The following is a 57,333-nucleotide window of genomic DNA, read 5'->3' as shown; positions in this document are numbered from 1 at the left end:
AACAAAAAGGTAGATAGCGGCACCCAGATCTTAGCCGCGGTACTCACCATCCAGACGATGTACGACGCAAACCACATAAAGGTGCCGATAAACGCAAAGCGCGGCCCGACGCTGTGGTTCATCCAGGAGTAAATGCCGCCCTCTTCCCGACGAAAGGCTGAGCCCATCTCCGCCATCATCAGCGCAAACGGAATGAAGAAAAAGAGTGCGGAAAAAAGATAAAACGGCATAGCGCTGTAGCCCATCAGATAAAACGCCGACGGGCTGTTGGCAAAGCCAAACACCGAGGTGAAGATCATCAGAATCAGCCCAATCAGGCTCATCTTCTTGAGTTGTTGATGCATAAACCTATCCAAACGTGAGCATCGCCCGACGGGCAACGCCTGGTCTCATAAAAAGAGCGCGGATAGTAGCAAAAGCACGGAGAGAGATTGTGGGTATTCGGGCGAATGCCGGGATACCGTGCGAGGTATAGGTCAGGAGAGGCCTGTCACCTCCCTCGCCCGCAGGCGGCGGGAGGTGACAGCGCCATCAGGCGCGGTCGACCGTAAAGGCGATCACTTCGCCGATGCTTTCAGCGCCCAGCGCCAGCATCACCACGCGATCAACGCCCAATGCCACGCCGGAGCAGTCCGGCAGACCTGCCTCCAGCGCCGCCAGCAGGTTGTTATCGATGGGCTGCTGCGGGAGGCCGCGCGCGGCCCGCTTGCGGTTGTCCTGCTCAAAGCGCAGGCGCTGCTCATGGGCGTCGGTCAGCTCGTGGAAACCATTCGCCAGCTCAATTCCTTTGTAATAGACCTCGAAGCGCTCAGCGACCCGATGATCTTCCGGGCTGATCTGCGCTAAAGAGGCCTGAGTTGCCGGGAAATGATAAATGAACGTCGGCCGATCTTTGCCGATGTGCGGCTCCACGCCCATGGTGAACAGCAGTTGCAGCAGCGTGTCGCGATCTTCTTCAGTATCGGCGATATTGCTCAGATCCAGCTTCGCCGCGACTTCGCGCAGCTGCGCTTTATCGGCAGAGAGCGGGTCAATATCCAGATGACGCTGGAACGCCTGCTGATAGGAGAGGCTTTCCGCCGGCTGGCACTCCAGCACCTGCTGCAGCAGATCGTCCACCTCGTTGATCAGACGATACATGTCATAGCACGGACGATACCACTCCAGCATGGTGAATTCCGGATTGTGATGCCGCCCCATCTCTTCATTACGGAAGCTGCGGCACAGCTGGAAAACCGGGCCGCAGCCCGCCGCCAGCAGGCGCTTCATATGGTATTCCGGACTGGTCATCAGGTACAGATTGAGTCCCTGTGAGTGGCCCGGGCCGACGAAACGGGTTTCAAACGGGAACAAATGGATATCCGTTACCGTCGCCTGACTCATGCAAGGCGTCTCCACCTCCAGCACGCCGCGATCGGTAAAGAACCGGCGGATTTCCGCCATCACCGCCGCGCGTTTCAACAGATTGGGAATGGGTGCGCTCGGCTGCCAGGTTGCCGTCTCGCTCATGGTACTTTCTCCGATTGCAAACAAGGGCACGAAGTCTACTCGCAACCGGCGAGTGAAACAAATTTTGTGCAATCCCCGGCAGATTACATGCCATTAATCTATCGTTAACCTAAATGCATAAATATCACTGATAAATAACCGCACATATCGATAAAAAAATCGAACACGTCAATTTTCCATACTGACCCTACGGCTATACTCCTGTACCTATAAAGGAGCAGTGATACTTTTTCGCCAGCCCGGCGGCGAAATACACTAAAACTGGAGGAATGTCGTGCACACTTTTCAAGCCGATCTCGCCGTAATTGGCGCCGGCGGGGCAGGCCTTCGCGCCGCTATCGCCGCCGCCCAGGCCAACCCCAATGCCAAAATCGCCCTGATTTCTAAAGTCTATCCGATGCGCAGCCATACGGTCGCTGCAGAAGGGGGGTCCGCAGCCGTTGCCCAGGATCACGATAGCTTTGAGTACCATTTTCACGACACCGTCGCCGGAGGCGACTGGCTGTGCGAGCAGGATGTCGTCGACTATTTCGTTCACCACTGCCCGACGGAAATGACCCAGCTGGAACAGTGGGGATGCCCGTGGAGCCGCCGCCCTGACGGCAGCGTTAACGTCCGGCGCTTCGGTGGCATGAAGATCGAACGTACCTGGTTTGCCGCCGATAAAACCGGCTTCCACATGCTGCATACCCTCTTCCAGACCTCCCTTCAGTTTCCCCAAATTCAACGCTTTGATGAACATTTCGTCCTTGATCTGCTGGTCGATGACGGCCAGGCCCGCGGCCTGGTGGCGATGAATATGATGGAAGGCACGCTGGTGCAGATCCGCGCCAACGCGGTGGTGCTAGCCACCGGCGGCGCCGGACGCGTCTATCGCTACAACACCAACGGCGGCATCGTTACCGGTGACGGGATGGGTATGGCGCTGGGCCACGGCGTGCCGCTGCGCGATATGGAGTTCGTTCAGTATCACCCAACCGGTCTGCCGGGTTCCGGCATCCTGATGACCGAAGGCTGCCGCGGCGAAGGCGGGATTCTGGTCAACAAAAACGGCTATCGCTATCTGCAGGATTACGGCATGGGCCCGGAAACCCCGCTCGGCGAACCGAAGAACAAATATATGGAGCTGGGCCCACGCGACAAAGTGTCCCAGGCCTTCTGGCACGAATGGCGGAAAGGGAACACCATTCCCACGCCGCGCGGCGACGTGGTCTACCTCGATCTGCGCCACCTCGGCGAGAAAAAGCTGCTGGAGCGCCTGCCGTTTATCTGTGAGCTGGCGAAAGCCTACGTCGGCGTCGACCCGGTGAAAGAACCGATTCCGGTACGCCCGACCGCGCACTACACCATGGGCGGCATCGAAACCGATCAACAGTGCGAAACCCGCATCAAAGGGCTGTTTGCCGTGGGCGAATGCTCGTCCGTTGGTCTGCACGGCGCCAACCGCCTGGGCTCCAACTCGCTGGCCGAGCTGGTGGTCTTCGGCCGCCTGGCCGGGGAACAGGCCATGCGGCGCGCCGCGCAAGCGGGCGAGACGAACGGCTCCGCCCTTGATGCGCAAGCTGCCGATGTGGAGCGTCGTCTGAAAGATCTCGTCAACCAGGAGGGTAACGAAAACTGGGCGAAAATCCGCGACGAAATGGGGCTCTCGATGGAGGAAGGCTGCGGCATCTACCGGACGCCAGAGCTGATGCAGAAAACTATCGACAAGCTGGCTGAGCTGCAGGAGCGCTTTAAGCGCGTGCGCATTACCGACAACTCCAGCGTATTCAACACCGATCTGCTTTACACCATTGAGCTGGGACACGGTTTAAACGTTGCCGAATGTATGGCGCACTCGGCCATCGCCCGTAAAGAATCGCGCGGTGCGCACCAGCGTCTGGATGAAGGCTGTACCGAACGCGACGACGTCAACTTCCTCAAACATACGCTCGCCTTCCGCGAGGCTGATGGCACCACCCGCCTGGAATATGGCGATGTGAAGATCACCACGCTGCCGCCGGCGAAACGTGTCTATGGCGCTGAAGCGGAAGCGGCTGAGAAGAAGGAGACCACCCATGGCTGAGATGAAAAACCTGAAAGTCGAAGTGGTGCGTTACAACCCGGAGGTCGACACGGCACCGCACAGCGCGTTCTATGACGTGCCTTACGATGAGCAGACCTCGCTGCTGGACGCGCTGGGCTACATTAAAGACAACCTGGCGCCCGACCTGAGCTACCGCTGGTCCTGCCGGATGGCGATCTGCGGCTCCTGCGGCATGATGGTCAATAAGGTACCGAAGCTGGCCTGTAAAACCTTCCTGCGGGATTACACCAAAGGCATCAAGGTTGAAGCGCTGGCCAACTTCCCGATCGAGCGCGATCTGGTGGTGGATATGACCCACTTTATCGAAAGTCTGGAGGCCATTAAGCCCTATATCATCGGCAATAACCGCACCCCGGACCAGGGACCTAACAAGCAGACGCCGGCCCAGATGGCCAAATACCATCAGTTCTCCGGCTGTATCAACTGCGGACTGTGCTATGCCGCCTGTCCGCAGTTCGGCCTGAATCCGGAGTTTATCGGCCCGGCGGCGATCACCCTCGCCCACCGCTATAACGAAGACAGCCGCGACCACGGCAAAAAGGAACGCATGGCGCAGCTTAACGGCCAGAACGGCGTCTGGACCTGTACTTTCGTGGGCTACTGCTCGGAAGTGTGTCCGAAGCACGTCGACCCGGCGGCCGCGATCCAGCAGGGCAAAGTGGAAAGTTCGAAAGACTTTCTTATCGCCACCCTGAAACCACGCTAAGGAGTGCATTATGACGACGAAACGCAAACCCTACGTGCGGCCGATGACCTCCACCTGGTGGAAAAAGCTGCCGTTTTATCGCTTCTACATGGTGCGGGAAGGCACGGCGGTGCCGACGGTCTGGTTTAGCATTGTGCTGATTTACGGGCTGTTTGCCCTCAAGCACGGCGCCGAAAGCTGGGCGGGATATATCGGATTCCTGCAAAATCCAGTGGTGGTGATCCTCAATCTGATCACCCTGGCGGCGGCGCTGCTGCACACCAAAACCTGGTTCGAGCTGGCGCCGAAAGCCGCCAACGTCATCATCAAAGGCGAAAAAATGGGGCCAGAGCCGGTGATTAAAGGTCTCTGGGTGGTGACGGCGGTGGTCACCGTGGTGATCCTGTTTGTCGCCCTGTTCTGGTAAGGAGGCTGAGATGATTAATCCCAATCCGAAACGTTCCGATGAACCCGTTTTCTGGGGGCTGTTTGGCGCTGGCGGCATGTGGGGCGCGATTGTCGCGCCGGTGATGGTGCTGCTGGTGGGCATTTTGCTGCCGCTGGGGCTCGCCCCCGCCGACGCCTTCAGCTATGAGCGCGTGCTGGCCTTTGCCCAAAGCTTTATCGGCCGCGCGTTCATCTTTCTGATGATTGTCCTGCCGCTGTGGTGTGGGCTGCATCGTATTCACCACGCCATGCACGACCTGAAAATCCATGTGCCAAACGGCAAATGGGTCTTCTACGGTCTGGCGGCGATCCTCAGCGTCATTACTCTGGTTGGCGTACTGTTTATCTGATCCTGCAAGAGCCCGGCAGCAATTCTGCTACCGGGCTCGCTTCATAGAAAAATCTTGCCGCCTTTGCCCTGCCGGACTCTACACTTAGCTTAAAAGCCAGCAAGGAGCATACCATGCGTATCCTGCCGATAATCACCGCGGTCGCCGTCTCGTTCCTGTCTGTCGCCTGCAGCACCCCTGCCCCGCCGCCGGGCGTCACCGTGGTCACCCCCTTCGACGTTCAGCGCTATCTGGGTACCTGGTACGAAATCGCCCGCTTCGACCATCCTTTTGAAAGCGGGCTTGAAAAGGTCACGATCGCCTGGCAGCCGCGCGATGACGGCGGTCTGGACGTGGTCAATAAAGGCTATAACCCCGACCGCGACATGTGGCAGAAAACGGACGGGGTGGCGTATTTTACCGGCGAACCCAGCCGCGCCGCGCTGAAGATCTCCTTCTTCGGCCCCTTCTATGGCAGCTATAACGTCATTGCGCTGGATAAGGAGTATCGGTACGCGCTGGTCTGCGGCCCCGACCGCGACTATCTCTGGCTACTGGCGCGAGCCCCCACCATCGCCCCGGAAGTCAGGCAGCAGATGCTGGATATTGCCACCCGGCAGGGTTTTGATATCAGCAAACTGGTCTGGGTCAATCAGCGCTACAACTAGTGCGCGCTGATCTTCAGGCCAATGATGCCGACCACGATGCAGACAAGACTGGCGATACGCATAGCGCTGGCGGATTCACCTAACAGTACGATACCGGTCACAGCGGCGCCCACGGCGCCGATCCCCGTCCAGACGGCGTAAGCGGTACCCACCGGCAGGGTTTTCATCGCCCATGAAAGCAGCGCCATGCTGACGACCATCGCGACGATGGTGATGACGCTGGGAACCAGCCGGCTAAAGCCATGGGTATATTTCAGGCCGACGGCCCACACCACTTCCAGCAGGCCAGCGATAAATAAGACTATCCAGGACATAAGGCTCCTTTGCTGGGGCCGTCCCCGGATGAGAAACGCTTACGGGTCGTCCCGTAAGGTGGATGAAAAGTCGTAGTGAGTATATCCAACAGAATGGGAGAAGTGAAGAACGGTACGGCGCAAAACCGTACCGTCGAAGGCTGTTATTGCTGAGCTTTGGTTGCTGCGCCAGAGATTGCGCTGCCGCCCTCTGAAATATCCTGACCCACACCGCGCGTGGTGTTACAAGCGGTCAGTGCTGAAGAGAGGACCAAAACCGTAAAGAACGCTGCAATCGTTTTTTTCACCATAATGTCATCCTTAGTGTCAGTTTTGTTTTCATGCCCTATAAGCATAGACAAACCGTCCACAGATGAAGGGATCTTTGCGTTTTTTAAGAGAAAAGGAGTATTCGTGGAGGAAGCAGGCGCACCGCAAGGCGATCGCGGCAGGCGAAACGGAAGGAAGTCAGCTTACAGCGCGAGAGATGGCGTGACCCAGGCCCTGAATATCTTCACCGAAACCGCGGGCGGTATTGCAGCCAGACAGCAGTGCGCTGCTCAGAAACAGTAACGCCAGGAGTTTTGCGCTGCGCTTCATGTGTCGTGCTCGTCGTGCCAGTACAGAAAGAGCGGCGCAGCACAGAGGCTGCGCCAGTCATCATGACGTGAAATTACTTCACGCGGGATACGTATTCGCCAGAGCGAGTATCCACTTTAATCACTTCGCCAATCTGGACGAACAGCGGCACTTTAACCACAGCGCCAGTAGACAGGGTCGCTGGTTTACCACCGGTACCCGCGGTGTCGCCTTTCAGACCTGGGTCGGTTTCAACGATTTCCAGCTCAACGAAGTTCGGCGGGGTGACCGCGATCGGCTGGCCGTTCCACAGGGTCACGATGCACTCAGCCTGATCCAGCAGCCATTTGGCATTGTCACCGATCGCTTTCGCATCAGCAGACAGCTGTTCGAAGGTTTCGTTGTTCATGAAGTGCCAGAACTCACCGTCGTTATACAGGTAAGTCAGGTTCATATCGACAACGTCCGCGCCTTCTGCAGAATCAGTAGATTTGAAGGTTTTCTCAACGCGGGTGCCGGTCAGCAGACGGCGCAGCTTAACGCGCGCAAACGCCTGGCCTTTACCTGGTTTAACGAATTCGCTGGCTTCTACCGCATAAGGTTCGCCATCTAACATGATTTTAAGACCAGCACGAAAATCGTTGCTATAGTAAGTCGCCATAAGGCCCTCTGAAATTGTTTAACTGGTAGCTAAGCCACAAAATGGCGCATATTGTAACCCTAAATACCCCATCCAGAGAAGATTGGATAACGCAACTTGCCAATGTTGTGACCAGTCCTGATGAACTGCTGCGTCTTTTAAATGTAGACGCTGATGAAAAACTGCTCGCCGGACGTGAGGCCAGACGCCTGTTCCCGCTGCGCGTCCCGCGCGCGTTTATTGCCCGAATGGAGAAAGGCAACCCTGACGATCCGCTGCTTCGTCAGGTACTTACCGCCGAAGAGGAGTTTATCGTCGCCCCCGGCTACTCCACCGATCCGCTGGAAGAACAGCACAGCGTCGTGCCCGGCCTGTTGCACAAATATCGCAACCGGGCCCTGCTGTTGGTGAAAGGCGGTTGCGCGGTCAATTGCCGTTACTGCTTCCGCCGCCACTTCCCTTATGCCGAAAATCAGGGCACCAGGCGCAACTGGCAGACGGCAATGAACTATATCGCTGAGCATCCGCAGCTTGATGAAATCATCTTCTCCGGCGGCGACCCGCTGATGGCGAAGGACCATGAGCTTGACTGGCTAATGACCCAGCTGGAAGCCATTCCGCACGTTAAGCGTCTGCGTATTCACAGCCGCTTGCCGATCGTGATCCCGGCGCGCATCACCGAGATGCTGGCCAGCCGCTTCCACCGTTCGTCGCTGCAGGTGATCCTGGTTAACCACGTCAACCACGCTAATGAAATTGACGGCGAGTTTCGCGCGGCGATGGCCATGCTGCGTCAGGCGGGCGTCACGCTGCTTAACCAGAGCGTGCTGCTGCGCGGGGTGAATGATAACGCGCAAACCCTGGCCGATCTCAGCAATGCGCTGTTCAATGCCGGGGTAATGCCCTACTACCTGCACGTGCTGGACCGGGTACAAGGGGCGGCACACTTTATGGTCAGCGATGATGAAGCCCGTGAAATCATGCGTGAACTGTTGACCCTCATCTCCGGCTATATGGTGCCGAAGCTGGCGCGAGAGATCGGCGGCGAACCCAGCAAGACGCCGCTGGATTTAGGACTGAAGCAGCGTTAGCTCCCCTCCCTTGTCTGCCAGGTCGTGCTGGCAGACATCTTAATATGAATACACAGCCAGGTTGGGACTAACATACTCGGCAATCCACTTTACCGTTACCTTCTCGATATAAACCCCAGCGGCGGCGTATTATCGATGTAACACGATCAGTACGATAACATTGATAACTATCATCACGACAATCAGCGCGATTAACCAGGTGGGAACTTTAAAGGTTATATGTAATCGTTCCGATACTTTCTCTGCCACCTTCACGCTATTTTCCCGCCTATCATTCTCCTGGATTGCTAAATTCACTGGTAGTGGAAGACTTAATTTATGGTCAATTTTCCCCGTATCATTGAAAATGACATCAGCAGTTTTACTACTGTGAAAATGCGTTAATCTTTCCCGATTCATATTCTCGCACTCTTCATCCGAGAGCGGGATAACTAAAGTATCTGGGGCGACGCTAAAGCCTTTTTGTCTGACGGTGATAATGATATCCTCAGATAGTCCCGCTTTGAGCAGCGATTTTCTCAACAAAGAGATATTTTGATAAAATGTATTTTGCGAAACTACCACTCCCCGTGTTTCCCATACAGCCGCCAGAAATTCATCCCGAGAAATCACTTTGCCGCAATTCTGCAATAGCAGCAGCAAGCATCTGGCGGTAGGCGCATTGAGGCTGATGCTCTCCCCATTCCCGGCAAGCGGTCGCAGCTCATTCATATTGGCATTAAATATAATCTCCTGATTAATTATACAGCCATTAAATAATGCAATATCATCCATATCCTTGCCCCACGCAACCCTATTATCCATAACAAAAATAAATAATCCCAGCTAAACCATGGCGTGAACATTATCGCTTCAGACAGAAGCGGGGTCAGTTCACATTGAACTTCAGCTTTGAGGATACCGCATAAAAAATGACAAGCGATAGTTATCTTGTTTAAAAGCCACATTTTCGGATTAAATTTATCTCAACCTAACTCAACATCTCATTAGAAAAGGTCATTATTAAATTCACGTGTACTTCATCAAGAATTCACAAGCATTTTTTGCACCAGACTTTTAAATTACCCCCGCTTCTCCATGGTTCGCTATGGCAAGTGATATTGTAGCGTCGTTCAACAGGAAGGTAGGTTTCAGCACTATATAAGGAATGCTGGCGCTTATTTTCAATATCAATAGGAATGTATACTCCATTCCCATGATAACTGTTATCGATTCTACACAGGACTAAGTATCTATATATGGATTAATTAAATGAAAAAGACAATCGTAGCTGTAATGGTCGCTGCTTCTGCAGTTCTGAGTGCTCAGGTAATGGCAACCAACACCGCTCAGGTAACTGTACTGGGTGAAGTCTCTGATGCAGCTAACTCTTGCGTCGTGACTCCGACAGGTACCCTGAACAACGGTATCGTTCAGCTGATGACCGTGACCACTACCGAAGCGAATGCTGAAGCGGCTGGTGCTCTGTTTAAAACTCAGGACTTCGGTTTTGACGTGAAAGACTGCGCACAGGGTAGCGCCACTCCGGTTACTGCTGTAACCGTCAATGTGACCGGTGCCTCCAGCAACGCTAACATCCTGGACAACACCGCACCTGGCGGCGCTACCGGCATTGGTATCGGTATCCAGCGCGTACGTGATGCACACCGCGTAGGTTTCGACGGTTCTGACCTCATGACCGAAAGCTACACTGCAGCTGGCGGCACTCAGCTGAAGTACACCACTGGTTATGTGAAAGTGAACTCCGCGACTCCGGTTACCGAAGGTCCGGTTAAAGGTGTTGCGACCTTTACTATCGATTATACCCTCTAATTTTTCCCCGAAGGGCTCCGCTTCACGGCGGGCCCTTTTTCGCATTCAGAGAAAAACCATGTTCAGGAACTTATTAAATATCACCGCATCCTGTGCATTACTCCTCAGTAGTATTGCCCATGCTGGTATTGTGATTGAGTCCACCCGCTACCTCTATAAAGAAGGTGCGCGTGAAATCACCGCGCAAATCGAAAATAAAGATGACATCCCTTATCTGATTAAATCCTGGGTTGAAGCGCCGGCAGGGAAAACGCCCTCTTTTATGGCTACACCTCCGTTATTCCGCCTTGAGGGTAAGCAGCAGAATACCGTGCGTCTATTTTCTACCGGAAACGTCAATGCCCCGAACGACCGGGAATCCATATACTATTTTAACGTGATGGCCATCCCGCCGGCGGACGATGAGAAAGCCAACGCCAATACTATTCAACTGGCGGTCCGCCACCGCATGCGTCTGGTCTATCGTCCAAAAGCACTTTTCGACCTTTCTCCAAACATTGAAGCCAAAAAACTCGAATGGCGGAAATCAGGCACAAAACTGACGATTAAAAATCCAACACCGTTTTTCTTCTATTTCCATAGTGTTCAGATTGGTAGCAAAGAAGTGAAGCCGGAAGTCAACTCGGTCGCTCCAATGACGACCAAAGAAGTGACATTAAAAGAAAATATCAATGCCTCCAGCGTCAACTGGAAAGTAGTTAATGATTATGGCGGAGCAGGATCGCTCTATTCCTCATCGCTGTAATAAGAATTTTATTTTATCATTATAGGGATGTGTCTATGCCAAATAAGAATAATGGATTATTCAAACTATCCGCGGTCTTCCTCGCAATGCTTCCGGCATTGCTTTCTGGTTTGAATAATAAAGCGCAAGCACGTGACTTTTTCGATCCCTCATTCATTAGCTCATTGAATGGTAGCGATCCATCAACCACTCCCGACTTATCTATTTTCCAGACGCAGAACGCACAGGCGCCAGGGGATTATCGGGTAGATATCATGTTTAATGGTCGCTATCTGGATACCAGGACAATGAAGTTTGTTGCGAATAGCCGTGCCACTGGGAATAATCGAGAGCCCGCCCTGGTGCCCTGTTTGAGCCTGAAAACATTGGCAGAGTATGGCGTACGGGTTAAAGCCTTTCCCGAACTGGTCGAGGATAAAAACGGCTGCGCCAATCTTTCAGTCATCCCGGATACCAAAGCGGATTTCGACTTTACCGTCCAGCGCTTGAATATATCCATTCCGCAGGCGGCACTATCTACCACCGCACAGGGATATATTCCACCGGATCAGTTTGATGACGGCATCAACGCCCTGCTGGTGAACTATCAGTTCAGCGGCTCAAACGACATGCAGGCCAATGATGAATACTACAGCCTGAACCTGCAGTCTGGCCTCAACGTTGGCCCATGGCGTATCCGTAACCTCAGCACCTGGAATAAAAACAACGGCGATGCGGGTGATTGGGACTCAGCCTATCTCTACATGCAGCGCAGCATTCGTCCCATCAACAGTAACCTGGTGATGGGCGAGAGCTCGTCACTCTCAGGCATCTTTGACAGTGTACCGTTTACCGGTATTCAACTGGCCACCGATACATCAATGTTGCCGGAAAGTATGCGCGGCTATGCGCCGATTATCCGTGGTATCGCCAAAACCAACGCCCGTGTCTTCATTAAACAAAACGGCTACCAGGTATACCAGACCTACGTGGCGCCTGGCGCGTTTGAAATCACCGATATGTACCCGAGCGGCGGTAGCGGCGACCTTTACGTCACCGTGGAAGAGTCCGACGGTTCTAAGCAGGAGTTTGTCGTACCGTTCGCTACGCTGCCGGTGATGGTCCGTGAAGATCAGCTGGAATATGAAATTACGTCTGGTAAATATCGTCCTTACGACGGCGGGGTCGATGAAACGCCCTTTACGCAAGCTACCGCGACCTACGGTGTCTCCAGCAGCCTGACGCTTTATGGCGGGGTGCAGGCCGCATCGCGCTATCAGGCGCTGTCAACAGGCCTCGGCTATAACCTCGGCGAGCTTGGCGCCGCCTCGGCAGACGTCACCCAAGCCTGGTCAAAAATGAAAGACGACGAAAAGACCTCTGGGCAGTCATGGCGTGTCCGTTACGGGAAAAATATTATCGAAACCGGTACAAACGTGACTATCGCTGGCTACCGCTATTCCACCCGCGGATTTAATACCCTCTCTGAAGTGTTAGATAGCTATTCTAATGACGGCAAGTATACTCCTCGCTCGCTGCGCAACCGCACCAATCTGACGCTGAATCAAAGCCTGGGTAAAGGCCTCGGCAGTCTGTCTATCAGTGGATTGATTGAAGATTACTGGGACGATAAGCGCACCAACAAGTCGATTAGCGTGGGGTACAACGGTGGCTTCCGCAATGTAAACTATTACCTCGGGTACAGCTATAACCGCTATACCTGGAGCGGGAATAACTCCGGGAAAGACGCCCAGGACGATCAACGTATCTCGCTGACCGTCACGCTGCCGCTGAGCAACTGGCTACCGGGCACCTATACCAGTTATCAGTTAACCAACAGTAATCCGGGGTCTACCGATCAGTCGGTCTCCATCGGTGGTAACGCGCTGGATAACGACAGCCTGGAGTGGAGCCTGCAGCAAGGATACAGCAACCGGGAATACTACAGCGGCGATATGCGCGCAACCTATAACGGTGCTCGCGGCAGCGTCAATGCCGGTTACAGCTACGATCGCGGTAGCGAGCGTATAGACTATGGCGCCAACGGCAGCATTGTCGCTCATGCCGATGGGGTCACGCTTGGTCAGGACATCACCGATGCCGCCGTACTGGTTAAGGCCCCAGGTTTGGATAACGTCAAGCTGGCCAACGATAACACCATCACCACCGACTATCGTGGTTACGCCATCGTACCTTATGTCACGCCTTATCGTCGCACCGATATCACCCTCGATAGTACTTCGCTTGGCGAAGATATGGAGCTTCCGGAAACCACGCAGAGCGTCGTTCCGACACGCGGCGCCATCGTGCGGGCCAATTATGCCGGTAATATCGGCCAGCGCGCATTTGTCCATCTGAAAACGGCCAGCGGCCAGGACGTGCCTTATGGCGCGATGGTGCTGCTCGCCGGCGACAGCAAGTCGCAGCCAAGCATCGTCAGCGACGCCGGGATGGTCTATATGTCCGGCCTGCAGCAAACCGGAATACTTAACGTGCAATGGGGCAAAAGCGCGGCGCAGCAATGCAATGCTTCCTTTACTTTACCGGCCAGGGAAGGCAAAGCGTCTGGCATCAGTCAAATCGAAACGGTTTGTCGCTAATATCGACCAAGGAACAATAAAGAATGAGAAAAATACTTGTTTTTTTATGTCTACTATTTTGCTGTAGTGAGGCAGTTGCAAAATGTGATTATTTTGATTCTACTGGAACGGTGTTATTCAACCTAAGTCCGAAAATCGCAACGGATCCAACAATACCAGTAGGTACAGTTTTGTATACCAAAAAAGTCGGTACCGGGCACTATAAAACCTTTGAGTGTAATAAATTACTGGGGGATCAATACATTGTTGATTCAACCGCACCTGAGGTGCCAGGCGTCACGGGTATCATGGGTAAGCCGGTTTATGAAACAGGGATTGATGGTATTGGTTTTCAATTTTCAGATATTCTGGACAGCAAACATGGGTCAATTAAACCAGCAGTTGCTCAATCAATGATTGTACCTATAAAGAGATCTAATGATGATTATAGATTCATGACAGTATGGTTAATCAAAACGAAGCCTGTCATTGATACATCCGGTGTCAGTACCAATCCGGTATTTAAATTCTCTGCGGGTAACTTAAACACCAACCCCAGGCCATCTGACCGCCTTTTGCTCACAGCGACCCTAAAGTTCAAGAGTATTTCGTATAGAGCAACCTCATGTGACATTTCAGTATCAGGGCCTAGCCAAATCACCCTGAATACAATTGAAAAAAATACATTAATGTCAATCCCTCGGGGCGGCACAACCCCATCACAGAAAACTATCACAATGGACGTTTCATGCCCAGCGGGTTCAATTGGTAATAAACTTTACTATTGGTTTAACCCAGTTGGTGGCACCAGCCCTGCGGGGAATGGTATCATCGATAATCTGCTAACAGGAAGCGGAGCAGCAAGCAACGTTGGCATTATCTTCAAAAAAGATAATAGCCCGGTTATATTTTATGATGCAGAGACATACAGTTTTGCCAGCGCTCAAGCATCGCAACAATTTAAATTCACCGCCGATTATTATCGAATGAGCGATAATAGCGCTGAAGTCACGGCCGGGCATGTAAAAGCGATGCTTGAGGTGGTTATTCAGGAAGAATAAACAAAATTACAATCGCATAAAAGGTGGATAATGATATCCACCTTTTTTATTCCCTTGTGAATAACCAAATGCACTGTAATATGTAAATGTGTAAAAATAAGGAGATATCATCGGGAGCACATCAATAATAACAGAGTGATTTCACATTCTAAAATGAATTGCTAAGTCGTGAAGCTAAAAGTATTGAGAATTAATCGAGCATAAATTTTAAATTTCATCAACAATTCACATTAAGTTGAGTTGATTCATACTACAGCAACGACTATCTTCTCTGCGGACCAACTTCTGGTCTGGAATGAATATATAATTTTAATTTTAGTTAAAGGACTAATCATGCATCAATTAACTGTATTTGAAATGGAAGAAATTTCTGGTGGCGCGCTGACTGATACTTTATCTGATATCGCAACCTGGGCTTTTCAAGAAGTTAGCGCCATCGCGCTTGGGGCTTCTCTGGGAGCTCTTGCAGGTACAGCATTTGCAGGCCGCTGGGGTGGCGTAAGCGGTGGTATCTTTGGTATCGGCTCCATCGGGCAGGGCGTGGGAATGATCGCCGGGGTTATCCTTGGTGGTGTTTGCTTTGGTATTGCAGCAGGTGTTGTCGGTTGGGATTTGACCCTCGAGTATGCAAAAATGGGCGTTGGTGGCGTGTTCGACGGCACCTTTAATTTCTGGAGCAACTAAGTTTTAGCGCTCATAACTGATTCAATATTTTGTTGACATCAGCCGACTATTAAATAAGGCCTGGAGTTTCAGGCCTTTTAACTTCTCGTAAGTGAATACCATGTTGAAAAAAATCTATCGCAAGGAAGCGATCGAATACAAAAAGCATCACTGGAAAGGAAAGGCTTTGCTGCTAGCAGGGCTTCCAGCATGGCTTATTGCATTACTTTCTTTTGCCTTTTTAGCCATTCTAATAACCACCACAATATTTTGTACCTTTACCCAACGCATTGATGTTCGTGGGGAAGTTATTACTTTACCTCATTCTGTCAATGTTTATGCGCCACAGCAAGGGTTTGTTATTTCCCAATATGCCAAAGTCGGTGACCTTGTCGCTAAAGGGCAGTCTTTATATGAAATTGACATCTCCCGCAATACAACAACAGGCAACGTCAGTACGGCGCAAATAGAAGTCATTAATGAAAAGATTGCGAACGCTGAAGATATCATTACCAAACTCTCTCATAATAAAGAAGAAACTCGCTTATCTTTAGATAAACAGCTAAAAACCATCAATGATTCGTTAAAAGAAACTAACCGCATGCTGGTTAATGCGCAGACTGGTTTAAAGAAAATGCATGATAATCTTTCCAGCTACGATAAATATCTTCGTGATGGCCTTATCACCAAAGATCAGTATAACTATCAGCATTCATTATACTTTCAACAACAGAGCACCTATCAGTCTTTGGTCAGTCAGAAAATGCAACTGGAATCCCAGGTAACCCAGTTAAATAGCGATAAAATCACAAAAACGGCAGATTTTGACAACCAAATATCATCTCAGGAAAACCAGATTAATGATTACAAAAACCAGTTGGTTGAATCAAATGCCAATGGTAATGTCATTATTAAAGCAACCACAGAAGGACGCATTGAATCGCTGGCTGTAACAAAAGGACAAATGGTCGACAAAGGCAGCAGTTTAGCGCAAATCAAACCCACTGGTGATATAGAATATTATCTTATTTTATGGTTACCTAATAATAGCATACCTTATGTCAAACCGGGTGATGTCATTAACATCCGCTATGATGCTTTCCCATCCGATAAATTTGGGCAATTCCCGGGAAAAATACTTTCAATATCTTCGGTCCCGACATCCCGACAGGAACTGTCTGAATACACTAATGTTAATAATGGAACGAATCAGCAGGAACTGGCACTCTATAAAACTATTGTCAAAATTGAAAACAAAACCTTTAATTACAATGGTAAAACGCTTTCGCTTTCGAATGGACTGAAGGCTCAAGCCGTTGTATTTCTCGAAGAGCGCCCACTTTATATGTGGATGTTTACCCCTGTGTATAAGATAACTCAAAGCATTACTGGGCCAATCCATGACTAACGAACTGTTCAAAACCATTGTTGCAAAGCTAAATTTTTCTCTGGTTAACAAAACGCCTGTTATTCTACAGTCAGAATCATCGGAATGTGGAGTTGCCTGTCTGGCGATGGTCTGTGGTTATTATGGGTTAAATATCGATTTATTTAATTTTCGTCAACGATTCGGTAGCCCCTCACAGGGTTCCTCACTGTTGTCTCTAAGCAAAACAGCCGAGCAGGCTGGTTTAAAAAACCGTGCGCTAGCGCTCGACCTCGATGAAATAAAACAGCTGAAGCTTCCCTGCATCATCCACTGGGGAATGAACCACTATGTAGTCCTTACAAAAGTAAAGAAAAACGGATTTGTGATTCACGATCCCGCGCTGGGTAAACGAATCATTGGCATCAGTGAGATGTCTAATAATTTTACCGGCGTAGCGCTTGAACTCTGGCCTGACCATAACTTCCAACAAGAGGAGGCGAAATCCCGTTTACGACTCCTGGATTTAATGCATAAAATTGTTGGTTTAAAATCGGCGCTGATTAAGATCTTTGCTTTCTCTGTTGTGGTAGAAGCGATTGGCCTCCTGTTGCCTATTGGTACACAGTTAGTAACTGACCATGTCATTATGGCGCACGATGAAAGTTTACTCTCTGTTATTTGTATTGGTTTAATATTTTTTACGCTATTCCGCACGTTTATTAGCATGCTCCGAGCATGGACGTCGTTAACGTTGAATACGTTGACAAACATTCAATGGAAAACAACGCTATTCGATCATTTGGCAAGTTTGCCATTATCTTTTTTCGAGAAAAGACACTTAGGTGATATCCAGTCTCGTTTCTCGTCTCTGGATACCATTCGTTCAATTTTTACCAACAGTATTGTCACTGGCATCATCGATTCGATAATGACGATCGGTTTGTTAGTCATGCTGACATTATATGGCGGCTGGTTAGTCTGGGTCGTCATTGGCTTTACCGTCTGCTATGCGATTATGCGCTTCGCTACCTATAGTTTTTATCGACGCGTAACGGAAGAGCAGGTCGTTAAAGGGGCACGTGCTAACTCTCACTTTATGGAATCACTTTATGGCATTTCCACGATCAAAGCATTAAATTTAAAAGAACGTCGCTCGCAGCATTGGCTGAATCTTAACGTTGATGCCAGTAACGCAGGTATTAAGCAAACTCGCTTTGATATGATGTTTGGTGGGATTAATACCTTTATCACCTCTATCGATCAGGTGGTGGTACTGTGGTTGGGTGCCATTATGGTAATTGATAATGAGATGACGCTCGGTATGTTTATGGCATTTAATGCTTATCGAGGCCAGTTTTCTCAACGTGCATCGAATCTCATTGATTTGGTGATGCAGCTTCGTATGCTCTCGCTTCATAATGAACGTCTATCTGAAATCGCCTTTAGCGAACCGGAAAAAGAACTTCCATCCCGACGTGTGTTTACAGAAAACACCGGCGTGAAACTTGAAGTCAGGAACCTGAGTTATCAATACGATCCTTTTTCACAACCCATTTTTACCAATCTGAATATAACGGTTGCCCCAGGCGAGTCTGTCGCGCTAATTGGCCCATCTGGCGTTGGCAAAACCACGCTGTTGAAAGTCATGTGCGGTTTGCTTTCACCTGACTCCGGCGAAATACTGGCGGATAATCTGGAGATTCAAAAAATTGGTTTAAATAACTATCGTCTCGGTATCGCCTGCGTACTTCAGGAGGATCGTCTCTTTTCAGGTTCACTTATCGATAATATCAGTGGTTTTGATGATAACCCCGATTTGGAATTCGTAATGGAATGTGCCAAACATTGCAACATCCATGATGAAATCATGAAGATGGCGATGGGATACGAAACCATTGTCGGCGAACTGGGGCTGGGCATTTCCGGCGGTCAAAAGCAGCGTATCCTGATCGCTCGTGCTTTGTACCGTAAACCGAGTATTCTGTTTATGGATGAGGCAACTAGTCACCTGGATCTCAGAAATGAGTCGGTCATCAATCAGTCGATTTCAGCGTTAAGTATCACCCGAATTATTGTCGCGCACCGGCCATCAACCATTGCATCAGCCGATCGCGTTATTGACCTCTCACAATCGAAGTCGATGGCTACCGCTTAATAAAGGAGAAGATTATGCAAGGAACGTTTATTGGTTTTAATACTGCAGGAATTACTTTTGAAGAGCGTTTCCTGGCGCTGTTACTTAAGGTCAAGAAAGCGAATGATACCTGTGAGATTTTCTATCTTCAGGCACCCGTATTATCCGACCTGCTTCTGATATTGCAAAGTAGAATGGCCTTAATTTTTCAGCGACTTGAAAATAAAGGCGAGGCTTACAAAGATGAGATTATCGCTTATAACGAAACACTCGTAACCCATATCCCCACGGTAGAAATGGCTGAAATACAACAGCCTTCTCCTGAGCGGCGTATAATGTCTATTACGCTTAAACCTGGCGAAACGCAGTCAACGCTGATCCTGGTATTTCAGGATGAGCAAATTAAGACGTTAACTATTGATGACCGACAGGTTGAAGCCCTGATAATCGGTATTCAACAGGCATTAAAAACAGTCGGCGATCAGGAACTTATCCAGTATTTAAGTTCAAATATGGATTTTTTAATGTGCTACAGCGTCGACTTAACTACTCAGCCGAATATTGATTACCAGCAGTATCCCCAGGAAGAATGGAAGCTAAACCTGTTTTCCCATTATCTGGGCGTGCTCTATTGCTGCGAGACGGACGAAGGCAAGAAAATTGTCTCCGGAGCGGTGGTAAAAACCAGTGCGCCACATTTATCTGAAATGGAAAACAGCGTGGTAGTACGCCTTATTGAGAAAAGCCCCAAGCTTAAGGCGATGCACACGGCGCTGGCGCCATGCCAAATCTTCAGTACCATTATTCCTTCCCAGCCAGGAAGAATGCTCAGCCTGGAAGAGTGTCTGCGTCCCCTGCATGCCTTCTATCTGGAGAAGAAAGCGGAGCTTAACGCCTGACCCTCTTCTACCGGTCACGCCTCTCTCTACGCTCGCAGAGAGAGGCATCGCGCATCAGTTCGGGCACTTATAAACCTGGCCGTTCATCTCGCTGTCGGTGGGCACAAAGCTCGACAACAGATTTTGCGTCGGGCTGCTGACGCCATAAATCACGTTGCCGCCCATGGCTGCCGCCTGGTTACGCAGGGCGTTAGCCGCACCGCGCATGGAGCCACCCTCATCGCCATTCTGGCCGGAGAGCCAGTTGCTCTGTTTACCCGTCGCGGTCCCTAACAGCTGACACTCTGCGCCCGGCTTCTCCTGCACGAAGCGCACATTCTGGCCGGCGGAGGTTAATTCATTGCTGGAACTGCAACCTGCCAACAGTAAGGCTGCGCCGACAATCCCTGCTAAATATTTTACCTGCATGTTAATCCCCATGATCGATGAGCTGGACGCACTGGCCCGGATGTAAACCTGTCATCCTTCAAACTGCGTCGGCATGAGCCGCTTTCATTCCTTAGCCGGTCGCGCTAGTTAGTCGCTTCCGATACGGAGGTGCTTGCCGCTCTGATGCAGCTTAAATGATTTTTATGTATAAGCCTTATACTAAAAAGCGCGCCAAAAGAAAAACCCCCAGCCATTACTGGCCAGGGGTTTCTGCTTTTTTATGCCGTAGAGCGCACGATTACATCATGCCGCCCATACCGCCCATGCCGCCCATACCGCCAGCAGCACCTAAATCAGGCGCATCGCCTTTCGGCAGGTCGGTCACCATGCACTCGGTGGTGATCATCAGGCCAGCCACGGAAGCCGCGTACTGCAGTGCAGAACGGGTGACTTTGGTTGGGTCCAGGATACCGAAGTCGATCATGTTGCCGTATTCTTCAGTTGCCGCGTTGTAACCGTAGTTACCGTCGCCGGCTTTCACGTTGTTCGCCACAACAGACGGCTCTTCACCGGCGTTGGACACGATCTGACGCAGCGGCGCTTCCATTGCGCGCAGCGCAACTTTGATACCGACGTTCTGATCTTCGTTCTGACCGGTCAGGCCAGCGAGTTTCGCTGCAACGCGAACCAGCGCTACGCCGCCGCCAGCCACCACGCCTTCTTCAACCGCAGCACGAGTGGCGTGCAGGGCATCGTCGACGCGTGCTTTTTTCTCTTTCATTTCAACTTCGGTTGCCGCGCCGACTTTGATTACGGCAACGCCGCCAGCCAGTTTAGCGACACGTTCCTGCAGTTTTTCACGGTCGTAGTCGGAGGTTGCTTCTTCGATCTGCTTACGGATCTGAGCAACGCGGCCCTGGATTGCGGATTCTTCGCCAACGCCATCGATGATGGTGGTGGTGTCTTTGTTGATAACCACGCGTTTCGCCTGGCCCAGGTCTTCCAGAGTCGCTTTTTCCAGCTCCATACCGATCTCTTCAGAGATAACGGTACCGCCAGTCAGCGTCGCGATATCCTGCAGCATGGCTTTACGACGGTCGCCGAAGCCCGGCGCTTTCACCGCAGCCACTTTCACGATGCCGCGCATGGTGTTAACCACCAGGGTCGCCAGCGCTTCGCCTTCAACGTCTTCAGCGATGATAACCAGCGGTTTGCCAGCTTTCGCTACGGCTTCCAGAACCGGCAGCATTTCGCGGATGTTGGAGATTTTTTTGTCAGCAAGCAGGATGAACGGGCTTTCCAGCTCAACGGCGCCGGTGTCCGGCTTGTTGATGAAGTACGGAGACAGGTAGCCGCGGTCGAACTGCATACCTTCAACCACGTCCAGTTCGTCTTCCAGACCGGTACCGTCTTCAACGGTGATCACGCCTTCTTTGCCAACTTTATCCATCGCTTCCGCGATCAGTTTACCGACGGTTTCGTCGGAGTTAGCGGAGATGGTACCTACCTGAGCGATAGCTTTGGAGTCAGAGCACGGAACGGACAGCGCTTTCAGTTCTTCAACAGCGGCAACGACAGCTTTGTCGATACCACGTTTCAGATCCATCGGGTTCATGCCCGCAGCAACCGCTTTCAGGCCTTCGTTCACGATAGCCTGCGCCAGTACGGTTGCGGTGGTGGTACCGTCGCCTGCCGCGTCGTTCGCTTTAGAGGCAACTTCTTTCACCATCTGCGCGCCCATGTTTTCGAACTTGTCTTCCAGCTCGATTTCACGTGCAACGGAAACACCATCTTTGGTGATGGTCGGCGCGCCGAAGGATTTGTCCAGAACCACGTTACGGCCTTTCGGGCCCAGGGTCACTTTAACTGCATCTGCCAGTACGTTTACGCCGCGCAGCATTTTTACACGAGCGTCGTTACCGAATTTTACGTCTTTTGCTGCCATTTCTTATATTCCTCAAATTCGTTCAGGGTCGTGCGAATTAAGCTTCAACAATTGCCAGGATGTCGCTTTCGGACATGATCAGCACTTCTTCGTTGTCAATCTTCTCAGTCTTCACGCCGTAGCCATCGTTGAAAATCACGATGTCACCAACTTTAACGTCCAGCGGCTGCACGGTCCCGTTTTCCAGGATGCGGCCTTTACCGACAGCGATGATTTCGCCACGCGTTGACTTAGCTGCTGCAGAACCGGTCAGAACGATGCCGCCCGCAGATTTGGTTTCAACTTCTTTACGTTTGACGATCACACGATCATGTAACGGACGAATACTCATTGATAGCTCTCCTTCGAGAAAGTCATTATCAGTTATGGGTGACGCCGGGCCGAACGCGGTTTACCGGCTAGTGCAGAGAGAGATGGGGATGGCCATTTCCCGCTTCAAGGGCAAAATTAAAAAAAAATTTTTACCTTTGCGCTGGCGCGCAAAAAGCGGCGCCACCGGGCAACCGGTCATAAGGAAAAGCGATTGTGATACTCTCTTTCTTTTCACTGGCGCAGGATGGAATCATGAGTGGTTTAAAACAGGAGTTAGGGCTGGGACAGGGAGTCGGGTTGCTTTCCACCTCACTGCTGGGCACCGGCGTTTTCGCCGTTCCGGCGCTGGCGGCGCTGGTCGCTGGCGATAACAGCCTGTGGGCATGGCCGTTGCTTATCCTTCTTGTTTTTCCGATTGCCATCGTCTTCGCCCTGCTGGGCCGCCATTTCCCCAGCGCGGGCGGCGTGGCCCACTTTGTCGATATGGCCTTTGGCCCACGTCTGGCCAGCGTCACCGGCTGGCTGTTTTTATCGGTTATCCCGGTCGGACTCCCCGCCGCCCTGCACATCGCCACCGGCTTCGGCCAGGCGCTGTTCGGCTGGCATGATGCGCAGCTGCTGCTGGCGGAGCTGGGTACCCTGGCCATCGTCTGGTGGATCGGTTCACGTGGCGCCAGCTCCAGCGCCAACCTGCAGACGCTGGTTGCCGTGCTGATCGTGGCGCTGATTGTCGCCGTCTGGTGGCGCGGCGGGATAAGTCCGGCGCAGATCCCCTTCCCCGCCCCGGCGGAGATCGACCGCGGCCAGCTCTTCTCCGCGCTGTCGGTGATGTTCTGGTGCTTTGTCGGCCTGGAAGCCTTTGCCCACCTCGCCTCGGAGTTTAAACACCCCGAGCGCGATTTTCCTCGCGCGCTGATGATAGGCCTGCTGCTTGCCGGTTCGGTCTACTGGGCCTGCACCGTGCTGGTGTTGCACTTCCACGCCTTTGGCGTGGAGATGGCGGCGGCGGCGTCATTACCGAATATCGTGGTCCGCCTGTTCGGCGTCGAAGCGCTGTGGGTGGCCTGCGTCATCGGTTACCTCGCCTGTTTCGCCAGCCTCAACATCTATATTCAGAGCTTCGCCCGCCTGGTCTGGTCGCAGGCGCAGCATAAGCCACAGAGCTACCTCGCGAGGCTGTCGCCGCGGCAGATCCCACGCAACGCCCTCAACGCCGTGCTGGGCTCCTGCGTGGTCAGCACCTTGTGTATCTATTTTCTCGATATCAATCTGGACGCGCTGATCGTCTATGCCAACGGCATTTTCATCATGATCTATCTGCTGTGCATGCTGGCGGGCTGTCGTTTGCTGCGCGGGCGCTATCGGCTGCTGGCGGCGGTGGGCAGCATTCTCTGTCTGCTGCTGCTGGCGATGGTCGGCTGGAAGAGTCTGTACGCGCTGGTGATGCTGGCGGTGCTGTGGTTGTTTTTACCGAGACGTAAGCTGGCGACAGGAAGCGCATAGGCGCAAAAAGAAAGCGGCCCGGTCGCGTCTGCAGACCGGGCCGATAAACGTTAATCGCGGCGATCGTCCTTGTGGTCCAGACGGTCGCGCTGTTCATCCTTGCGCTGGTATTCCCCTTCGAAGATCTCTCCGCCGCCAGTCCCGGCGCTAAAGCCGCCACCCGGCATCCGGCTGAAGCGCAAATGCGGCATCAGCTTCATCGTCAGGTGCTTCTGCACCGGGGGCAAAAGCAGCAGCAGGCCGAGGAAGTCGGTAAAGAACCCCGGGATCAACAGCAGCAGGCCAGCGATAATCAGCGAGACGCTCTTGATCATCTCCGCCGCCGGGCTCTCGCCCGCGGCCATCTTCTGCTGCATCAGCAGGAAGTTTTTGAAGCCCTGGTTGCGCACCAGCGACATCCCCACCACCGAGCTAAAGATCACCAGGATCAGCGTCATAAAGACGCCCAGCACGTGCGCGACCTGGATAAAGATCGATATCTCAATGTAAACGTAAAGAAAAAAGGCAATAAACGGAATCCAACGCACCGGCGTCTCCTTCATCGACAGGCGCCGAATTCGGCCCCCGTAGTCATCAATTTGCTGATCGCATCCCATTAAGATGGGGATGCTGAGCGGCTTTTCAATCAGCGGAAATGCTTATTTTTTCCAGGAATAGGAAAGCGGTGACCCATTTCACAGATTAATAAATCTTCTCACACCCGCGATGTAATAAGTGATCAAGCTTACTGATATTCGCTATCATCAGCATATGATCTTGGGCACCGGGCCGGTTAAGGAAATAATCGTCGGCCAGAAAATATACTGAATCCTGGATATTCTGTGTATTTGGTGAATTCATTGGCAGCTTGAAAAGAAGGTTCACATGTTAAACAACATTCGTATCGAAGAAGATCTGTTGGGCACCAGGGAAGTTCCCGCGGACGCTTACTACGGCGTTCATACTCTGCGAGCGATTGAAAACTTCTACATTAGCAACAGCAAAATCAGCGACATACCAGAATTCGTGCGCGGCATGGTGATGGTGAAGAAAGCCGCCGCGCTGGCGAACAAGGAGCTGCAGACCATTCCCAAAAGCGCGGCAAATGCGATTATCGCCGCCTGTGACGAAGTCCTGAATAACGGCAAATGCATGGACCAGTTCCCGGTCGATGTCTTCCAGGGCGGGGCCGGCACCTCCGTAAACATGAACACCAACGAAGTCCTGGCAAACATCGGCCTCGAGCTGATGGGCCACCAGAAAGGCGAATACCAGTACCTGAACCCAAACGATCACGTCAACAAATGCCAGTCCACCAACGATGCCTACCCGACCGGGTTCCGCATTGCGGTGTATGCCTCTATCCTCAAGTTAATCGATGCGATTAAGCAGCTGGGCGAAGGTTTCCAGGCGAAAGCCGAGGAGTTCCAGGACATCCTCAAGATGGGCCGCACCCAGCTGCAGGACGCAGTGCCGATGACCCTCGGTCAGGAGTTCCATGCCTTCAATGTGCTGCTCAATGAAGAGACCAAAAGCATTCTGCGCACCGCGGAGCTGCTGCTGGAAGTGAACCTTGGCGCAACCGCCATCGGCACACGCCTCAACACCCCGGACGGTTATCAACAGCTGGCGGTGCAGAAGCTGGCGGAAGTGAGCAACTTACCGGTCGTTCCGGCGGAAGATCTGATTGAAGCCACCTCGGACTGCGGGGCGTACGTCATGGTTCACAGCTCGCTGAAACGCCTGGCGGTGAAACTGTCCAAGATCTGTAACGACCTGCGCCTGCTCTCTTCCGGACCGCGCGCGGGCCTCAACGAAATTAACCTGCCTGAGCTGCAGGCTGGCTCTTCTATTATGCCGGCGAAGGTTAACCCGGTGGTGCCGGAGGTGGTCAACCAGGTCTGCTTTAAAGTGATCGGCAACGACACCACGGTGACCATGGCCTCAGAAGCCGGGCAGCTGCAGCTGAACGTGATGGAACCGGTGATCGGCCAGGCGATGTTCGAGTCTATCCACATTCTGACCAACGCCTGCTACAACCTGCTGGAGAAATGCGTCAACGGCATTACCGCCAACAAAGCGGTGTGCGAAGGTTACGTCTATAACTCCATCGGCATCGTCACCTACCTCAACCCGTTTATCGGCCACCACAATGGCGATATCGTCGGCAAGATCTGCGCCGAAACCGGGAAGAGCGTGCGGGAAGTGGTGCTGGAACGTGGGCTGCTGACGGCGGCGGAGTTGGATGACATTTTCTCCGCGCAAAACCTGATGCATCCCGCTTATAAAGCGAAGCGTTATACCGATGAAAGCGAACAGTAATCTTTCCGGATAGTCATTCAAAGGCATGTCAGCGATGACATGCCTTTTTGCTTTTTAGTTTTACTAAAATACAACAATCCAATATCAACTTGTTAAAAAACAAGGAAGGCATATATGTTTGGTGCAGAACTGGTTATTGTCCTGCTGGCGATTTATCTCGGCGCCCGGCTCGGCGGCATCGGTATCGGCTTTGCCGGTGGCCTTGGCGTCCTTGTCCTGACGCTTATTTTTCAAATTAAACCGGGTGCGATCCCCTTCGACGTTATTGAAATCATTATGGCGGTGATTGCCGCTATCGCCGCCATGCAGGTCGCAGGCGGAATGGATTACCTGGTCAGCCTCGCCGAACGGATGCTGCGTCGCCACCCGAAATATATTACCTTCCTTGCCCCGCTGGTGACCTGGTTTATGACCGTGCTCGCCGGTACTGGCCATACCGCCTTCTCCACGCTGCCGGTGATCACCGAAGTGGCCAAAGAGCAAGGCATCCGTCCGTCCCGTCCGCTGTCGATTGCGGTGGTGGCCTCCCAGATAGCGATCACCGCTTCGCCCATCTCCGCCGCGGTGGTGTTCTTTGCCGGGATCCTGGAGCCGCTGGGCGTTAGCTACCTGATGCTGCTGGCCATCTGTATTCCGGTCACCCTGCTGGCGGTGATGCTCACCGCTATCGTCTGCAATTTTCTCGGCTGCGAACTGAAAGACGACCCGGTTTACCAGGAGCGGCTGGCCAAGGGTGAGGTCAGACTGCGCGGCAGCCAGGTGTTTGAGCTGAAGCCGCACGCCAAACGTTCCGTTCTGCTGTTTCTGATCGGCATCGTAGCGGTGATGTTCTACGCCACGGCCATCAGCGATACCGTCGGTCTGATCAAAAACCCGGTACTACCGCGTAACGAGGCGATCGTGGTGTTTATGCTGACCATCGCCACGCTGATCAGCATCACCTGCAAAATCGACACCGGCGAAGTGCTCAATGCCAGCACCTTTAAGTCCGGAATGAGCGCCTGCGTCTGCGTGCTCGGCGTCGCCTGGCTGGGGGATACCTTCGTTAAAGCGCATATCAGCGATATCCAGGCCGTGGCCGGCGACCTGCTGCATAACTACCCGTGGCTGCTGGCGGTGGTGCTGTTCTTTGCCGCCACGCTGCTCTACTCGCAGGCGGCCACCACCAAAGCGCTGATGCCCGCCGCGCTGATGCTGGGCGTGAGCCCTCTCACTGCCATCGCCTCGTTTGCCGCCGTCTCCGCCCTTTTCGTTCTGCCGACCTACCCCACCCTGCTGGCGGCGGTCGAAATGGATGACACCGGCTCCACCCGCATCGGTAAATACGTCTTCAACCACGCCTTCCTGATCCCCGGCGTCATCGCCATTACGCTGTGCGTGATCCTCGGGTTTATTTTTGGCGGCATCATGCTGTAAATCTCTTCAAATTCGGGCCAGATCCTGGCCCGTTTCGTTAATCCTCCCCACCTTGCGTGCTATAGTGCCTCTTTTCGCTGATACGAGGTTCATGATGACTACGCCTGATGCTGTTGTTGTGCTCTGTACCGCGCCGGATGAAGCGACCGCCCAGGATCTGGCGGCAAAAGCGCTGGCCGAAAAGCTGGCCGCCTGCGCCACGCTCCTGCCGGGCGCCACCTCGCTCTATTACTGGGAAGGGAAGCTGGAGCAGGAGTATGAAGTTCAGATGCTGCTCAAAACCGATCTTGCCCATCAGCAAGCGCTGCTGGACTGCCTGAAGTCTCACCACCCGTATCAAACCCCTGAACTGCTGGTTCTGCCCGTCACGTATGGAGACAACGATTACCTCTCATGGCTTACCGCATCTTTACGCTGATCCTGCTGCTGTGCAGCGCGTCAGCCACCGCCGGGTTATTCGACGCGCCGGGGCGCTCGAACTTCGTGCCTGCTGACCAGGCCTTCGCCTTTGACTTTCAGCAGCAACAGCATGACCTCAACCTGAGCTGGCAAATCAAGGATGGTTACTATCTTTATCGTCAACAGTTTACCTTCCGCGCCGCCGGGGCGACGATCGCCGAACCGGCGCTGCCGGCGGGCGAGTGGCATGAGGATGAGTTTTACGGCAAAAGCGAGATCTTTCGTCAGCGCCTGACCGTCCCGGTCACGGTGAAGCAGGCGGACAAAGACGCCACCCTCACCGTCACCTGGCAGGGCTGCGCCGATGCCGGATTCTGTTATCCGCCGGAGACCAAAGTGATCCCGCTGAGCGCCGTGCTGGCGGCTTCGGCAGATGGCCGGGCGACCACCATTGCCCCTGCGCCGCCGGCGAGCAGCCGTCCGGCGTTCAACCCGCCGCTGCCGGTTGAGCCGCGTCCGGTCCCGGAGGTCGCCACTTCACCTGCGCCTGCCTCAGCGCCGCCCGCTGACGCCCCCGCCCGCCTGCCTTTCACCGCCCTGTGGGCGCTGCTGATAGGCATTGGTATCGCCTTCACCCCCTGCGTGCTGCCGATGTATCCGCTGATTTCCGGCATCGTGCTGGGCGGCAAACAGCGGCTTTCCACCGCGCGCGCCCTGCTGCTGGCCTTTATTTATGTCCAGGGGATGGCCTTAACCTATACCGCGCTGGGGCTGGTGGTAGCCGCCGCCGGGCTGCAGTTCCAGGCGGCCCTGCAGCACCCGTATGTGCTGGTGGGTCTGTCGGCAGTCTTTATACTGCTGGCGCTCTCCATGTTCGGCCTGTTCACGCTACAGCTGCCCTCCTCGCTGCAGACGCGGCTGGCGCTGCTCAGCAATAAGCGCCAGGGCGGCTCGCCCGGCGGAGTCTTTGCGATGGGCGCTATTGCCGGGCTGATCTGCTCCCCCTGCACCACTGCGCCGCTGAGCGCCATCCTGTTATATATCGCCCAGAGCGGTAATCTGTGGCTGGGCGGCGGCACGCTGTACCTCTACGCGCTGGGCATGGGCCTGCCGTTGATTCTCGTCACCGTGTTTGGCAACCGTCTGCTGCCGAAGAGCGGCCCGTGGATGAGCCATGTGAAGACCGCCTTCGGATTCGTGATCCTGGCTCTGCCCGTTTTCCTGCTGGAGCGCATCCTTGGCGACCAGTGGGGATTACGTCTGTGGTCAATGCTTGGCGTCGCCTTCTTCAGCTGGGCGTTTATCACCTCGCTGGGCGCGACCCGGTCGTGGATGCGGCTGGCGCAAATCATTCTTCTTGCCGCCGCGCTGGTCAGCGCCCGTCCGCTGCAGGACTGGGCGTTTGGCGCCCCGGCGCTCGAGCAGCAGGCGCATCTGGCCTTCACCCGCGTCAGCTCGGTAACCGAGCTTGATCGGGCGCTGGCGCAGGCAAAAGGCCAGCCGGTGATGCTCGATCTCTACGCCGACTGGTGTGTAGCCTGCAAAGAGTTTGAAAAATACACCTTTCGTTCACCTGACGTGCAGCAGGCGCTGAAAGGCGTCGTGTTATTACAGGTTGATGTGACAAAAAACAGTCCGCAAGACGCCGCGCTGCTGAAGCGCCTGCAGGTGCTCGGTCTGCCGACGATCCTGTTCTTCAACGCGCAGGGCCAGGAACAACCCGACCGGCGGGTCACCGGCTTTATGGATGCTGCGGCATTCAGCGCCCATTTGCGCGATTGGCAAGCGTGAGCGACACTTTAGGAGGAAAGATGGAGGAGAACACCGTGCTACGTGAAGACGTCCTGGCAGAAGCCATTAAAATTCTTGAAATTGAAGGTATCGCCAACACGTCGCTGGAGATGGTCGCTGAGCGCGTGTCCTGTCCGACGAGCGACCTGAAACGCTTCTGGCCCGATCGCGAAGCGCTGCTCTACGACGCGCTTCGCTATCTGAGCCACCAGGTGGATGCCTGGCGCCGTCAGCTGCTGCTGGACGACACCTTAAGCGCAGAGCAAAAGCTGCTGGCGCGCTATAGCGCGCTTACCACCTGCGTCAGCAACCAGCGCTACCCCGGCTGTTTATTTATCGCCGCCTGCACCTTCTATCCGGATGCCCAGCACCCGATCCACCAGCTGGCGGAACAGCAGAAGCAGGCTTCGCTGGCCTACACCCATGAGCTGCTGACCCAGCTGGAGGTGGATGATCCGGAAATGGTCGCCAAGCAGATGGAGCTGATTGTCGAGGGCTGTCTGAGCCGTCTGCTGATCAAGCGTAGCCAGACGGATGTCGATACGGCGCGGCGGCTGGCAGAAGATATTCTGCGCTTCGCCCAGTGCCGTATGGGCGGGGCCTTAACCTGATTCTGATATCCTAACCGCCACGTCGCGCCTATAATTTCCCCCTCACTGATTGCTGACAGGGATTGATATGCGCGCGTTCTTCTGGGCTGCCTGGCTGGGGCTGTGCTCCACACCTCTGCTGGCGGCGCCCCTGCAAGGTTTTTCCTTTGCGCAAAAAGACTGGGAGCTCGCCTGCGATAACACTGGCACCTGCCGGGCGGCGGGTTACGGCGCCCGCATGGGCGAGGTCAGCGTGCTGTTGACCCGCAACGCCGGCAGCGAACAGCACCTCACCGCCACGGTCACCTTCGCGCAGATCGAACACGATATCCCCGCCGACTCCACCGCCAGCCTGCTGATCGACGACCGGGACCTCGGCTCGCTGGATGCCGTGGATGACAGCCACTTCCGTCTGGACAGCGATCAGACCTCCGCCGTGCTGCAGGCCCTGGCGAACCAGCGCAAAATTGAATTCACGCTTAACGGCCAGCACCTGCCGCTTTCCAGCGCCGGCAGCCGCGAGGTGCTGAGTAAAATGGATGCGTTTCAGCGACGAACCGGCACCGCCGACGCGCTGCTGGATAAAGGCAACGCGGGCGACGATGCCATTTTGCCCGCTGCCCCCGCCCAGGAAATCATCGCCGCGCCGGTGATCCACAACGCGCAACCTGTACCGCTGAGCATGCTCCAGCGCCAGAAGCTGTTGCCCGCCCTGACGCCGCTGCTGAACCAGCGCTGTGAAGACTGGCAGAACCCGGCCATTCCGGCGGCAGAGCGCCAGATCACCCTCACCGCGCTGGATAAAACCCATTCGCTGGCGCAGGCGCTCTGCTGGCGAGCGCCCTATAACGATGGCTATGCCCTGTGGCTGGTCGATAACGCCCAGTTGAGCAAACCGCGGCTGCTCACTACCGAGGCCTCCAGCTACGCCAACGGCACGCTGGTCTTCCTGCACAAAGAGCGGGGCATGGCCGACTGCGTAACCGGCGAGACGCGCGTCTGGGAGGGTAAAACCTTCGTTCCCAGCCTGAAGTACAGCACCGGTATGTGCCGGGAAATCACCCCGGGCGGCACCTGGATGCTGCCGACCTTTGTCAGCCAGGTGATCCCGAAGCAGCAGAAAGAAGCGGATAACCTGGCCCTGCGAACGCTGTACAACGCGGTGCTGAAAGCGCAAAAAAGCGATCCGGAACTGGCGCTGAACCGGGTCGCCGAGCAGTTTCCGTTAACCGGCCATATTACCGACTTCACGCTCACTTACGCCGATGACAGCCTGGTGACGACCAGCAAACCGTCCCCGGATATCAGCGATGACGAGTGGCAGGCGTTTCTGCGCTCCGCAATTAGCGCAGATTCAGAAAACGGTAAAGTCAACTTTACGCTTATCGACCTCGACGGCGACGGCAAACGCGATCTGATCATCGACAGCTACGTGGGCGGCACCGGGCTCTTCAGCTACACCGGGGTACTCCGGCGCGGCGATGATGATTTTGCCGCCGTCAACGATAGCGACAGTGATAACGGCGAAGATTTCGATGCCGGGGTGCCCGGCGCCCTCTTTTCGATCAATGGCCGCGGGGCTAACCAATGGAACCACTGGGTCAAAATCAACGGCCAGGTCTATGCCCTGTGGTACAACGGCCAGTTTGGCGAAGATAATCTCTATCTGCTGCGCCCGTTCAGCACCGCCAGCCAGACGCCCGCGGTGACGGTTCGCTATCGCTATACGCTGAACAGCATCCGCTCCCCGGAGAAAGACCAACCGCTGACCCCCAGCCTGAGCGACGGCGATAAAGCGGATCTGCTGCGCTCGCTGGAGGTGATGCAGGGCAACCTGCTGAAAGACAAACCCGCCAGCGACAACGATGCGCCGATCTGCCCCATTCCGCCCGGCGCCTCCGCCGACGAGGCGGACAACTATTACAGCGGCGTTGCCGTTAACTATATCTATGAGACGGTGGCCTATATTCCGGTCTGGCTGAACGGAAAATGTTATATCGGCACTATTTTCAGCCATCATGGCGCCTATCGTCACGGTGTGGATGCGGAAATTACGCTGAGCTCGCCGCGGGAAGATGAAGAGGTCATTGGTGATTACCTGATCTCCGGGTTGCGCCACGTTATCTCCGTCACCAGCGGCTGGAAAAGCCGTGAAGGCGATAACGGCATGCAGTGATATTGAGTCAAAATGCGCCTTTGAACGCGGAATTGCCGCAAAGATAAGCAATCGACAAGTAATTTAAGAAATTTGGTTGACGGGGTGGGCGGATTACGGTTTAATGCGCCCCGTTGCCCGGATAGCTCAGTCGGTAGAGCAGGGGATTGAAAATCCCCGTGTCCTTGGTTCGATTCCGAGTCCGGGCACCACTTATTCAGAGAACCCAGCCTATGGCTGGGTTTTTGCTTTTCTACATCCGGACTCTTCATCGAACTGCGTTCGATTATTCGCCGCACAGCGGCTCACCCCTTCGGGGCCAGCGCGACACGCGCGCTGTTCAACGCCTGCGGCGTTAGTCCGAGTCCGGGCACCACTTATTCAGAGAACCCAGCCTATGGCTGGGTTTTTGCTTTTCTACATCCGGACTTTTTCATCGAACTCCACTCTATGATCCCCTGCCCGGCGGCGCTGCGCTTGCGCGGGCCTACGCTGTTTGAGCCTGCGGGAGGAGCCGTAGGCCGGATAAGGCATTGATGCCGCCATCCGGCATAACCGCGGGTACGGCGTCTGATGTATATCGCCCGGCGACGCTGCGCTTGCGCGGGCCTGCGCTGTTTGAGCCTGCGGGAGGACCCGTAGGCCGGATAAGGCATTTATGCCGCCATCCGGCACAACCGCGGGTACGGCGTCTGATGTATATCGCCCGGCGGCGCTGCGCTTGCGCGGGCCTACGCTGTTTGAACCTGTGGGAGGACCCGTAGGCCGGATAAGGCATTTATGCCGCCACCCGGCACAACCGCGGGTACGGCGTCTGATGTATATCGCCCGGCGACGCTGCGCTTGCGCGGGCCTGGGGGTCAATGAAACGTCTGCGCAAACGCAGTGAAGAAAGGTATTACTCGGCGGCGGTTTTTCCTTTGCCGGGCAGCCTGAACGCTTCGCCATAGGGCTTCGCAATGCCCATGCGATACTGCGTCTCCTTTGCCGCCTGGTGGAGATCAGCGAACTCCTCTTTCGGCGCCGGCGGACGTTGCGCCTTTTTCAGACACTGATTGCGATGATGACGGATCCACTCTCGGTCCTCATCGTCCAGGCAACGCTGCATCACCTCAATCCATCTGGATGCCGCCCGACGGTAGAACCCACAGGCTTCTAACCGCTCCGCAATACTGTCCCTTATTCTCATCCACCTCGCTCCTCTGATGCTTTCACGATATCTCATGGTATTCCGACGCGTGAGTCGGAATACCATGGTAGAGTTAATTTATGACAAAACTATTCCTCTGCGGCGCAAGGAATATAATCATTATAATAATCGCTGTGCATAGCAAACCGCCATGGCGGTAATTACTTCCAAAGAGCTCCGGAATTATATGCCGGGCGCCGCCCTGGATACCGACTGGTATCGACGGTTGTACCTATCAATATCTATTTAATTTATTACATTTCCATCGTCACATACCTTGCGATATCACCTGTTCCCTGTACAACCACGCCTTATGGCGATCGACCGGACTGGTCCAGCAGTTTATTTTTGAAGATAAATAAGCAGGCTTCATTAAAATTATCTAACCCCAGTCGCTCATAAAGCGCGGTCCGCTTGCGGTAAAGGCCTTTTAGCGAAGTATTCAGATTCACCGCCACCTCCTCCATTGTCATCCCCGACCCAAGAAAACGCAGCATCAGCTGCTCTGTCATACTTAAGCGCAGATTGTCGAACCACTCTTTGGTCAGCCGCTTGCTCTTCATCTCCAGAAAAAGTCCAAATAAGGTCGCCATATCAGCGGGTGATAATGACATGTTTAAAAACGATTTCAGACTGAGTAAATGCTCTTCCCGATGGCGCATATCGAGGACAATACAGCATATTCGCTTTCTGGATTGTGCCGCCTCCATGACCAGATAATCGTAATGACAAAGCGGCGAACGGCTATCAACCAGCAGAGAGAGTTCATCAACCTCATTATCTAAAATCGTTTTTCCGCTAGAATCTAACTGAATGATATCAGGAAAGAAATTCTTAACTCCTTGAAAAAGATAGTGATCCTGGGTAACTAATATCATTGAATTTGCCACAAGTCTTCCCTTTAACATTTAATCAACAAATTCTCGTCAACCAGACGTTTTCCTTGCCCCTGGGGAACGCTCCGCATGGCGTTAAAAATAACGAGATCTGTGATTTATCATTAGCGCGGCATCTGAATCTGGCTGTGAAAAACCTCCCTGGGTGCGGACAGAAAATAAACGGATTAATTATAAATAAAAAAATCCCACAGAAAAGATGCTTTTTTTGCTATTGAGAATTTTTGTCAGAAATCATCTTAAATATCCATGAAAAACCTTTCTCTTCACTGCAATATAAGCCACCCAACAAAATTAAAACAAAATTTCAGCCAACTTCATTTTTTATTTATTTCAGTAAGTTAAAGGAACTCGCTTCAACATGGCGATTCGAATCAAACCATTTTTACAGATTTATCTTAAAACGCAGTTCGTCATTTAACCATATTTATCCGCTGCGGTATCGGGTATAAATTATCCATTCAATTATCCACAGGAGATATGTTTATTACTTTGCAATAAGTCATTCACCCGCAGTGCCAGTCAGCTAAATGGGACCATCCTCATCCTTTAACTCACCGTCAAAGGACGGTCGTGTTGTGCAATGGATTCTTGATGAACATATGGCAAATAGAAATGGAAAGATCACCTTATTCAAATACGTTATTGTTTAATCGCAACACGAAACTCTCGCTGTCAATCGGTGTGCTTTTGCTCTTCCCGACGCTGGTTCAGGGAGCGGACTCGCTCTATGACCAGCAGATCCTGCAAGCGCGTCAAGGCCAGTACGCCCCCTTTCTCTCATATCTTCAGCAATACCAGCTGCGGCATGCCTTAACCCCTTCTCAGGTTGCAGACTGGCTGCAGGTAGCCCTCTGGGCCGGCCAGGACGACGAGGTGGTGAAAGTCTGGCGACGCTATCAGGTCTATATGCCGCTTCCCGCACGGGGCACCGCCGCCGCGGCGCAGGCGATGCGCAACCAGAAACAGTGGCAAGCCTCGCTCCTCCTCTGGCAGCAGGCTCTCAGCCAGGCCCCCGACAGTGACGACTATCGTATCGGCTATATCAAGACGCTGGCCGATGCCCGCAAGGACGGCGAGGCGCTCAGAGAAGCGCGTCGCCTGGTGGCGGAGCAGGCGAGCATTGCCCACCTGCAGACCCTCTCTTATGTCTACCTGCGGCTTGGCAAGAGCTGGGACCAGCTGCTGGTGGACACGCAGATCCTCGATCGCGAACCGCAGAATAAAGCCGCGCTGGCGAGCCTGATGGCGACCCTGACCCGCAACCGGATCGACTCCCCCGCCCTCGGCCTCGCGAATAACGTCGAACTGACGCCCGCGGAAAAGCGCAACCTGCAGCTGAACGCCGCCGCCGAACTGGTGCGCCTTGCCGATACACCTTCCCGTGAAGAAAAGGCGCGTTACGCGCTGGCCCGCACGGCGCTGGCGCAATACGACGCGATGATCGCCGCCTGGCGTCCCGACCCGCAGGCCGCCCCGGACATCACCCGGGCGCGCATTGACCGTCTGGGCGCGCTGTACGCCAACGCAGACTACGCGCAGGTTATCCGCGAATACCAAAGCCTGATGGCGCAGCAGCAGGCGGTTCCCGACTGGGCCATCGGCTGGGTTATCTCCTCTTATATCGCGCTTAAGCAGATTGAGCCTGCGTTGACGCTTATTCATCAGCATCCCTCGTGGCTGACGAGCCAACAGAATGAAGAACATGAGCTTTTCTTCGCCCTGCTGGACACCGCTCAGTACCCGGCGGCGCAACGGTATGTCGCCCGACTCACCCGGAATGCGCCCTATATCCGTCATCTCTACGGCTCGCCGACACCCCAGCCGAACGACGACTGGCTCACCGCGCAGTCGCTTAACGTGCACTATCTCTCCGCCACCAACGCCCTGCCGCAGGCCGAAGCCCGCATGCAGCGCCTGGCGGCGACGGCCCCCGGCAACCAGGGGCTGCAGATCGACTATGCCGCCCTGCTGCAGGACAGAGGGCTGCCGCGGGCAGCCGAACGCCAGCTGAAAGCGGCGGAAGCCCTGGAGCCCGCCAGCCTGCAGCTGGAGCGCCAACAGGCCTGGGTCGCCCTCGATCTGCAGGAGTGGCGGCAGATGGATCTGCTGACCGACGACGTTATCGCCCGCTCGCCACGGGATCTGAATACCCAGCGCCTGGCCAGAGCCCGCGACATCCATCATTTCTCCGAGCTGCGCCTGAGCGTCGGCAAAGGGCTGCATTCCGACAACCCGGTGAGCGGTACCCACGACCTCAGTTTTGAGACGGCGATCTACAGCCCGCCGATAGCCGACAGCTGGCGATTGTTCGGCGGCCACCGCTTTGCCCAAGGCAATTTTGAAGAGGGGAAAGGCAGCCGTCGCCAGCTGTTCGCCGGTATTGAATGGCGTCCGCGCGACGCCTGGGGAGAACTTGAACTCTCCAGCGTCAATTTTCACGGCGAGAATAAGCCCGGCGTCCGCCTCTCCGCCGCGCACGATGTCAACGATCGCTGGCAGCTGGGCGGCGAGCTGGAGCGGATTTCGCAGCAGACGCCGCTGCGCGCGTTACGCAACGGCGTCAGCGCCAACCGCGGCGAAGGCTGGCTGCGCTGGTATCAAAACGAGCGCCGGGAGTACCGCGTCAGCGCGGCCGCCAGCCGCTTTACCGACCACAACCGTCGTCAGGAGTACACCCTCTCCGGTAAAGAGCGCCTCTGGCAGACCCCGTGGCTAACGCTGGATCTGCAGCCCGGTCTGTCGGCCAGCGCCAATAGCCGCACCGACACCGCGTATTACAGTCCGGCCCGCGACCTCGCGGCCACCGCGGCGCTGGCGGTCGATCACACGCTTTACCAGCGGTATGACACCGTCTGGAGTCAGCAGCTACTCGCCGGCGGCGGCAGCTACTGGCAAAAAAATCACGCCGCCAGCGCGATAACGACGCTGGGCTACGGACAGCGTCTGCGCTGGAACAACCTCGTCGACGCCGGGGTGATGCTGAACTGGGACAAACGCCCCTACGACGGTAAACGTGAAAACAACCTCGCTATCACTGTTGATGCAAACATACGGTTTTAAGGATGACCATGCTGAACACGACCCTGCGCAACGGCCTGATGCTTCTCGGCTGGCTGTGCCTTATCTTCAGCGTGCGTGCTGAGGAGGTCCCCTTCCTCGCCCCGCAGCAACGACCCCAGCTGGAGGCCAATAACCCCTGGCCGGCGGATCGCTTTCTGGTGCTGGCCTATCATGACGTCGAAGACGACGCCGCCGACCAGCGTTACCTTTCGGTGCGTACCAGCGCGCTTAATGAGCAGATCGCCTGGCTGCTGCATCACGGCTACCATGCCGTGAGCGTTCAGGACATTCTGGACGCGCATCATGGCCTTAAGCCGCTGCCGCCTAAGGCTTTTCTTCTCAGCTTCGACGATGGCTATAGCAGTTTTTATACTCGCGTCTGGCCGCTGCTTAAAGCCTGGAACGTTCCGGCGCTGTGGGCGCCGGTGGGCAGCTGGGTGGACACCCCCGCCAACCAGCCCGTTAATTTTGGCGGCCTGATGACGCCGCGCGATCGCTTCGCCACCTGGGAGATGGTGCGCGAGCTTAGTCGCTCGCCGCTGGTGGAGATCGGCGCGCACACCTGGGCCTCGCACTACGGCCTGCCGGCCAATCCGCAGGGCAGCCGCGAGCCCGCCGCCGCTAACCGCGGCTGGGATAAAACCACCGGCCGCTATGAAAGCGACGCGCAGTTTACCCGGCGAATGGCCGATGACGTGCAGAAAGTGACGGCGAAAATCCACGACGTCGCCGGGAAAGCGCCGCGCGCCTGGGTGTGGCCCTACGGCGCCGCCAGCGGCAGCACCCTGGCCATCGCCAAACAGCAGGGGTATCAACTGGCGTTTACGCTGAACGACGGCCTGGGCAACGTGAAGGATCTGGATAATATTCCGCGCATGCTGATCGCCGGTAACCCGTCGATCAAGGCCTTTGCCAACGCCGTAACCCAGATTCAGGAAGCCGATCCTGTTCGGGTGATGCATGTGGATCTGGACTATGTCTATGACCCCAATCCCGTCCAGCAGGCAAAGAATATCGATAAGCTGGTGCAGCGCGTCTATGACATGAAAATCAGTCACGTCTTTCTGCAGGCCTTCTCCGACCCGCAGGGTGACGGCACGGTCAAGTCGCTCTATTTCCCCAACCGCTGGCTGCCGATGCGCGCCGACCTGTTTAATTTCGTCTCCTGGCAGCTACAGACCCGCGGCGGGGTGAAGGTTTATGCCTGGATGCCGGTGCTGGCCTTCGATCTCTCGTCCGATCTGCCGCGCGTTCAGCGCTGGGATCCGCAAACCGGGAAGGCGTTACTTGCCCGTCAGCCCTATGTCCGCCTGTCACCCTGGGATCCCCGGGTTCGCCAGCAGATCACCGACATCTATGAGGATCTGGCCCGACACGCCAGCTTCAGCGGGATTCTGTTCCACGACGACGCCGTGCTGACCGATTTTGAAGACGTGAGCCCGGAGGCGGTCGCCGCCTGGCGGCAGAGTGGCCTGGCGCACGATGCCGGCCCGGTGCCCCAAAGTCCGCAAGAGCGCCAGGCATGGATGCGTTTCAAAAGCCAAACCCTGACCCGCTTCACTCTGCAGCTGCGCCAGTCGGTGCAGGCCATCCGCGGCCCGCAGGTAAAAACGGCGCGTAATCTCTTCGCCCTGCCGATCCTTGAGCCGCAGAGCGAAGCCTGGTTTGCGCAAAATCTGGATGACTTCCTTGCCGCCTATGACTGGACGGTCCCCATGGCGATGCCGCTGATGGAGTCCGTGCCGATTGACGCCAGCCAGGCCTGGCTGACGCGGCTGGTGCAGGCCGTCGCCCGCCGCCCGGGCGCGCTGAAGAAAACCATCTTTGAGCTACAGGCCAGAGACTGGAACCGACGCCAACGCAACGCCATTCCCGACCAACAGCTGGCGGACTGGATGCATTTGCTGCGGCTAAACGGCGTCAAAAATTACGGCTACTACCCAGACGATTTCATTAACAATCAGCCAGATATCTCCCGTATCAGACCGCAATTTTCTTCCTGGTGGTACCCTGACCATGACTGATCGCATTATCGCATTGTGCATTTTATGCCTCGTTTTCGGGCTGCCGTTAGGCGTCGCAGCGGCGTTTACCGGCGAGCTTATCCTCGACTTTGTCTTTTTCTGGCCGCTGTTTATGTCGGTACTATGGATAACCGGGGGTTTGTACTTCTGGTTCCAGCTGGAGCGCCACTGGCCGTGGGGGGAGGATACCCCGCCGCCGTCGCTGCCGGGCAATCCGCTGATCTCGATCCTGATCCCCTGCTTTAACGAGGAGAAAAACGCCCGGGAGACCATCAGCGCGGCGCTGGCCCAGCGTTACGCCAACCTCGAAGTGATCGCGATTAACGACGGCTCTTCGGACAACACCGCCCAGGTGCTGCAGCAATTGGCGCAGGAGGAGCCAAGGCTGCGGGTGATCCACCTGGCCGCCAATCAGGGAAAAGCGGTGGCGCTCAAAGCGGGCGCCGCCGCCGCGCGCGGCGATCTGCTGGTCTGCATCGATGGCGACGCCCTGCTGGACCGGGATACCGCGGCCTGGCTGGTCGCCCCGCTGATCCACTACCCGCACGTCGGGGCGGTCACCGGCAATCCGCGGATCCGCACCCGATCCACGCTGATCGGCCGCATTCAGGTAGGGGAGTTCTCGTCGATCATTGGCCTTATCAAGCGGACGCAGCGGATCTATGGCCGGGTCTTTACTGTCTCCGGCGTGATCGCCGCCTTCCGGCGTCAGGCCCTGGCGGACGTCGGCTACTGGAGCCCGGATATGATCACTGAAGATATTGATATCAGCTGGAAGCTTCAGCTCCGCCACTGGGACATCTTTTTCGAGCCGCGGGCGCTGTGCTGGATCCTGATGCCTGAGACCCTAAAAGGGTTATGGAAGCAGCGTCTGCGCTGGGCCCAGGGCGGGGCCGAAGTCTTTCTGGTCAACCTGCGCCGCCTGTTTCACTGGCAGCATCATCGGATGTGGCCGCTGTTTCTGGAGTATGCCTGCTCCACGCTGTGGGCCTTTGCCTACGCGGTCACCATCCTGCTGTTTATCCTCAGCCGCCTGATGCCATTGCCGGACAACCTGACAGTGCACAGCCTGTTTCCGCCTGAGTTCACCGGCATGCTGCTCGGCCTGATGTGCCTGCTGCAGTTCGTCGCCAGCCTGTATATCGAACGGCGCTATGAGAAAAAGGTCGCCAAATCCCTGTTCTGGGTGATCTGGTTCCCGATGGTTTACTGGATGATCGGCCTGCTGACCACGCTGGTCGCTTTTCCGAAAGTGATGTTGAAACGTCAACGTTCCCGCGCGCGCTGGGTGAGCCCGGACCGGGGAAAAGGAAGCCTGCGATGAATGAAAATACGCTCATCTTAACCGAACACCGCGTGCTGCCCCGGCTGGTGGACGCCGGCTTAACGCTGCTGGCCTGGCTCGGTTTTCTGTTCTTTCTCTACGCCAATTTGCTGATGCAGTTCATCGCGCCGCCCTCCCCGCGCTGGTCATCGTTGATGGACTCCCTGAATACGGCGCTGTTGTATTTATTGATTGCCGCGCTGAACGGCTGGTTGCTGATCCTCTGGTACCACTATAACCGACGCCGCGCCCATACCCGGCGTCACACCGCGGTGCTTACCCTGCGAGATGAGGAGCTGGCCAGCAGCTTTAACGTCGCCCCGCAGATCATCTCCGAAATGAGTCGCTATAATTTGCTGACCGTTTACCACGATCACATTGGCCAGATTATTGATTTAAAAAGCCACGCGCTGCCGCCGCCCGAGGAGAGGGATCAGGAATGATAGCAGGGCCGCCCTCGGCGGCCCTGACTGGGTAACGACGCCGCCGATCAGCCGCCGGCCTTTTTAATGGCGGCTTCGAGCGAGGCTTTATCCGCCAGCCCCGGGAAGACGGTGATGCTGGCTTCCGTGGCGCCAGTAGTCGGCATCACGATCACGCCCGGCGTGCCGCTGAGACCAATCTCCTGCGCCAGGTCGTTAATGCTCTGCAGCACCGGTTCGACGTCGGTGGCCTTCTTCGCATCAAAGCCGGCTTTCTTCGCCTGCTGCTGGATATCCGCCGTCGTCAGCTTGCCTTCGTTATGTCCGGTGGCGTAGATCCCGTTATGGTAGGCCAGATAGGCATCCGCCCCTTTCTGCTGATAGATCTGCAGGCCGGTTTTCGCTGCTTCCAGCGAGCTTTCCCAGCGGCCGCCGAAGATAGGCCACTCTTTAAAAGCGAAGCGGGTCTGCGGATGCGCTTTAATCACCTGCTCCATCACCGGCGCCAGCCGGCTGCAGTAGACGCACTGGTAGTCAAAGAACTCAATCACCGTGACTTTGCCGTTGGCCGGGCCGTAGGTCGGGGTATTTTTATCCTGGGTCAGCAAGGCGGCATTCTTCAGCACCGCCTGGGTGGCCGCGCTGGCCTGCTGCTCAGCCTGAATTTGCTGCAGTTTCTGGCTTGCCTGCAGGAGAACTTCCGGGTGGGCGACCAGGTAATCGGCGGCGATTTTGCCGATTTGCGCCTCCTGTTCCGCGGTGAAAGTCGCCGGCGCGTCAGCGGCAGAAGCCATCGCCGGCAGTAAGACAGCGCTCAGCAGGGCGACAGAGAGGTATTTCTTGTGGCCAGACATAGTGGGGATCCTTGCGATAAGTGAACAGCAGGTGAGTCTGTATGACAAAATATCACCCTTTTTCGCCGAAGCCTTGCCCGACGACGCGTTGATTCGTAACTTTATTTTTCAGGCTCAGGTTTCCCGCGCGACGGCGCGGACCGGCGCCAGTGGTCAACGCTCCCCGGGCGGAGCCCCCGGCGCAACGGCTTTTCGTGGTATTTATTTCAGGTGGTTTCTCTCGATATGTATGCGTTTCTTCAACAATGGGACATGGCGGTGATTATGCTGCAGATTGTCGCCATCGACTTACTGCTGGGCGGCGACAACGCCGTGGTGATCGCCATGGCCTGTCGCAAACTGCCGCCACAAAAACGCACCAAAGCGATCGTCATCGGCACCGTAGGCGCCATCCTGGCGCGCATCCTGCTGCTGGCGATCGCCCTGTATCTCCTGTCGCTGCCGTGGCTGAAAATAGTCGGCGCGCTGCTCCTGATGTGGATTGGCATCAGGCTGGTCAGTAATGAGGAGGACGAGAGCGAGGTTGCCAGCTCCGGCAGCCTGTGGCGCACCGCAGTCACCATCACCGTCGCCGATGTGATCATGTCGCTGGATAACGTGCTGGCGGTGGCCGCCGCAGGCAAAGGACACATTGCGCTGGTCGCCCTCGGCGTGGCGATCAGCATTCCGGTTATCGTCGCCGGCAGCAAGCTGGTGCTGGCCCTGCTCACTCGCTTTCCCGCGGTGGTGCTGCTGGGCGGGATGCTCATCGGCTGGATTGCCGGGTCAATGCTGGTCAGCGACCCTACCCTTCGCCAGCTGTTTCCCACCGCCGGCGACGGCATTGCGCGCCTGGCCGGCGCCATCGGCGCGCTACTGGTGCTGTTCGCAGGCTGGCGCCGTCGTCCGCGACCGCAGGTGAAAGACTAGCTGCGCCCACGACGCCGTTGACCCCGACGGCGTCAAGTTTCCGCCACTTTTCTTCCCCTTCAGGGCGCATTTGCCCTACGCTTTATACAGACGCCTGATCCAGGGAATATGTAACCACCGCACTGAGCATAGATGAGATAACAGCATGGAATTGAAGGATTATTATGCCATTCTCGGGGTGCAACCAACCGACGATCTGAAAACCATCAAGACCGCCTACCGCCGCCTGGCGCGCAAATACCACCCCGACGTCAGTAAAGAAAACGATGCCGAAGCCAAATTTAAGGATCTCGCCGAAGCCTGGGAAGTCCTGAAAGATGAGCAACGGCGCGCGGAATACGATCAGCTCTGGCAGCATCGCAACGATCCCGGGTTCGGTCGCCAGCAGCAGACCCACGAGCAGAGCTACAGCCAGCAGGATTTCGACGACATCTTTTCCTCCATGTTTGGCCAGCAGGCGCATCAGCGTCGCCGTCAGCACGCGTCGCGCGGCCACGACCTGGAGATCGAGGTCGCGGTGTTCCTTGAAGAGACGCTGGCTGAGCAGACCCGCACCATCAGCTATAACCTGCCGGTGTATAACGTGTTCGGCATGATCGAAAGCGAGACGCCGAAAACGCTGAATGTGAAGATCCCCGCCGGGGTGGCCGATGGACAGCGCATCCGCCTGAAAGGCCAGGGGACGCCGGGCGAAAACGGCGGGCCGAACGGCGATCTGTGGCTGGTGATCCACATCGCCCCGCACCCGCTGTTCGACATCGTGGGACATAACCTGGAGATCGTCCTGCCGCTGGCGCCGTGGGAGGCCGCGCTAGGCGCCAAAGTCACGGTGCCCACCCTGAAAGAGAGCATTCTGCTGACGGTGCCGCCGGGTAGCCAGGCAGGGCAGCGCCTGCGTATCAAGGGCAAAGGGCTGGTGAGCAAAACCCACACCGGCGATTTGTTCGCCGTTATTAAAATTGTGATGCCGCCAAAACCAGATGAAAAAGCGCGTGAGCTCTGGCAACAGCTGGCCACCACCGAAGCCAGCTTCGATCCGCGTAAGACATGGGGGAAAGCCTGATGGCTACAGTAACAGTGACGTTTACCATTACCGAATTGTGCCTGCGTACCGGGGTGTCGGAAGAGGAGCTGACGGAGATTGTCGGCTTAGGCATGATTGAACCGCACCAGCCGCAGGCGGACGCCTGGCTGTTCGACGACAGCGCGGTGACGATCGTCCATCGCGCGGTGCGCCTGCGTAACGAGCTGGAGCTGGACTGGCCGGGGATTGCGGTGGCGCTGACGCTGCTGGATGAGAACGCGCGGCTGACCCGCGAAAATCGCCTGCTGCAGCAGCGCCTGGCCCGCTTTCTCGCCCACGGATAGGGGCGACATCCCGGGTGGCGGCGTACCGTCTTACTGCCGGGTGGCGGCTACGCCTGACCCGGCCTACAAACTAAGCACAGCGCAAGCCGGGGAATTTCCCGGGTCGCGGCGTTCCGCCTTACCCGGGCTACCGGACCAGGCCCACCATTGCACTGGATCCGTAGGCCCGCGCAAGCGCAGCGCCGCCGGGCATGGCCACAGCCAGGGCGCCGTCTTACTGCCGGGTGGCGGCTACGCCTTATCCGGCCTACAAACTAAGCACAGCGCAAGCCGGGGAATTTCCCGGGTCGCGGCGTTCCGCCTTACCCGGGCTACCGGACCAGGCCCACCATTGCACTGGATCCGTAGGCCCGCGCAAGCGTAGCGCCGCCGGGCATGGCCACAGCCAGGGAGCCGCCTGTATGCCGGGTGGCGGCTACGCCTTACCCGGCATACAAACTAAGCACAGCGCAAGCCGGGGAATTTCCCGGGTCGCGGCGTTCCGCCTTACCCGGGCTACCGGACAGTGTAAACAGTAGCCCGGCTAAGCGCAGCGCAAGCCGGGGAGTTTCCCGGATAGCGCAAACCGCGAATAGCGCTTAGTCCGGCAGCGAACCGGCGAGGTTGCGCGCCGAAACGCTCTCGCTGACCGGCGCGGGCGGCTCCGGCGCCTTAGCCGGGGCGGCCGCTGGCGCAGCTGTCGGGGCGGAAGAGGCCGGCTGGATCTCAAGGAACGAGGCCAGCATCTTGCGCAGCGTTTCCGGTTTAGTGTCTTCCGCCAGCAACGCCGCCAGCATCGACGGCAAGCGGCTATCGACTTCCCCTAACGCCAGCCCCGCCAGCAGCGCCGTGCGCGACATATCGCCGCGGTCGCCGCGATGGTGGGCCTCAATTTTTGCGTCCGCGAAGCGCTCGCTGGCGCTGATATCCGGGCGCAGGTAAATCAGCACTTTTCTGCGTTCCAGAGTCATAGACGCTCCTTAGCCAATAATTTTCAGACCACGCACCAGGGCGAACTGCGGCTCTTCAGCCACCACGAAACGGTCCTCACGCAGGCCCATACGTTCACGAATGGCATCGGCAACCAGCGGCGCGCCGCCGCCAATCACGATGGCATGCGAGTAGCCTTTAAAGCTATCGATAGCCGTCAGGACGCGGGTGGTCAGACGTTCGATGCTGTTAGTGATCACCTTTTTCACCTCAGAAACCGCATCCGGATCGTTGATGTTATCGGTCAGGTACGCTTCGTCATGGCGATTGATAATGATCTGGTCGACGTTATAGCTTGAGGTATCGGTATTCGCCCGCGCCAGCGCCAGCTTAACGGCGTCGGTCACCAGCGATACGCCCAGCTTCGGGTCGCCGTAAATGCGCGAAACCGAGGTCATCTGCCCGGCGACCATCGAGATATCGAGCGTGGTGCCGCCGAGGTCGATAATCAACACCGAATGGGAGGGCTTGAGTTCATCGCACAGGCTAATGCCCGCCGGAATCGATTCCGGGCGCACGGTGACTTTGGTGATGTTGAACACCACGCCTTTATTCAGCTTAACTTCGCGCAGCAGGCTCTTTTTCTTACGCTCAATGTTGTCGAGGCGATATTGCGCATCCTCGTCATAAAATTCAGTCAGCGGCAGCGTCACAACTATTTCGACGTCCTGTGGCTCAAGACCGCTGGTCAGCAGCGCGTGATGGACAGCGATGGAGTTCAACGGGCTGTACTGCCAGTCAATATTATTGGTCGGGAGCGCATCGGGAGTGATCAGGTCGAATGAGTACTTTTCATCATCCACGGTGTAGTTAAAGGGCTTCCCGGAACCGAAGGTGGCAGACCAGCCGCGTTTAAAACTATTGGGGCTGATATGGGTGAAAGTTTCGCCATCTTGCTCCCACAGCATTTTGATATTGGTTGAACCATCATCGATAAAAATGCGCATCGCATTGCTCCATCACTGAGACAAATAAGAGAAAAATGTAACACCCAAAAAGAGTAGCAAGAGTTAAAAAGCAGCGCAAGAGCACGAAAAAGAGACAATTCTGAGTTTTAATTGAGAACAATTGGAGCAAATAACAACTTCACGAACCTAAAGAGAGAATATTTTGAGACAAATTAGAGAAATGCGATTTCTCTTTTCGTCCGCTTTCAACGCTCATTTTTGTCCAAAAAAGAGAGTATCCCTCCCCTCTTTCGTCAGCTGTTTTCGAACGCTTTTTACACCTGGTTGGGTACCACAATGGGCCGTTCCGGCTCAGCCACATTTTCCGGTACCCGACGATATTTATCCAGCAGGTGAATCTGAATGCGACGCAGCATATCGCCGTTCAGCTTGTAATAGCGGAAATAGAGAAACAGCGTCAGGGCAAAAAAGAGCGTCGGCAGCGCAATCATAATCGCCTGCATCCCCAGCAGCGTCTGGGACGACTGGGCCACATTCGGCACATAACCGATGATACCGAGCACGATGGCGATAAACCAGGCCGCGAACGCCGAGCCCGCTTTCACCACCAGCGTCTGCACCGAATAGGCGATACTTTCGCAGCGGATGTTCATCGTATATTCGCCGTAGTCGACGGTATCGGCCACCATAATAACCTGCAGCACCCAGAACAGCGCGGTGCCGATATTCAACAGCACGCCGGCCAGCGAAATCAGCGCGACGTTGTAGACCCCGCTCAGCGCCATCAGCAACAGCACGCCGCAGCCCAGCACCGGCATGATCGAAGCGCCCGCCCACAGAATGCGCCGCGACAGCCCTTTCACCAGCCGCGGAAACAGCACCAACGTCAGCAGGTTCGCCGCGCCGGCGTAGGACATGTAATACGGGAACATCTCCGCGCTGCCAATCACGTAGGTAAAGTAGTAAATCGCAAAGCCAGCGATAATATTCGCCGCCGTGTTATAGGCCAGCGCCATGCCCAACAGGCAGGCCAGCTGATCGTTTTTATAGATCAGCGCCACCATCTGGCGCAGTGAGAGATGGCTGGCATCCTCGCTCACGCCGCTATCCGAGGAGTAAACCTCGTGGACGTTACGCAGCGTGACGAGGGTGGAAACCACGAAGAAGGCGATCAACACCAGGGTGAACATCTGGAAACCGAAACCGCGGTCGGCGCCGCCCACGGCGCTGACAAACGGCAGCGTGACGCCGGCAGTGACGAATCCCGCCAGGCTGGCGAAAAAGCGTGGATACGGCACCAGCTGTTCACGTTCGCGTTTATCAAGGGTAATGGTCGGCACCAGCGACCAGAACGGCACATCCATGATGGTGTAGGTGAACCCCCACAGCAGGTAGGTCAGCCACACCCATGCCAGCAGCGCCCCGCCGGAGAAGTGATGGGCGCTGAACAGCATATACAGCACCACCGAGTTGGTTATCGTGCCAATCAGGATCCACGGTTTGAATTTCCCCCATCGCGATCGCGTACAGTTGACGATCCAACCCATGATCGGATCGGCTATCGCATCGAGGATCCGCGCCACCAGAAACAAGGTGCCGACCACCCCAACCGACAGTCCAACAATATCGGTGTAGTAATACATCAGGTACATGTAGACGATACCGATAGCGAAATCTTTACCAAAGGCACCAAATCCGTAGCTGAGCTTTGTTGTCATTGAAATACTCATAGGGTACAGGTCGCTGTCGCCAGCGCCTCCTTCAGTGTTTGATAGAGCATGCAGGACGCCGCCGGGTCGTTGCCCCCGGCGGCATGAGAAGATTAACGATGCAGCCAGGACGGCAGCCAGTCGCCGTGGCTGGCGATCAGATCGTCCACCAGCGCGTAGATCTCTTCGATCCCCAGCACCGCGGCGGTGTGCGGATCCATCATCGTGGCGTAATAGACGTAATCGCGATTTTCGGTGAGGATCGCTTCCGTGAGCAGCGTCTGCACGTTGATGTTGGTCTGCATCAGCGCCGCCAGATGCGCCGGCAGCGCGCCCACTTTGGTCGGCTGAATGCCGTTGGCGTCCACCAGGCAAGCCACTTCCACGCAGCAGCCCTGCGGCAGATTGTCGATAAGGCCGTCATTGCGCACGTTGCCATACACCACGCTTGGCTCGCCGGTCCAGATGGCGTTCATGATGGTGCTGGCATACTCACGGGATGGCTTCACCTCGATGCGCTCACCGCGCTGATAGCTCTCCAGCTCCTGATGCCAGTTGGCCAGTTGCTCGACGCAGCGTTTCGGGTATTCATCCAGCGGCACTTTATAGCGGGCGATAAGGTCCTCGCGGCCCGGCTTGATAAACCATGGCGTGTATTCGGCAAAATGCTCCGATGACTCGGTCACAAAGTAGCCGAGCTTTTTGAACATCTCATAGCGGACGATATTTTCGCAGCGCGGGTTACCGTGCAGGTTAGGCTTCGGCGCGCGCCCATCGGCGTAGGCCTGCAGCAGGTCGGGATAGAGGCTGACATAGCTGCCGTCGGCGAGCTTTTTCGCCAGCGAGAGATAGAACGCCATATGGTTAATCCCGGCGCAGCGGTAGCGTAAATCCGCCGGGTTGAGGTCAAGATCGCGCGCCAGTTCTTCCGCCGTTCCCTGCACCGAGTGGCACAGGCCAACCTGTTTAATATGCGGGTAGCGGGCGTACATGGCCCAGGTGTTCATCGCCATTGGGTTGACGTAGTTAAGCAGGGTGGCGTCCGGGCAGACCTCGGTCATGTCGTCGCAGATAGCCCACAGGTGAGGTATGGTACGCAGGGCGCGCATAATGCCCCCCGGACCCAGCGTATCGGCGATGGTCTGCTCCAGGCCATGGCGTTTACAGACCTCAAAATCGGTGACAGTACAGGGCTCATAGCCGCCAATCTGGAAGGCGACCACAACGAAATCAGCGCCCTGCAGGGCGGTTTTGCGATCGCGATGGCAGCTGATTTCGCCCTTCGCGCCGACGGAATCCATCAGCTTGCGCACCACGGTATGCGACTCTTCCAGCCGGGTGTCATCGATATCCATCAGCGCGACATGCGCCGATTTCAGCGCCGGGCGCTGGAAAACATCACCGAGAATATTTTTAACGAACACCGTCGAACCGGCGCCGATAAAGGTAATTTTTGGGGCGGTCATTACGCTCTCTCCATCTGGTCATTGAACCCTTGCAGAGTGGCACGCCGTTCAGCGTTGCGCTGCCCTGTTCCCACCGGAGCATTCCCGAAAGCTCAGATCGGCCATTAAGCGCCACAAAATCTGAGTTTTCGGGAACAGATTGCGCAAAAAGGAGAGAAAATGGGCCGATTCTTCCGCTAAGCTGTCGTCAGTTCTGGCGAAAAATGCAGCCACTCTGACAATTCAGGAATACGCTAACGATGGAATACCGCTTCACCTCCCTGCCCCCCGATCCCTTTATGTGCAGCAGCGATGAAAAGCAGAGCCGCAGCCCGCTGGCGCTCTACTCTGAGTATCAGCGTATGGATATCGAGCTGCGCCCGCCGCACGCCATGCCTACCAGCCACTGGCATGGCCAGGTGGAGGTCAACGTGCCGTTCGATGGCGACGTGGAATATTTGATTAATAACGAAGTGGTGCGCATAGAGAAAGGCTATATCACCCTGTTCTGGGCCTGTACGCCGCATCAGTTGACCCGCCCGGGGGATTGCCAGCAGATGGCGATCTTTAACCTGCCGATGCATCTGTTTCTCTCATGGCCGCTGGACCGGGAGCTGATCAACCACGTCACTCACGGGATGGTGATTAAATCCCTCGCCGCCCAGCAGCTGAGCGCCTTCGAGGTGCGCCGCTGGCAACAGGAGCTGAACCACGACAATGAACAGATTCGCCAGCTGGCGATCGATGAAATCGCCCTGATGCTGAAGCGGCTGAGCCTCGCCGGCTGGCAGCCGATTCTGGTCAACAAAACCTCGCGCACTCATAAGAACAGCGTCTCGCGCCATGCGCAGTTTTATGTCAGCCAGATGCTGGAATTTATCGCCGCCCACTACGACCAGGCGCTGACCGTCAATGCCGTCGCCGAGCACGTTAAGCTCAACCCGAACTATGCGATGGGGGTATTCCAGCGAGTGATGCAGCAAACCATGAAGCAGTACATTACCGCCATGCGCATCAATCACGTGCGGGCGCTGCTGAGCGATACCGACAAGACCATCCTGGATATCGCCCTCACCGCCGGTTTCCGCTCCAGCAGCCGCTTCTACAGCACCTTTACCCGCTACGTGGGGATGCCGCCGCAGCAGTACCGTAAACTTAGCCAACAGCGTCGTCACGGTCTGGCCTTGCCGGAGGCATAAAAAATGCCGCCGGGGTTTCCCCAGGCGGCATGATTAGCAGTGAAAACAGTTAGTCGTTGATACGCGGATGCTGCTGCACCAGACGCGACCGTTTTGCCTGCAGATCGGCGATCTCCTGATCGATATCTTCGATTTTTTGCTCGATATTATCGTAGTGCTCGCCAAGGATTTCTTTCGCTTCCTGAATATCCGACGCCGCCGGGGTCGCCCCTTTGAGCGGACGGTTAGCGGTCTCTTTCATCGACAGGCCCGTCGCCATACCCACCACCGCGATCACCATCAGGTAGTATGCCGGCATCATCAGGTTCTGAGTGGTTTCCACCAGCCACGCCGCCAGGGTTGGCGTCAGACCGGCAATCAGCACCGAGATGTTAAAGGCGCTGGCCAGGGCGCTGAAGCGGATGTGCGTCGGGAACATCGCCGGCAGCGAGGAGGCCATCACCCCGATAAAGCAGTTCAGCACCACCGCCAGCAGCAGCAGACCGGCGAAGATCAGGCTCGTCACGTTGCTGTTGATCATAATGAAGGCCGGGATCGACAGGGCAAACAGCGCCACGCTACCAATCAGGATAAACGGGCGACGGCCGAAACGGTCGCTAAGCATACCGATAACCGGCTGCACAAACAGCATCCCGACCATGATAGCGATGATGATCAGCACCCCATGGTCTTCCGAGTAGTGCAGGTTATGCGACAGGTAGCTCGGCATGTAGGTCAGCAGCATGTAGTAGGTCACGTTGGTGGAAATCACCAGACCGATACAGGTCAGCAGGCTGCGCCAGTGCTTCGTGGCAATCTCTTTAAACGAGACCTTCGGCCCGTCCTGCAGACCTTCACGATCGCCCTGCTCCATGGTGTCCACATGCTGCTGGAACGCCGGGGTCTCTTCCAGCGCATGGCGCAGATAGAGGCCGATGATGCCTAGCGGCAGCGCCAGGAAGAACGGGATACGCCAACCCCACTCAAGGAAGTTCTGTTCCCCCACCACGCTGGAGATCAGGACCACCACGCCGGCCCCCATCACAAACCCGGCGATGGAGCCAAAGTCCAGCCAGCTGCCCATAAACCCGCGTTTACGGTCAGGGGAGTATTCCGCGACGAAGATCGACGCCCCGGTATATTCACCACCGACCGAGAAGCCTTGCGCCATTTTACACAGCAGCAGCAGGATCGGCGCCCAGATACCTATCGTGGCATACGAAGGAATAAGGCCGATACAGAAAGTACTTATCGACATGATCACGATAGTTATCGCGAGAATTTTCTGCCGACCGTATTTATCGCCCAGCATCCCGAAGAACAGGCCGCCCAGCGGACGAATTAAAAATGGAACGGAGAAGGTACCGAGTGCGGCAATCATCTGCACGCTTGGGTTGGCATCGGGGAAGAAGACTTTACCTAAGGCGTAGGCCACAAAGCCGTAGACGCCGAAATCGAACCACTCCATCGCGTTGCCCAGAGAGGCCGCGGTGATCGCCTTTTTCAGTTTACCATCGTCGATGATGGTCACATCCTTAAGGGTGATGGGCTTTATTTTTTTCCTTTTAAGCATATTTTTCCTCTGCTACTCCGCCTTGAATGCACGTCTCTTCGCCGAATGGCAAAGCCATTCGCAACGTGCGTCAGGAGCGGTGAATTGCTGTGCTCCTCATTTCAAGCGTAGCAGGTTTGCCTGCACTGTCTGCTGACAGAATGTACAACCGAACCTGTTGACGCCTGCTGTGGCTACTGGTGAATAAATGGAGCGGCTCATCGTCATAATTGATGAAATTGACCTGCTCCCCTTTTTTACCCTAACAGTGTTTATATCTGCGATCAACTTCACATAAATTTACCGCCTAATTACAGAGTCCCAGAAAATAAATAAGTTCATTTCCTGCCGATCGCCCGGAAATTATTTCGTCGATGTTGTTCCATCGCCGGCGGTTAATTTCAGCAATTATTCGGTTCTTCCCGGAATAGCGCCCCGGCTATTTTTTAGCAAAAAAACACCCGACAAAAGTGGGTGATTGCGCTATAATCATAGCCACTTTCGGCTCTCAGCCGCTGTTTAAAGGACCAACGTCCTGTTTTTCGACGACATCACGAGGAACGTCATGCAACTGCCACACTGCCCAAAATGCGATTCGACTTACACTTATGAAGACAACGGCATGTACATCTGCCCGGAATGCGCCCATGAGTGGAACCCTGCCGAAGCCACGGAAGAAAACGACGTTCTGATCGTTAAAGATGCCAATGGCAATTTACTGGCCGATGGCGACAGCGTCACGGTAGTGAAAGATCTGAAGGTTAAAGGCAGCTCTTCGATGCTGAAAATCGGCACCAAAGTGAAGAATATCCGCCTGGTCGAAGGCGATCACAATATTGACTGCAAAATTGACGGTTTTGGCCCGATGAAGCTGAAATCTGAATTCGTCAAAAAGAACTGATTTATTTCCGGGCAGGCGACGCGATTATTTTCCCCTATCGCCGTCGCCGCTCCCGATATCCTCACTGCCCTTCGCCTCCCTGCGCATCCGGTTATTTATCCCGCCAGCCGCCGCTATTTACGCTGCCGCCTGCAGCACTATTCCCGCCCCATTTTCGCGCTGCCGTCTGGCTCAATCCCGCTGTGGGCGACTACGCTTTACGGGTTACGGTCACTGAGGTATTCACCATGTCCTTAAGTCCCTACCTTGCCTTTGCGGGCAACTGCGCCGAGGCGATCGCCTTCTATCAGCAGACGCTGGGCGCCGAGCTGATGTTTAAAATGACCTTTGGCGAAATGCCGCCTTCGGCGCAGGAAGCCTCTGACGGCTGCCCGTCTGGCCAGAAGATGGCGGATGACGCCATCGCCCACGCCAGCCTGCGCATCGGCAACGGCGAGCTGATGCTAAGCGACAGCGCCTTCGGGCCCGATGTGCATTACGCCGGCTTCACCCTCGTCCTCGATCCCAACGATGTCGCTGAAGGCCAGCGCTGGTTCGACGCGCTGGCGGTCGGCGGGCGCATTGAGATGGCCTGGCAGGAAACCTTCTGGGCCCACGGCTTTGGCAAAGTCGTCGATCGCTTTGGCGTCCCATGGATGATCAACGTAGTCAAACAAGGCTGACTCCGCCAGGGCGGCCTGGCCGCCCTGTCATCCATCTGGCATTAACTCTTCATCCTTTAGTCATCATCACTTAACAGAACTGCAACATAAACCGGTCAGGATCGGCTCACAACGCGAGGAGGCTCCTCGCCTATGCTGTGTGAGGCTTGATGACCATGCACCTGTCCAGACATCCGACCAGTTATCCCACGCGCTATCAGGAAATCGCCGCCCGGCTTGAGCAGGAGCTGCGCCACCACTATCGCTGCGGCGACTATCTGCCCGCCGAGCAGCAGCTGGCGACGCGCTTCGACGTAAACCGCCATACCCTGCGTCGGGCTATCGACCAGTTGGTTGAGCGCGGCTGGGTACAACGCCGTCAGGGCGTCGGCGTGCTGGTGCTGATGCGGCCGATCGATTACCCGCTCAATGCCCAGGCGCGGTTCAGCCAGAACCTGCTGGAACAAGGCAGCGATCCCACCAGCGAAAAACTGCTGTCGGTACTGCGCCCCGCCAGCGCACACGTTGCCGAGGCCTTTGGCATTAGCGAGGGCGAGAATGTCATCCACCTGCGCACCCTGCGCCGGGTCAATGGCGTCGCCCTGTGCCTGATTGACCACTACTTCGCCGACCTGCGCTTCTGGCCGGTGTTGCAGACCTTCAGCCACGGCTCGCTGCACAACCTGCTCCGCGATCGGCTTGACGTCGAACTGACCCGGGTGCGCACCAAAATCAGCGCCCGTCGCGCACAGGCGAAAGAGAGCAAGCTGCTGGAGATCCCCAATATGGCGCCGCTGCTCTGCGTGCGCACCCTCAACAGCCGCCAGGGCGAGCAGGCCGTCACCGAATACTCCGTCAGCCTGACCCGCGCCGACATGATTGAATTCACCATGGAGCACTGAATGCACTTCGATACCGCCACCCGCCAGCGCTGGATGTCCGTGCTGGCCCACAGTGAACCGCAAGATCTTCTGGCACGCATGCACGCCCTGCAGCTGGCGCCGGAGTATGAGCTGATCCGCTCTCCCGAGACAGGCCTGGTGCAGCTTCAGGCCCGGATGGGCGGTATCGGCGACCGTTTCTTCGCCGGCGACGCCACGCTCACCCGGGCGGCGGTACGTCTGGCCGATGGTACGCTCGGCTACAGCTGGATCTTAGGCCGCGACCGCCCGCACGCCGAACGCTGCGCGGCCATCGACGCCCTGCTGCAGTCGCCCCGCCATTTTCACAATTTAATGGAAACCCTGATAACCCCGCTGGAAGCGCTACGCAGCGCGCGCATTGAAGCCCGACGCGCCGAAGTCAACGCCAGCCGGGTCGACTTCTTTACCCTGGTTCGCGGAGATAACGCATGACCTTACAACCCGCTTTTACCCTGGCTGTGCAGGATGCCCAACACAGTTTTCGTCGCCTGCTGAAAGCGATGAGCGAGCCGGGGGTGATTGTCTCCCTGCAGCAGTTGCAGCACGGCTGGCAGCCGCTGAACGTCGCCTCCACCAGCCTGCTGTTGACCCTTGCCGATCACGAAACGCCGGTCTGGCTCGCCAGCGCCCTGCATAACGATCTGGTGGGACAGAATCTGCGCTTCCATACCGGCGCGCCGCTGGTGGACCAGCCGCAGCAGGCGGTCTTTGCGGTCGCCAATGACGGCATCAGCGCCGAGCAGCTCAACGTCCTCTCCGCGGGCACCGTCACCGCCCCGGAGACCGGCGTCACGCTGATCGTCCAGCTCGCCAGCCTGAGCGGCGGGCGCATGCTGCGCCTGACCGGGGCAGGCATTGCCGAAGAGCGAATGATCGCCCCTCAGCTGCCGGACTGCATCATTGACGAACTGACGGAGCGCCCGCACCCGTTCCCGCTGGGCATTGACCTGATCCTCACCTGCGGCGAGCGCCTGCTGGCGATCCCGCGCACCACCCACGTGGAGGTTTGCTAAATGTACGTTGCCGTCAAGGGCGGTGAGAAGGCGATCCGCGCCGCTCACGCCTTACAGGAACAGAAACGACGGGGCGATGGACGGCTTCCCGAACTGAGCGTTGACCAGATAAGCGACCAGCTCAATCTGGCGGTGGACCGGGTGATGACCGAGGGCGGCATCGCCGACCGCGAACTGGCGGCGCTGGCGCTCAAGCAGGCCAGCGGCGATAACGTCGAAGCGATCTTCCTGCTGCGCGCCTACCGCACCACCCTGCCGCGGCTGGCGGTTAGCGAACCGATCGACACCGCCGGAATGCGTCTCGAACGCCGCATCTCGGCAGTGTACAAAGATATCCCCGGCGGTCAGCTGCTGGGCCCTACCTACGACTACACCCACCGCCTGCTCGATTTTACCCTGCTGGCGAACGGCGACGCGCCGTCTGTGCCGAAAGCCGATAGCGAAGCGCCGACCTCGCCGCACGTCTTTAGCCTGCTCACGCAGCAGGGGCTGGCGAAGGCCGAGGAAGATCGCGGCACACCGCCCGACGATATCACCCGCACCCCGCCGGTCTACCCCTGCTCGCGTTCTTCGCGCCTGCAGCAGCTGATGCGCGGCGATGAAGGCTACCTGCTGGCGCTGGCCTATTCGACTCAGCGCGGCTATGGCCGCAACCATCCGTTTGCCGGCGAGATCCGCAGCGGCTACGTGCAGGTGGAGATTGTCCCGGAAGAGCTGGGCTTTAGCGTCAATATTGGCGAGCTGCTGCTGACCGAATGCGAAATGGTCAACGGCTTCGTCGCCCCGCAGGATGAACCGCCGCACTTCACCCGCGGCTACGGTCTGACCTTCGGCATGAGCGAGCGCAAAGCGATGGCCATGGCCCTCGTCGACCGCGCCCTGCAGGCGGCGGACTATGACGAAGAGATTGCCGGTCCCGCCCAGGATGAAGAGTTTGTGCTGGCCCACGCCGATAACGTTGAAGCCGCCGGCTTCGTCTCGCATCTGAAGCTACCGCACTATGTCGATTTCCAGGCCGAACTGGCGCTGCTGAAACGCCTGCAACGGGAGAACGAACGTGGCTAACCCACTGACTGGCTATAACTTTGCTTATCTCGACGAGCAAACCAAGCGCATGATCCGCCGGGCTATTCTCAAAGCGGTAGCCATTCCCGGCTATCAGGTGCCGTTCGGCGGTCGCGAAATGCCGATGCCCTACGGCTGGGGCACTGGCGGCATCCAGCTGACCGCCAGCGTCATCGGCGAGAACGACGTGCTGAAGGTGATTGACCAGGGCGCCGATGACACCACCAACGCGGTGTCGATCCGCCAGTTCTTTAAGCGCGTGACCGGCGTCGCCACCACTGAGCGCACTGAAGACGCCACCCTGATCCAGACCCGCCACCGCATCCCGGAGACGCCGCTGGTGGAGGATCAGATCCTGATCTATCAGGTGCCGATCCCGGAGCCGCTGCGCTTTATCGAGCCGCGCGAAACCGAAACCCGCACTATGCACGCCCTGGAAGAGTACGGCGTGATGCAGGTGAAACTGTATGAAGATATCGCCCGCTTCGGCCATATCGCCACCACCTACGCCTACCCGGTGAAGGTCAATGGCCGCTACGTGATGGACCCCTCGCCGATCCCGAAATTCGATAACCCGAAAATGCACATGATGCCGGCGCTGCAGCTGTTCGGCGCCGGGCGCGAAAAGCGG

The 57,333-nt window shown here is 56.0% G+C and carries 55 protein-coding genes and 1 tRNA gene (2 of these 56 running past the window's edge); 37 read left to right on the top strand and 19 right to left on the bottom strand.

Going from position 1 to position 57,333, the window contains the following annotated elements; genetic code table 11:
• Both yjeM and epmA read right to left on the bottom strand, forming a co-directional pair.
• On the bottom strand, positions 1-344 hold the beginning of the coding sequence (gene yjeM, locus MKR05_RS21105; protein ID WP_044525182.1) for a glutamate/gamma-aminobutyrate family transporter YjeM. The gene continues 1,159 nt to the left of window position 1, outside the view; the window shows 344 of its 1,503 coding nt (coding positions 1-344); it begins with the start codon at positions 342-344; its stop codon lies off the left edge, out of view.
• Positions 345-531: 187 nt separating this feature from the next.
• On the bottom strand, positions 532-1,509 hold the full coding sequence (epmA, locus tag MKR05_RS21100) for an elongation factor P--(R)-beta-lysine ligase (protein ID WP_004206428.1): 978 nt from the start codon (positions 1,507-1,509) through the stop codon (positions 532-534).
• Positions 1,510-1,783: 274 nt separating this feature from the next.
• Here epmA and frdA point away from each other — a divergent pair, with 274 nt between their 5' ends.
• The 5 genes from frdA (at position 1,784) to MKR05_RS21075 (ending at position 5,724) form a co-directional block, all read left to right on the top strand.
• The gene (gene frdA, locus MKR05_RS21095; protein ID WP_050533658.1) at positions 1,784-3,574 is read left to right on the top strand and encodes a fumarate reductase (quinol) flavoprotein subunit; all 1,791 of its coding nucleotides are present in this window, start codon (positions 1,784-1,786) and stop codon (positions 3,572-3,574) included.
• The gene (gene frdB, locus MKR05_RS21090; RefSeq protein ID WP_004177729.1) at positions 3,567-4,301 is read left to right on the top strand and encodes a fumarate reductase iron-sulfur protein; all 735 of its coding nucleotides are present in this window, start codon (positions 3,567-3,569) and stop codon (positions 4,299-4,301) included. Before frdA ends, frdB begins: the two co-directional genes overlap by 8 nt.
• Positions 4,302-4,311: 10 nt before the next feature.
• On the top strand, positions 4,312-4,707 hold the full coding sequence (gene frdC, locus MKR05_RS21085; RefSeq protein ID WP_002885530.1) for a fumarate reductase subunit FrdC: 396 nt from the start codon (positions 4,312-4,314) through the stop codon (positions 4,705-4,707).
• Between the two features lie 10 nt (positions 4,708-4,717).
• Complete coding sequence (gene frdD, locus MKR05_RS21080) at positions 4,718-5,077, top strand: fumarate reductase subunit FrdD (RefSeq protein WP_002885526.1); 360 nt, start codon at positions 4,718-4,720, stop codon at positions 5,075-5,077.
• Positions 5,078-5,190: 113 nt separating this feature from the next.
• Positions 5,191-5,724, top strand: a complete 534-nt coding sequence (locus MKR05_RS21075) for a lipocalin family protein (protein ID WP_032454621.1) — start codon at positions 5,191-5,193, stop codon at positions 5,722-5,724.
• Here MKR05_RS21075 and sugE read toward each other — a convergent pair.
• The 4 genes from sugE to efp all read right to left on the bottom strand — a co-directional run bounded on the left by sugE (position 5,721) and on the right by efp (position 7,257).
• Positions 5,721-6,038 carry a quaternary ammonium compound efflux SMR transporter SugE gene (gene sugE / locus MKR05_RS21070; RefSeq protein ID WP_004206425.1) on the bottom strand — a complete coding sequence of 106 codons (318 nt, stop codon included), beginning with the start codon at positions 6,036-6,038 and terminating at the stop codon, positions 5,721-5,723. The genes MKR05_RS21075 and sugE overlap by 4 nt on opposite strands.
• Before the next feature lie 143 nt (positions 6,039-6,181).
• Positions 6,182-6,328, bottom strand: a complete 147-nt coding sequence (gene ecnB / locus MKR05_RS21065; protein WP_004206423.1) for a lipoprotein toxin entericidin B — start codon at positions 6,326-6,328, stop codon at positions 6,182-6,184.
• Positions 6,329-6,485: 157 nt separating this feature from the next.
• Positions 6,486-6,617 (bottom strand): entericidin A/B family lipoprotein, encoded by a 132-nt coding sequence (locus tag MKR05_RS21060; protein ID WP_050533655.1) that lies wholly within the window; start codon positions 6,615-6,617, stop codon positions 6,486-6,488.
• 73 nt (positions 6,618-6,690) lie between these two features.
• Positions 6,691-7,257 carry an elongation factor P gene (efp, locus tag MKR05_RS21055; protein WP_004206421.1) on the bottom strand — a complete coding sequence of 189 codons (567 nt, stop codon included), beginning with the start codon at positions 7,255-7,257 and terminating at the stop codon, positions 6,691-6,693.
• Between the two features lie 41 nt (positions 7,258-7,298).
• Between efp and epmB the strand changes: the two genes are divergently transcribed.
• Entirely contained in the window at positions 7,299-8,327 is a 1,029-nt protein-coding gene (epmB, locus tag MKR05_RS21050; protein ID WP_032454620.1) for an EF-P beta-lysylation protein EpmB, read from the top strand.
• Between the two features lie 129 nt (positions 8,328-8,456).
• Here the strand turns inward: epmB and MKR05_RS21045 are convergent, their stop codons facing one another.
• The gene (locus MKR05_RS21045) at positions 8,457-9,101 is read right to left on the bottom strand and encodes a winged helix-turn-helix domain-containing protein (protein ID WP_044525214.1); all 645 of its coding nucleotides are present in this window, start codon (positions 9,099-9,101) and stop codon (positions 8,457-8,459) included.
• A 477-nt stretch (positions 9,102-9,578) separates the two neighbouring features.
• Between MKR05_RS21045 and MKR05_RS21040 the strand changes: the two genes are divergently transcribed.
• The 8 genes from MKR05_RS21040 (at position 9,579) to yjeJ (ending at position 19,568) form a co-directional block, all read left to right on the top strand.
• Positions 9,579-10,139, top strand: coding sequence for a fimbrial protein (locus MKR05_RS21040; protein ID WP_004206418.1), 561 nt, complete (start codon positions 9,579-9,581; stop codon positions 10,137-10,139).
• A gap of 58 nt (positions 10,140-10,197) precedes the next feature.
• Positions 10,198-10,884 (top strand): molecular chaperone, encoded by a 687-nt coding sequence (locus MKR05_RS21035; protein WP_004206417.1) that lies wholly within the window; start codon positions 10,198-10,200, stop codon positions 10,882-10,884.
• Between the two features lie 35 nt (positions 10,885-10,919).
• Positions 10,920-13,463 (top strand): fimbria/pilus outer membrane usher protein, encoded by a 2,544-nt coding sequence (locus MKR05_RS21030; protein WP_048296461.1) that lies wholly within the window; start codon positions 10,920-10,922, stop codon positions 13,461-13,463.
• Positions 13,464-13,486: 23 nt separating this feature from the next.
• Positions 13,487-14,503 (top strand): fimbrial protein, encoded by a 1,017-nt coding sequence (locus MKR05_RS21025; protein WP_048296460.1) that lies wholly within the window; start codon positions 13,487-13,489, stop codon positions 14,501-14,503.
• Positions 14,504-14,836: 333 nt separating this feature from the next.
• The gene (locus tag MKR05_RS21020) at positions 14,837-15,187 is read left to right on the top strand and encodes a hypothetical protein (protein WP_044525178.1); all 351 of its coding nucleotides are present in this window, start codon (positions 14,837-14,839) and stop codon (positions 15,185-15,187) included.
• Positions 15,188-15,287: 100 nt separating this feature from the next.
• Positions 15,288-16,574: an HlyD family secretion protein gene (locus MKR05_RS21015; protein ID WP_044525177.1), complete on the top strand. Its 1,287-nt coding sequence runs from the start codon at positions 15,288-15,290 to the stop codon at positions 16,572-16,574.
• A complete protein-coding gene (locus MKR05_RS21010; RefSeq protein WP_048296459.1) occupies positions 16,567-18,690 on the top strand; it encodes a peptidase domain-containing ABC transporter in 2,124 nt (707 codons plus the stop codon). Before MKR05_RS21015 ends, MKR05_RS21010 begins: the two co-directional genes overlap by 8 nt.
• Positions 18,691-18,704: 14 nt before the next feature.
• Positions 18,705-19,568 carry a YjeJ family protein gene (gene yjeJ, locus MKR05_RS21005; protein ID WP_044525175.1) on the top strand — a complete coding sequence of 288 codons (864 nt, stop codon included), beginning with the start codon at positions 18,705-18,707 and terminating at the stop codon, positions 19,566-19,568.
• Between the two features lie 54 nt (positions 19,569-19,622).
• Here yjeJ and MKR05_RS21000 read toward each other — a convergent pair whose 3' ends face one another.
• From MKR05_RS21000 to MKR05_RS20990, 3 genes are all read right to left on the bottom strand, one after another.
• The gene (locus MKR05_RS21000; RefSeq protein WP_004152419.1) at positions 19,623-19,976 is read right to left on the bottom strand and encodes a DUF4156 domain-containing protein; all 354 of its coding nucleotides are present in this window, start codon (positions 19,974-19,976) and stop codon (positions 19,623-19,625) included.
• 259 nt (positions 19,977-20,235) lie between these two features.
• The gene (gene groL, locus MKR05_RS20995) at positions 20,236-21,882 is read right to left on the bottom strand and encodes a chaperonin GroEL (protein WP_023291693.1); all 1,647 of its coding nucleotides are present in this window, start codon (positions 21,880-21,882) and stop codon (positions 20,236-20,238) included.
• A gap of 37 nt (positions 21,883-21,919) precedes the next feature.
• Positions 21,920-22,213, bottom strand: a complete 294-nt coding sequence (locus MKR05_RS20990; protein WP_004152420.1) for a co-chaperone GroES — start codon at positions 22,211-22,213, stop codon at positions 21,920-21,922.
• Positions 22,214-22,446: 233 nt separating this feature from the next.
• Between MKR05_RS20990 and yjeH the strand changes: the two genes are divergently transcribed.
• On the top strand, positions 22,447-23,697 hold the full coding sequence (gene yjeH / locus MKR05_RS20985) for an L-methionine/branched-chain amino acid transporter (RefSeq protein ID WP_048296458.1): 1,251 nt from the start codon (positions 22,447-22,449) through the stop codon (positions 23,695-23,697).
• A 50-nt stretch (positions 23,698-23,747) separates the two neighbouring features.
• Here the strand turns inward: yjeH and MKR05_RS20980 are convergent, their stop codons facing one another.
• Positions 23,748-24,224: an FxsA family protein gene (locus MKR05_RS20980; RefSeq protein ID WP_048296457.1), complete on the bottom strand. Its 477-nt coding sequence runs from the start codon at positions 24,222-24,224 to the stop codon at positions 23,748-23,750.
• 337 nt (positions 24,225-24,561) lie between these two features.
• Here MKR05_RS20980 and aspA point away from each other — a divergent pair, with 337 nt between their 5' ends.
• The 7 genes from aspA to MKR05_RS20945 all read left to right on the top strand — a co-directional run bounded on the left by aspA (position 24,562) and on the right by MKR05_RS20945 (position 32,561).
• The gene (aspA, locus tag MKR05_RS20975) at positions 24,562-25,998 is read left to right on the top strand and encodes an aspartate ammonia-lyase (protein ID WP_004177762.1); all 1,437 of its coding nucleotides are present in this window, start codon (positions 24,562-24,564) and stop codon (positions 25,996-25,998) included.
• A 114-nt stretch (positions 25,999-26,112) separates the two neighbouring features.
• A complete protein-coding gene (locus tag MKR05_RS20970; RefSeq protein ID WP_023291690.1) occupies positions 26,113-27,414 on the top strand; it encodes an anaerobic C4-dicarboxylate transporter in 1,302 nt (433 codons plus the stop codon).
• 94 nt (positions 27,415-27,508) lie between these two features.
• Positions 27,509-27,832 (top strand): divalent cation tolerance protein CutA, encoded by a 324-nt coding sequence (gene cutA / locus MKR05_RS20965; RefSeq protein WP_004206404.1) that lies wholly within the window; start codon positions 27,509-27,511, stop codon positions 27,830-27,832.
• Positions 27,808-29,604 carry a protein-disulfide reductase DsbD gene (locus tag MKR05_RS20960; protein ID WP_048296456.1) on the top strand — a complete coding sequence of 599 codons (1,797 nt, stop codon included), beginning with the start codon at positions 27,808-27,810 and terminating at the stop codon, positions 29,602-29,604. Before cutA ends, MKR05_RS20960 begins: the two co-directional genes overlap by 25 nt.
• Before the next feature lie 35 nt (positions 29,605-29,639).
• Entirely contained in the window at positions 29,640-30,215 is a 576-nt protein-coding gene (locus MKR05_RS20955; RefSeq protein WP_032429251.1) for a transcriptional regulator, read from the top strand.
• A 67-nt stretch (positions 30,216-30,282) separates the two neighbouring features.
• Complete coding sequence (locus MKR05_RS20950) at positions 30,283-32,370, top strand: DUF1176 domain-containing protein (RefSeq protein WP_044525170.1); 2,088 nt, start codon at positions 30,283-30,285, stop codon at positions 32,368-32,370.
• A gap of 115 nt (positions 32,371-32,485) precedes the next feature.
• Positions 32,486-32,561: transfer RNA gene (locus tag MKR05_RS20945), tRNA-Phe, on the top strand.
• 686 nt (positions 32,562-33,247) lie between these two features.
• Here MKR05_RS20945 and MKR05_RS20940 read toward each other — a convergent pair.
• Together MKR05_RS20940 and MKR05_RS20935 are read right to left on the bottom strand one after the other, a co-directional pair.
• Positions 33,248-33,538, bottom strand: a complete 291-nt coding sequence (locus MKR05_RS20940) for a PerC family transcriptional regulator (protein ID WP_048296455.1) — start codon at positions 33,536-33,538, stop codon at positions 33,248-33,250.
• Between the two features lie 311 nt (positions 33,539-33,849).
• On the bottom strand, positions 33,850-34,416 hold the full coding sequence (locus MKR05_RS20935) for a LuxR family transcriptional regulator (protein ID WP_048298618.1): 567 nt from the start codon (positions 34,414-34,416) through the stop codon (positions 33,850-33,852).
• A 633-nt stretch (positions 34,417-35,049) separates the two neighbouring features.
• Between MKR05_RS20935 and pgaA the strand changes: the two genes are divergently transcribed.
• Genes pgaA through pgaD form a run of 4 tightly spaced genes read left to right on the top strand, consistent with a single transcriptional unit; the run spans position 35,050 to position 41,288 of the window.
• The gene (pgaA, locus tag MKR05_RS20930) at positions 35,050-37,497 is read left to right on the top strand and encodes a poly-beta-1,6 N-acetyl-D-glucosamine export porin PgaA (RefSeq protein ID WP_167879027.1); all 2,448 of its coding nucleotides are present in this window, start codon (positions 35,050-35,052) and stop codon (positions 37,495-37,497) included.
• 8 nt (positions 37,498-37,505) lie between these two features.
• Positions 37,506-39,521 (top strand): poly-beta-1,6-N-acetyl-D-glucosamine N-deacetylase PgaB, encoded by a 2,016-nt coding sequence (pgaB, locus tag MKR05_RS20925; protein ID WP_048298617.1) that lies wholly within the window; start codon positions 37,506-37,508, stop codon positions 39,519-39,521.
• Complete coding sequence (gene pgaC, locus MKR05_RS20920; RefSeq protein ID WP_004206396.1) at positions 39,514-40,845, top strand: poly-beta-1,6-N-acetyl-D-glucosamine synthase; 1,332 nt, start codon at positions 39,514-39,516, stop codon at positions 40,843-40,845. Before pgaB ends, pgaC begins: the two co-directional genes overlap by 8 nt.
• Positions 40,842-41,288: a poly-beta-1,6-N-acetyl-D-glucosamine biosynthesis protein PgaD gene (pgaD, locus tag MKR05_RS20915; RefSeq protein WP_048296453.1), complete on the top strand. Its 447-nt coding sequence runs from the start codon at positions 40,842-40,844 to the stop codon at positions 41,286-41,288. The genes pgaC and pgaD overlap by 4 nt, the downstream gene beginning before the upstream one ends.
• Before the next feature lie 47 nt (positions 41,289-41,335).
• On the opposite strand, the gene MKR05_RS20910 is transcribed toward pgaD, so the two are convergent.
• Positions 41,336-42,121, bottom strand: coding sequence for a DsbA family protein (locus MKR05_RS20910; RefSeq protein WP_023291680.1), 786 nt, complete (start codon positions 42,119-42,121; stop codon positions 41,336-41,338).
• Between the two features lie 225 nt (positions 42,122-42,346).
• Here MKR05_RS20910 and MKR05_RS20905 point away from each other — a divergent pair, with 225 nt between their 5' ends.
• From MKR05_RS20905 to cbpM, 3 genes are all read left to right on the top strand, one after another.
• The gene (locus MKR05_RS20905) at positions 42,347-43,030 is read left to right on the top strand and encodes a TerC family protein (RefSeq protein WP_032454594.1); all 684 of its coding nucleotides are present in this window, start codon (positions 42,347-42,349) and stop codon (positions 43,028-43,030) included.
• A gap of 145 nt (positions 43,031-43,175) precedes the next feature.
• On the top strand, positions 43,176-44,093 hold the full coding sequence (cbpA, locus tag MKR05_RS20895) for a curved DNA-binding protein (protein WP_048296452.1): 918 nt from the start codon (positions 43,176-43,178) through the stop codon (positions 44,091-44,093).
• Entirely contained in the window at positions 44,093-44,398 is a 306-nt protein-coding gene (gene cbpM / locus MKR05_RS20890; RefSeq protein ID WP_020481009.1) for a chaperone modulator CbpM, read from the top strand. Before cbpA ends, cbpM begins: the two co-directional genes overlap by 1 nt.
• 578 nt (positions 44,399-44,976) lie before the next feature.
• On the opposite strand, the gene MKR05_RS20885 is transcribed toward cbpM, so the two are convergent.
• The 4 genes from MKR05_RS20885 to MKR05_RS20870 all read right to left on the bottom strand — a co-directional run bounded on the left by MKR05_RS20885 (position 44,977) and on the right by MKR05_RS20870 (position 49,450).
• Positions 44,977-45,348, bottom strand: coding sequence for a plasmid partitioning/stability family protein (locus tag MKR05_RS20885; protein ID WP_017900087.1), 372 nt, complete (start codon positions 45,346-45,348; stop codon positions 44,977-44,979).
• Positions 45,349-45,357: 9 nt separating this feature from the next.
• Positions 45,358-46,314 (bottom strand): plasmid segregation protein ParM domain-containing protein, encoded by a 957-nt coding sequence (parM, locus tag MKR05_RS20880; RefSeq protein WP_032454592.1) that lies wholly within the window; start codon positions 46,312-46,314, stop codon positions 45,358-45,360.
• Positions 46,315-46,589: 275 nt separating this feature from the next.
• Positions 46,590-48,005, bottom strand: coding sequence for a melibiose:sodium transporter MelB (gene melB, locus MKR05_RS20875; protein ID WP_044525156.1), 1,416 nt, complete (start codon positions 48,003-48,005; stop codon positions 46,590-46,592).
• Between the two features lie 92 nt (positions 48,006-48,097).
• The gene (locus MKR05_RS20870; RefSeq protein ID WP_048296451.1) at positions 48,098-49,450 is read right to left on the bottom strand and encodes an alpha-glucosidase/alpha-galactosidase; all 1,353 of its coding nucleotides are present in this window, start codon (positions 49,448-49,450) and stop codon (positions 48,098-48,100) included.
• A gap of 239 nt (positions 49,451-49,689) precedes the next feature.
• Between MKR05_RS20870 and melR the strand changes: the two genes are divergently transcribed.
• Positions 49,690-50,628, top strand: coding sequence for a transcriptional regulator MelR (gene melR, locus MKR05_RS20865; RefSeq protein WP_004206385.1), 939 nt, complete (start codon positions 49,690-49,692; stop codon positions 50,626-50,628).
• Between the two features lie 49 nt (positions 50,629-50,677).
• Here melR and proP read toward each other — a convergent pair whose 3' ends face one another.
• Entirely contained in the window at positions 50,678-52,180 is a 1,503-nt protein-coding gene (gene proP / locus MKR05_RS20860) for a glycine betaine/L-proline transporter ProP (protein ID WP_023291673.1), read from the bottom strand.
• Between the two features lie 544 nt (positions 52,181-52,724).
• Between proP and MKR05_RS20855 the strand changes: the two genes are divergently transcribed.
• The 7 genes from MKR05_RS20855 to MKR05_RS20825 form a co-directional block, all read left to right on the top strand.
• Positions 52,725-53,060, top strand: a complete 336-nt coding sequence (locus MKR05_RS20855) for a zinc ribbon domain-containing protein YjdM (RefSeq protein ID WP_023291672.1) — start codon at positions 52,725-52,727, stop codon at positions 53,058-53,060.
• A gap of 227 nt (positions 53,061-53,287) precedes the next feature.
• Entirely contained in the window at positions 53,288-53,722 is a 435-nt protein-coding gene (gene yjdN, locus MKR05_RS20850) for a VOC family metalloprotein YjdN (RefSeq protein ID WP_023291671.1), read from the top strand.
• Between the two features lie 155 nt (positions 53,723-53,877).
• Entirely contained in the window at positions 53,878-54,603 is a 726-nt protein-coding gene (phnF, locus tag MKR05_RS20845; protein WP_023291670.1) for a phosphonate metabolism transcriptional regulator PhnF, read from the top strand.
• Complete coding sequence (gene phnG, locus MKR05_RS20840) at positions 54,604-55,056, top strand: phosphonate C-P lyase system protein PhnG (RefSeq protein ID WP_032454588.1); 453 nt, start codon at positions 54,604-54,606, stop codon at positions 55,054-55,056.
• Positions 55,053-55,637, top strand: a complete 585-nt coding sequence (gene phnH / locus MKR05_RS20835; RefSeq protein WP_008807244.1) for a phosphonate C-P lyase system protein PhnH — start codon at positions 55,053-55,055, stop codon at positions 55,635-55,637. The genes phnG and phnH overlap by 4 nt, the downstream gene beginning before the upstream one ends.
• Positions 55,638-56,702: a carbon-phosphorus lyase complex subunit PhnI gene (locus MKR05_RS20830; protein WP_023291667.1), complete on the top strand. Its 1,065-nt coding sequence runs from the start codon at positions 55,638-55,640 to the stop codon at positions 56,700-56,702. It abuts the gene before it with no gap.
• A protein-coding gene (locus tag MKR05_RS20825) for an alpha-D-ribose 1-methylphosphonate 5-phosphate C-P-lyase PhnJ (protein WP_002885202.1) crosses the window boundary here: on the top strand, positions 56,695-57,333 show its 5' portion. 210 nt of this gene lie beyond the right edge of the window; the window shows 639 of its 849 coding nt (coding positions 1-639); the start codon lies at positions 56,695-56,697; its stop codon lies off the right edge, out of view. Before MKR05_RS20830 ends, MKR05_RS20825 begins: the two co-directional genes overlap by 8 nt.

It is taken from the genome of Klebsiella sp. K5-204 (assembly GCF_030128585.1).
GTDB lineage: Bacteria > Pseudomonadota > Gammaproteobacteria > Enterobacterales > Enterobacteriaceae > Klebsiella > Klebsiella quasipneumoniae.
The sequence above is the reverse complement of the archived record's forward strand: the minus strand, read 5'-3'. Positions and strand labels throughout refer to the sequence as shown.

Coding starts and splice junctions, on each gene's coding strand:
- epmA (WP_004206428.1), bottom strand. CDS start 1,509: ATGAGCGAGACGGCAACCTGGCAGCCGAGCGCACCCATTCCCAATCTG.
- frdB (WP_004177729.1), top strand. CDS start 3,567: ATGGCTGAGATGAAAAACCTGAAAGTCGAAGTGGTGCGTTACAACCCG.
- frdC (WP_002885530.1), top strand. CDS start 4,312: ATGACGACGAAACGCAAACCCTACGTGCGGCCGATGACCTCCACCTGG.
- frdD (WP_002885526.1), top strand. CDS start 4,718: ATGATTAATCCCAATCCGAAACGTTCCGATGAACCCGTTTTCTGGGGG.
- MKR05_RS21075 (WP_032454621.1), top strand. CDS start 5,191: ATGCGTATCCTGCCGATAATCACCGCGGTCGCCGTCTCGTTCCTGTCT.
- sugE (WP_004206425.1), bottom strand. CDS start 6,038: ATGTCCTGGATAGTCTTATTTATCGCTGGCCTGCTGGAAGTGGTGTGG.
- ecnB (WP_004206423.1), bottom strand. CDS start 6,328: ATGGTGAAAAAAACGATTGCAGCGTTCTTTACGGTTTTGGTCCTCTCT.
- MKR05_RS21060 (WP_050533655.1), bottom strand. CDS start 6,617: ATGAAGCGCAGCGCAAAACTCCTGGCGTTACTGTTTCTGAGCAGCGCA.
- efp (WP_004206421.1), bottom strand. CDS start 7,257: ATGGCGACTTACTATAGCAACGATTTTCGTGCTGGTCTTAAAATCATG.
- epmB (WP_032454620.1), top strand. CDS start 7,299: ATGGCGCATATTGTAACCCTAAATACCCCATCCAGAGAAGATTGGATA.
- MKR05_RS21045 (WP_044525214.1), bottom strand. CDS start 9,101: ATGGATGATATTGCATTATTTAATGGCTGTATAATTAATCAGGAGATT.
- MKR05_RS21040 (WP_004206418.1), top strand. CDS start 9,579: ATGAAAAAGACAATCGTAGCTGTAATGGTCGCTGCTTCTGCAGTTCTG.
- MKR05_RS21035 (WP_004206417.1), top strand. CDS start 10,198: ATGTTCAGGAACTTATTAAATATCACCGCATCCTGTGCATTACTCCTC.
- MKR05_RS21030 (WP_048296461.1), top strand. CDS start 10,920: ATGCCAAATAAGAATAATGGATTATTCAAACTATCCGCGGTCTTCCTC.
- MKR05_RS21025 (WP_048296460.1), top strand. CDS start 13,487: ATGAGAAAAATACTTGTTTTTTTATGTCTACTATTTTGCTGTAGTGAG.
- MKR05_RS21020 (WP_044525178.1), top strand. CDS start 14,837: ATGCATCAATTAACTGTATTTGAAATGGAAGAAATTTCTGGTGGCGCG.
- MKR05_RS21015 (WP_044525177.1), top strand. CDS start 15,288: ATGTTGAAAAAAATCTATCGCAAGGAAGCGATCGAATACAAAAAGCAT.
- MKR05_RS21010 (WP_048296459.1), top strand. CDS start 16,567: ATGACTAACGAACTGTTCAAAACCATTGTTGCAAAGCTAAATTTTTCT.
- yjeJ (WP_044525175.1), top strand. CDS start 18,705: ATGCAAGGAACGTTTATTGGTTTTAATACTGCAGGAATTACTTTTGAA.
- MKR05_RS21000 (WP_004152419.1), bottom strand. CDS start 19,976: ATGCAGGTAAAATATTTAGCAGGGATTGTCGGCGCAGCCTTACTGTTG.
- groL (WP_023291693.1), bottom strand. CDS start 21,882: ATGGCAGCAAAAGACGTAAAATTCGGTAACGACGCTCGTGTAAAAATG.
- MKR05_RS20990 (WP_004152420.1), bottom strand. CDS start 22,213: ATGAGTATTCGTCCGTTACATGATCGTGTGATCGTCAAACGTAAAGAA.
- yjeH (WP_048296458.1), top strand. CDS start 22,447: ATGAGTGGTTTAAAACAGGAGTTAGGGCTGGGACAGGGAGTCGGGTTG.
- aspA (WP_004177762.1), top strand. CDS start 24,562: ATGTTAAACAACATTCGTATCGAAGAAGATCTGTTGGGCACCAGGGAA.
- MKR05_RS20970 (WP_023291690.1), top strand. CDS start 26,113: ATGTTTGGTGCAGAACTGGTTATTGTCCTGCTGGCGATTTATCTCGGC.
- cutA (WP_004206404.1), top strand. CDS start 27,509: ATGACTACGCCTGATGCTGTTGTTGTGCTCTGTACCGCGCCGGATGAA.
- MKR05_RS20960 (WP_048296456.1), top strand. CDS start 27,808: ATGGCTTACCGCATCTTTACGCTGATCCTGCTGCTGTGCAGCGCGTCA.
- MKR05_RS20950 (WP_044525170.1), top strand. CDS start 30,283: ATGCGCGCGTTCTTCTGGGCTGCCTGGCTGGGGCTGTGCTCCACACCT.
- MKR05_RS20940 (WP_048296455.1), bottom strand. CDS start 33,538: ATGAGAATAAGGGACAGTATTGCGGAGCGGTTAGAAGCCTGTGGGTTC.
- MKR05_RS20935 (WP_048298618.1), bottom strand. CDS start 34,416: ATGATATTAGTTACCCAGGATCACTATCTTTTTCAAGGAGTTAAGAAT.
- pgaA (WP_167879027.1), top strand. CDS start 35,050: ATGGAAAGATCACCTTATTCAAATACGTTATTGTTTAATCGCAACACG.
- pgaB (WP_048298617.1), top strand. CDS start 37,506: ATGCTGAACACGACCCTGCGCAACGGCCTGATGCTTCTCGGCTGGCTG.
- pgaC (WP_004206396.1), top strand. CDS start 39,514: ATGACTGATCGCATTATCGCATTGTGCATTTTATGCCTCGTTTTCGGG.
- pgaD (WP_048296453.1), top strand. CDS start 40,842: ATGAATGAAAATACGCTCATCTTAACCGAACACCGCGTGCTGCCCCGG.
- MKR05_RS20910 (WP_023291680.1), bottom strand. CDS start 42,121: ATGTCTGGCCACAAGAAATACCTCTCTGTCGCCCTGCTGAGCGCTGTC.
- MKR05_RS20905 (WP_032454594.1), top strand. CDS start 42,347: ATGTATGCGTTTCTTCAACAATGGGACATGGCGGTGATTATGCTGCAG.
- cbpA (WP_048296452.1), top strand. CDS start 43,176: ATGGAATTGAAGGATTATTATGCCATTCTCGGGGTGCAACCAACCGAC.
- cbpM (WP_020481009.1), top strand. CDS start 44,093: ATGGCTACAGTAACAGTGACGTTTACCATTACCGAATTGTGCCTGCGT.
- MKR05_RS20885 (WP_017900087.1), bottom strand. CDS start 45,348: ATGACTCTGGAACGCAGAAAAGTGCTGATTTACCTGCGCCCGGATATC.
- parM (WP_032454592.1), bottom strand. CDS start 46,314: ATGCGCATTTTTATCGATGATGGTTCAACCAATATCAAAATGCTGTGG.
- melB (WP_044525156.1), bottom strand. CDS start 48,005: ATGAGTATTTCAATGACAACAAAGCTCAGCTACGGATTTGGTGCCTTT.
- MKR05_RS20870 (WP_048296451.1), bottom strand. CDS start 49,450: ATGACCGCCCCAAAAATTACCTTTATCGGCGCCGGTTCGACGGTGTTC.
- melR (WP_004206385.1), top strand. CDS start 49,690: ATGGAATACCGCTTCACCTCCCTGCCCCCCGATCCCTTTATGTGCAGC.
- proP (WP_023291673.1), bottom strand. CDS start 52,180: ATGCTTAAAAGGAAAAAAATAAAGCCCATCACCCTTAAGGATGTGACC.
- MKR05_RS20855 (WP_023291672.1), top strand. CDS start 52,725: ATGCAACTGCCACACTGCCCAAAATGCGATTCGACTTACACTTATGAA.
- yjdN (WP_023291671.1), top strand. CDS start 53,288: ATGTCCTTAAGTCCCTACCTTGCCTTTGCGGGCAACTGCGCCGAGGCG.
- phnF (WP_023291670.1), top strand. CDS start 53,878: ATGCACCTGTCCAGACATCCGACCAGTTATCCCACGCGCTATCAGGAA.
- phnG (WP_032454588.1), top strand. CDS start 54,604: ATGCACTTCGATACCGCCACCCGCCAGCGCTGGATGTCCGTGCTGGCC.
- phnH (WP_008807244.1), top strand. CDS start 55,053: ATGACCTTACAACCCGCTTTTACCCTGGCTGTGCAGGATGCCCAACAC.
- MKR05_RS20830 (WP_023291667.1), top strand. CDS start 55,638: ATGTACGTTGCCGTCAAGGGCGGTGAGAAGGCGATCCGCGCCGCTCAC.